The organism is Anaerolineales bacterium (assembly GCA_016928575.1).
Lineage (GTDB): Bacteria > Chloroflexota > Anaerolineae > Anaerolineales > RBG-16-64-43 > JAFGKK01.
In genome coordinates this window covers 57,672-115,342 of the sequence record JAFGKK010000057.1, presented here as the reverse complement: position 1 = coordinate 115,342, position 57,671 = coordinate 57,672, and the positions used below count along the sequence as shown (strand labels likewise).

45 protein-coding genes (2 of these 45 cut by a window edge) are annotated in these 57,671 nt (G+C 62.4%); 20 read left to right on the top strand and 25 right to left on the bottom strand.

The window, feature by feature from the left end:
* Positions 1 to 3,195 carry the 3' portion of a PAS domain S-box protein gene (locus JW929_07230; GenBank protein MBN1439184.1) on the top strand. It extends 102 nt beyond the left edge of the window, so only the last 3,195 of its 3,297 coding nucleotides appear in the window; its start codon lies off the left edge, out of view; its stop codon occupies positions 3,193 to 3,195.
* Positions 3,196 to 3,537: 342 nt separating this feature from the next.
* Here the strand turns inward: JW929_07230 and JW929_07225 are convergent, their stop codons facing one another.
* The 3 genes from JW929_07225 to JW929_07215 form a co-directional block, all read right to left on the bottom strand.
* The gene (locus tag JW929_07225; protein MBN1439183.1) at positions 3,538 to 4,263 is read right to left on the bottom strand and encodes a VTC domain-containing protein; all 726 of its coding nucleotides are present in this window, start codon (positions 4,261 to 4,263) and stop codon (positions 3,538 to 3,540) included.
* Positions 4,264 to 5,535, bottom strand: a complete 1,272-nt coding sequence (locus JW929_07220; protein MBN1439182.1) for a DUF4956 domain-containing protein — start codon at positions 5,533 to 5,535, stop codon at positions 4,264 to 4,266. It abuts the gene before it with no gap.
* 91 nt (positions 5,536 to 5,626) lie between these two features.
* Positions 5,627 to 7,303, bottom strand: a complete 1,677-nt coding sequence (locus JW929_07215; GenBank protein MBN1439181.1) for a CotH kinase family protein — start codon at positions 7,301 to 7,303, stop codon at positions 5,627 to 5,629.
* A gap of 404 nt (positions 7,304 to 7,707) precedes the next feature.
* Here JW929_07215 and JW929_07210 point away from each other — a divergent pair, with 404 nt between their 5' ends.
* The 3 genes from JW929_07210 (at position 7,708) to mfd (ending at position 12,541) form a co-directional block, all read left to right on the top strand.
* Complete coding sequence (locus JW929_07210) at positions 7,708 to 8,349, top strand: hypothetical protein (GenBank protein ID MBN1439180.1); 642 nt, start codon at positions 7,708 to 7,710, stop codon at positions 8,347 to 8,349.
* A 96-nt stretch (positions 8,350 to 8,445) separates the two neighbouring features.
* Positions 8,446 to 9,105: an aminoacyl-tRNA hydrolase gene (locus JW929_07205; protein ID MBN1439179.1), complete on the top strand. Its 660-nt coding sequence runs from the start codon at positions 8,446 to 8,448 to the stop codon at positions 9,103 to 9,105.
* 7 nt (positions 9,106 to 9,112) lie between these two features.
* The gene (gene mfd, locus JW929_07200) at positions 9,113 to 12,541 is read left to right on the top strand and encodes a transcription-repair coupling factor (GenBank protein ID MBN1439178.1); all 3,429 of its coding nucleotides are present in this window, start codon (positions 9,113 to 9,115) and stop codon (positions 12,539 to 12,541) included.
* Between the two features lie 382 nt (positions 12,542 to 12,923).
* Here mfd and JW929_07195 read toward each other — a convergent pair whose 3' ends face one another.
* Positions 12,924 to 13,310, bottom strand: coding sequence for a hypothetical protein (locus JW929_07195; GenBank protein ID MBN1439177.1), 387 nt, complete (start codon positions 13,308 to 13,310; stop codon positions 12,924 to 12,926).
* Positions 13,311 to 13,926: 616 nt separating this feature from the next.
* Here JW929_07195 and JW929_07190 point away from each other — a divergent pair.
* Positions 13,927 to 14,811: a GGDEF domain-containing protein gene (locus tag JW929_07190; protein MBN1439176.1), complete on the top strand. Its 885-nt coding sequence runs from the start codon at positions 13,927 to 13,929 to the stop codon at positions 14,809 to 14,811.
* Between the two features lie 114 nt (positions 14,812 to 14,925).
* Here JW929_07190 and JW929_07185 read toward each other — a convergent pair whose 3' ends face one another.
* Together JW929_07185 and JW929_07180 are read right to left on the bottom strand one after the other, a co-directional pair.
* Positions 14,926 to 16,386 (bottom strand): phosphoglucomutase/phosphomannomutase family protein, encoded by a 1,461-nt coding sequence (locus JW929_07185; protein MBN1439175.1) that lies wholly within the window; start codon positions 16,384 to 16,386, stop codon positions 14,926 to 14,928.
* Between the two features lie 393 nt (positions 16,387 to 16,779).
* Positions 16,780 to 18,066 (bottom strand): extracellular solute-binding protein, encoded by a 1,287-nt coding sequence (locus JW929_07180; GenBank protein MBN1439174.1) that lies wholly within the window; start codon positions 18,064 to 18,066, stop codon positions 16,780 to 16,782.
* Between the two features lie 258 nt (positions 18,067 to 18,324).
* Here JW929_07180 and JW929_07175 point away from each other — a divergent pair, with 258 nt between their 5' ends.
* Together JW929_07175 and glgC are read left to right on the top strand one after the other, a co-directional pair.
* Positions 18,325 to 18,909, top strand: a complete 585-nt coding sequence (locus JW929_07175; GenBank protein ID MBN1439173.1) for a hypothetical protein — start codon at positions 18,325 to 18,327, stop codon at positions 18,907 to 18,909.
* 419 nt (positions 18,910 to 19,328) lie between these two features.
* Complete coding sequence (gene glgC, locus JW929_07170) at positions 19,329 to 20,618, top strand: glucose-1-phosphate adenylyltransferase (protein ID MBN1439172.1); 1,290 nt, start codon at positions 19,329 to 19,331, stop codon at positions 20,616 to 20,618.
* A 749-nt stretch (positions 20,619 to 21,367) separates the two neighbouring features.
* On the opposite strand, the gene JW929_07165 is transcribed toward glgC, so the two are convergent.
* The 3 genes from JW929_07165 to JW929_07155 are packed head-to-tail and all read right to left on the bottom strand — an operon-like array spanning position 21,368 to position 24,726.
* Complete coding sequence (locus JW929_07165) at positions 21,368 to 22,603, bottom strand: ABC transporter permease (protein ID MBN1439171.1); 1,236 nt, start codon at positions 22,601 to 22,603, stop codon at positions 21,368 to 21,370.
* The gene (locus JW929_07160) at positions 22,578 to 23,267 is read right to left on the bottom strand and encodes an ABC transporter ATP-binding protein (protein ID MBN1439170.1); all 690 of its coding nucleotides are present in this window, start codon (positions 23,265 to 23,267) and stop codon (positions 22,578 to 22,580) included. Before JW929_07160 ends, JW929_07165 begins: the two co-directional genes overlap by 26 nt.
* A gap of 22 nt (positions 23,268 to 23,289) precedes the next feature.
* A complete protein-coding gene (locus JW929_07155; protein MBN1439169.1) occupies positions 23,290 to 24,726 on the bottom strand; it encodes an efflux RND transporter periplasmic adaptor subunit in 1,437 nt (478 codons plus the stop codon).
* Positions 24,727 to 25,361: 635 nt separating this feature from the next.
* Between JW929_07155 and JW929_07150 the strand changes: the two genes are divergently transcribed.
* The 3 genes from JW929_07150 to JW929_07140 all read left to right on the top strand — a co-directional run bounded on the left by JW929_07150 (position 25,362) and on the right by JW929_07140 (position 30,702).
* Positions 25,362 to 26,486, top strand: a complete 1,125-nt coding sequence (locus JW929_07150; protein ID MBN1439168.1) for an FAD-dependent oxidoreductase — start codon at positions 25,362 to 25,364, stop codon at positions 26,484 to 26,486.
* Between the two features lie 85 nt (positions 26,487 to 26,571).
* Positions 26,572 to 29,034, top strand: a complete 2,463-nt coding sequence (locus tag JW929_07145; protein MBN1439167.1) for a hypothetical protein — start codon at positions 26,572 to 26,574, stop codon at positions 29,032 to 29,034.
* A 543-nt stretch (positions 29,035 to 29,577) separates the two neighbouring features.
* A complete protein-coding gene (locus tag JW929_07140) occupies positions 29,578 to 30,702 on the top strand; it encodes a dephospho-CoA kinase (protein ID MBN1439166.1) in 1,125 nt (374 codons plus the stop codon).
* 646 nt (positions 30,703 to 31,348) lie between these two features.
* Here the strand turns inward: JW929_07140 and JW929_07135 are convergent.
* The 4 genes from JW929_07135 to JW929_07120 form a co-directional block, all read right to left on the bottom strand.
* Entirely contained in the window at positions 31,349 to 32,323 is a 975-nt protein-coding gene (locus tag JW929_07135; GenBank protein MBN1439165.1) for a polymer-forming cytoskeletal protein, read from the bottom strand.
* The gene (locus JW929_07130; GenBank protein MBN1439164.1) at positions 32,320 to 32,859 is read right to left on the bottom strand and encodes a hypothetical protein; all 540 of its coding nucleotides are present in this window, start codon (positions 32,857 to 32,859) and stop codon (positions 32,320 to 32,322) included. The genes JW929_07135 and JW929_07130 overlap by 4 nt, the downstream gene beginning before the upstream one ends.
* On the bottom strand, positions 32,852 to 33,433 hold the full coding sequence (locus JW929_07125; GenBank protein MBN1439163.1) for a sigma-70 family RNA polymerase sigma factor: 582 nt from the start codon (positions 33,431 to 33,433) through the stop codon (positions 32,852 to 32,854). Before JW929_07125 ends, JW929_07130 begins: the two co-directional genes overlap by 8 nt.
* A 191-nt stretch (positions 33,434 to 33,624) precedes the next feature.
* Positions 33,625 to 34,878: a S1 RNA-binding domain-containing protein gene (locus JW929_07120; GenBank protein ID MBN1439162.1), complete on the bottom strand. Its 1,254-nt coding sequence runs from the start codon at positions 34,876 to 34,878 to the stop codon at positions 33,625 to 33,627.
* A 90-nt stretch (positions 34,879 to 34,968) separates the two neighbouring features.
* Here JW929_07120 and JW929_07115 point away from each other — a divergent pair, with 90 nt between their 5' ends.
* From JW929_07115 to JW929_07100, 4 genes are all read left to right on the top strand, one after another.
* On the top strand, positions 34,969 to 36,075 hold the full coding sequence (locus JW929_07115) for an ATP-binding protein (protein ID MBN1439161.1): 1,107 nt from the start codon (positions 34,969 to 34,971) through the stop codon (positions 36,073 to 36,075).
* A gap of 137 nt (positions 36,076 to 36,212) precedes the next feature.
* Complete coding sequence (locus JW929_07110) at positions 36,213 to 37,022, top strand: VWA domain-containing protein (protein ID MBN1439160.1); 810 nt, start codon at positions 36,213 to 36,215, stop codon at positions 37,020 to 37,022.
* Positions 37,023 to 37,216: 194 nt separating this feature from the next.
* Complete coding sequence (locus JW929_07105; protein MBN1439159.1) at positions 37,217 to 38,083, top strand: S49 family peptidase; 867 nt, start codon at positions 37,217 to 37,219, stop codon at positions 38,081 to 38,083.
* Entirely contained in the window at positions 38,080 to 39,564 is a 1,485-nt protein-coding gene (locus JW929_07100; GenBank protein MBN1439158.1) for a hypothetical protein, read from the top strand. Before JW929_07105 ends, JW929_07100 begins: the two co-directional genes overlap by 4 nt.
* 133 nt (positions 39,565 to 39,697) lie before the next feature.
* Here the strand turns inward: JW929_07100 and JW929_07095 are convergent, their stop codons facing one another.
* From JW929_07095 to JW929_07040, 12 genes are all read right to left on the bottom strand, one after another.
* Positions 39,698 to 40,534 (bottom strand): phosphatidate cytidylyltransferase, encoded by an 837-nt coding sequence (locus tag JW929_07095; GenBank protein MBN1439157.1) that lies wholly within the window; start codon positions 40,532 to 40,534, stop codon positions 39,698 to 39,700.
* 4 nt (positions 40,535 to 40,538) lie between these two features.
* Positions 40,539 to 41,297 (bottom strand): isoprenyl transferase, encoded by a 759-nt coding sequence (locus tag JW929_07090; GenBank protein MBN1439156.1) that lies wholly within the window; start codon positions 41,295 to 41,297, stop codon positions 40,539 to 40,541.
* A gap of 51 nt (positions 41,298 to 41,348) precedes the next feature.
* Positions 41,349 to 41,906: a ribosome recycling factor gene (gene frr, locus JW929_07085; GenBank protein ID MBN1439155.1), complete on the bottom strand. Its 558-nt coding sequence runs from the start codon at positions 41,904 to 41,906 to the stop codon at positions 41,349 to 41,351.
* A 74-nt stretch (positions 41,907 to 41,980) separates the two neighbouring features.
* Entirely contained in the window at positions 41,981 to 42,799 is an 819-nt protein-coding gene (locus tag JW929_07080; GenBank protein ID MBN1439154.1) for a UMP kinase, read from the bottom strand.
* Positions 42,800 to 43,085: 286 nt separating this feature from the next.
* On the bottom strand, positions 43,086 to 43,688 hold the full coding sequence (tsf, locus tag JW929_07075; protein MBN1439153.1) for a translation elongation factor Ts: 603 nt from the start codon (positions 43,686 to 43,688) through the stop codon (positions 43,086 to 43,088).
* A gap of 3 nt (positions 43,689 to 43,691) precedes the next feature.
* Positions 43,692 to 44,516 (bottom strand): 30S ribosomal protein S2, encoded by an 825-nt coding sequence (gene rpsB / locus JW929_07070; protein MBN1439152.1) that lies wholly within the window; start codon positions 44,514 to 44,516, stop codon positions 43,692 to 43,694.
* 1,029 nt (positions 44,517 to 45,545) lie between these two features.
* Positions 45,546 to 45,884: a hypothetical protein gene (locus JW929_07065; protein MBN1439151.1), complete on the bottom strand. Its 339-nt coding sequence runs from the start codon at positions 45,882 to 45,884 to the stop codon at positions 45,546 to 45,548.
* Between the two features lie 116 nt (positions 45,885 to 46,000).
* Positions 46,001 to 46,747, bottom strand: coding sequence for a hypothetical protein (locus tag JW929_07060; protein ID MBN1439150.1), 747 nt, complete (start codon positions 46,745 to 46,747; stop codon positions 46,001 to 46,003).
* Between the two features lie 9 nt (positions 46,748 to 46,756).
* A complete protein-coding gene (locus JW929_07055) occupies positions 46,757 to 47,101 on the bottom strand; it encodes a hypothetical protein (GenBank protein MBN1439149.1) in 345 nt (114 codons plus the stop codon).
* Positions 47,102 to 47,147: 46 nt separating this feature from the next.
* Complete coding sequence (gene priA, locus JW929_07050) at positions 47,148 to 49,592, bottom strand: primosomal protein N' (protein MBN1439148.1); 2,445 nt, start codon at positions 49,590 to 49,592, stop codon at positions 47,148 to 47,150.
* Positions 49,589 to 50,428 (bottom strand): AmmeMemoRadiSam system protein B, encoded by an 840-nt coding sequence (amrB, locus tag JW929_07045; GenBank protein MBN1439147.1) that lies wholly within the window; start codon positions 50,426 to 50,428, stop codon positions 49,589 to 49,591. The genes priA and amrB overlap by 4 nt, the downstream gene beginning before the upstream one ends.
* A 40-nt stretch (positions 50,429 to 50,468) precedes the next feature.
* Positions 50,469 to 50,669 (bottom strand): hypothetical protein, encoded by a 201-nt coding sequence (locus tag JW929_07040; GenBank protein MBN1439146.1) that lies wholly within the window; start codon positions 50,667 to 50,669, stop codon positions 50,469 to 50,471.
* Between the two features lie 142 nt (positions 50,670 to 50,811).
* Between JW929_07040 and JW929_07035 the strand changes: the two genes are divergently transcribed.
* From JW929_07035 to JW929_07010, 6 genes are all read left to right on the top strand, one after another.
* The gene (locus JW929_07035; protein MBN1439145.1) at positions 50,812 to 51,549 is read left to right on the top strand and encodes a DUF177 domain-containing protein; all 738 of its coding nucleotides are present in this window, start codon (positions 50,812 to 50,814) and stop codon (positions 51,547 to 51,549) included.
* A 206-nt stretch (positions 51,550 to 51,755) separates the two neighbouring features.
* Complete coding sequence (locus tag JW929_07030; GenBank protein MBN1439144.1) at positions 51,756 to 52,931, top strand: sigma-70 family RNA polymerase sigma factor; 1,176 nt, start codon at positions 51,756 to 51,758, stop codon at positions 52,929 to 52,931.
* A 435-nt stretch (positions 52,932 to 53,366) separates the two neighbouring features.
* Complete coding sequence (locus JW929_07025; GenBank protein ID MBN1439143.1) at positions 53,367 to 53,894, top strand: hypothetical protein; 528 nt, start codon at positions 53,367 to 53,369, stop codon at positions 53,892 to 53,894.
* Positions 53,895 to 54,201: 307 nt separating this feature from the next.
* Positions 54,202 to 54,618 (top strand): DUF1801 domain-containing protein, encoded by a 417-nt coding sequence (locus tag JW929_07020; protein ID MBN1439142.1) that lies wholly within the window; start codon positions 54,202 to 54,204, stop codon positions 54,616 to 54,618.
* A gap of 186 nt (positions 54,619 to 54,804) precedes the next feature.
* Positions 54,805 to 56,580 carry a methionine--tRNA ligase gene (locus tag JW929_07015; GenBank protein MBN1439141.1) on the top strand — a complete coding sequence of 592 codons (1,776 nt, stop codon included), beginning with the start codon at positions 54,805 to 54,807 and terminating at the stop codon, positions 56,578 to 56,580.
* 12 nt (positions 56,581 to 56,592) lie between these two features.
* Positions 56,593 to 57,671, top strand: partial view of a hypothetical protein gene (locus JW929_07010; protein ID MBN1439140.1) — the 5' portion only. It continues 364 nt past the right edge of the window; the window shows 1,079 of its 1,443 coding nt (coding positions 1–1,079); it begins with the start codon at positions 56,593 to 56,595; its stop codon lies off the right edge, out of view.

Here is a 57,671-nt window from a genome sequence, read left to right as displayed (position 1 = left end):
GCCGAGGCGCTGATCAAAGCCCGCCAGAATCCTCCGGCGCTCGTCATCTCCGATCTGCTGATGCCCGTGATGGACGGCTACACCCTCCTCCGCCGTTGGAAGGCCGACGCGCAGCTCAAGGCCGTCCCCTTCGTCGTATACACCGCCACCTACACCGATGAAAAGGATGAACGCTTGGCGAGGGACATGGGGGCGGACGACTTTATCCTCAAACCCAGCGAACCGGAACCGTTTTCCGCCCGGATCCGGGAAGTGATGCGCAGGGCGGAAGAGGACGGCCTGGCGCTCGTCCGCACGCCCAATCCCCGCCAGGCGGATATCACCAAGGAATACGACGAGGTCCTGATCCGCAAGTTGGAGGAAAAAGCCCTCCAGTTGGAGGAAGCCAACCGGGTCCTTCAGCAAGAGGTCGCGGAGCGCAAGCGCGCGGAGATGGCGCTGGTCCGCAGCGAGGAGCAACTGCGTTCGGTGGTTCAGACGGCCGGAGACGCCATCGTCACCTACGACGCGCAGGGAGTCATCCGCCAATGGAACAATGCGGCCGAAACCATGTTCGGATATCCCGAATCCGAAATGATCGGCAAGCCGGTGATGCAAATTCTGCCGGAGCGGTTCCGGAGGGAATTCGAAAAGCAGCCCCGGCCGCCCGCCGTCACCGGCCAATTGATCCTCGGCCAGCATCCTTTCCAAGCGGCGGGCATCCGCCGGGACGGTTCCGAGTTTCCCGCCGAGATCAGCATATCCACATGGAAATCCAGGGAAGGCGTCTCTGCAACGGCAATCATCCGCAACGTCACCGAGCGCCAAAAGGCGGAAGAGGAGCTGCGGATTTCTCGCGCCATGCTGCAGACCGTGTTGGATTCAATCCCCTCAGCCGTATTCTGGAAAGACCGGGATCTGCGCTACCTCGGCGCGAACCGGACATTTCTGAAATACATCGGCGTGAAATCCTCGCAGGAAGTCGTCGGGAAAAGCGATTACGACCTTCCGTGGGAAAAAAAACAGGCGGAATCGTTCCGTTCGTACGACCAAAAAATCATCGCGTCCGGCGCCGCGGAAAACGACATCATCGAATCCTTCCGGCAAGCCGACGGGACCACGGCGTGGGCCAGAACGAACAAAGTGCCGCTGCGCGACAGCGTCGGCGCCGTCATCGGCGTCCTCGGCACCTACGAAGACATCACCGATCGCAGGCGCGCGGAGGAAGCCCTCCGCCACAGTGAAGCTCTGTTCGCCAATGCCGCGGTCATCGCCCGCCTGGGGCCGTGGGAATACGACGTAGAAAAGGACTTGTTCACGTTCAACGACCAGTTCTATGCGCTCTTCAAGACCACCGCGTCCGAGGCCGGCGGCTACACGATGACCTCCGCCGAATACGCCGCGCGGTTCGTCCATCCGGACGACATGGATTTGGTCCGCGCGGAAACCCAAAAGGCGCTCGAAACCCCGGATCCGGCCTTCAGCCGGACCCTGGAACACCGTATCCGGTTCGCCGATGGCAGTCCGGGATACATCTCCGTCCGGTTTTTCATCGTCAAGGATACAGAGGGAAAGACCGTTAAAACCTACGGGGTCAATCAGGACATCACGGAGCGCAAGCGGTCGGAGGAGGAAATCCGCAAGCGGGTGAGGGAATTGGAGGGGATGAACCGCGTCTCGGTCATCCTGCGCAGCTCGGCGACCCTCGAGGAAATGATTCCGCGCCTGCTGGACGAATCGCTTTCCGCGGTGGAGTGCGACGCCGGCGCCGTCTGGCTGTTCGATTCGTCCGCGGGAACGCTCGGGCGTGCGGCCGACTGCGGCTGGTTTTCCAATCTACCGAAGACCAATCCCAAGCCCGGCGAGGGGTTCCCCGGCGCGATTTTCGGCGCGAATCAGGTGCATCTCATCGAGGAATTCGCCCGGGACCCCGATCTCGGGGTCCTTCGCAGGGATTCGTTCCCGCCGGGCTGGGGGGGAATCTGCCTTCCGGTCCGGTCTGGGCAGGACAGCATCGGCCTGATCTGCCTTGCTGTTCCGCAGCCCCGCAAGTTTACATCGGAAGAAGTGAATCTGCTGGTTACCATAGCGGAGATGGCCGGCACGGCGATCCAGCGCGTGCAATTGTACGAACAGACCCGGCATCAGCTGGAGCGCTTGAGCGCCCTGCACGCGATCGACACCGCAATCACGGCCAGCCTGAATTTATCCGTGACGATGGATTTCTTCCTCGATCAGGTCGTCAACCAGCTGCGGGTGGACGCGGCCGCGGTCCTGCTGTGCAATCCGCGGATGATGCAGCTGGAATATTTCGCCGGGCGCGGATTTCGGGGAAAGGGGATCGCCGCCACCCGCCTGCGCTTCGGGGAAGGGCACGCGGGGCGGGCCGCCATCGAGCGCCGCATCAGCCACGTCGCGATCACCTCGAACGACCCGCTGGCCAAACCCGAACGGGTGGCCGGTGAGGGTTTCGTCACCCACACCTCGGTTCCGCTGATCGCCAAGGGCCAGGTCAAGGGGATCCTGGAGCTGTTCCACCGGACTCCGTTCGTCCCCAAAGACGATTGGCTGGATTTCCTCAACACCCTTTCCGGCCAGGCGGCGATCGCGATCGACAACGCCACGCTTTTTTCCGACTTGCAGGGCGTGAACACCCAGCTTGCGCGGGCGTACGACAGCACCCTCGAGGGCTGGTCGCGGGCGATGGACCTGCGCGACAAGGAAACCGAAGGCCACAGCCAACGGGTGACGGAAACCACGCTTCAGTTGGCTAAAAAGATTGGGATCCCCAACGAGGAGCTGGTGCACATCCGGCGCGGGGCTTTGCTCCACGATTTGGGGAAACTCGGTGTCCCCGATTCCATCCTCAACAAACCCGACAGCCTGACCGCGGAGGAGAAGGCGGTCATGCAGCGGCATCCCGGCCTGGCCTACGAGATGCTGATGCCGATCGAATTCCTGCGCCCCGCCCTCGACATCCCGTATTGCCACCACGAACGGTGGGACGGCTCGGGGTATCCGCGCGGGCTGAAAGGCGAACAGATTCCGCTGGCCGCGCGGGTGTTCGCCGTGGCGGACGTCTTCGATGCGCTCACTTCGGACCGCCCGTACCGTCCCGCTTGGCCGGAGGAAAAGGCCCTCGACTATATCCGCGACCGGTCGGGCCAGGAATTCGATCCGCAGGTGGTGAAGGTGTTTCTGGAGCTTCCGCGCTGAGGCGGCCTCGATTCTCCTAGAGTGCTGAACAAGGCGGTTGAGCCCCGCCCCGCTTCGCGGCGCGAGGCCGGGGGTGCCCGTCCTCTGTGCGGGCGTATCGAGATCCCATTTTTTTATTTTTGATACGCCCCAGAAGAGCGCTGGGGCTACTCAACCACCATTTTTCTTTTTTCATCATCCTGTTGGGTGGGGATTCTTCGCGGTTCTTCCCGATTTTATCGTACAAAAAACCGCCGGCCTCAGATCAGGATTTGGACAGGCCGCGGACCACAATACCGGTTGCTTCGGCATTGCACGTCGGAATCGTCGGTACGACCTTCGCCTGTCGTCCCGTCCTTTAAATTAAAAATACACCCGTTCAATTCCCTGCACGTATTTGGAATTCCGCATGATGCGAAAGGGGAAGTACCCCGCGGCCCGGTCGGCCTGCGGCTCTTCCCCGACCGCGTATTTTAATTCCACGATTACGTCGCGGGGGTTTTGCTGCCTGTGTAGCAGCGAATTCCGGAAGGGACCGTGGATCCTCCAAAAGACCTGTTGGGAATCGACCGTGATCCGGAACCGTTCCTCGAGCGCGGCGAAATAGCTGCGTTGATAGCAGTTAAGCAGGACGGGAGCAAGTCTGCGGAGGTCGTCTCGGACGGTCTCCGGAAGGGAGGAACGGTCGGCGAGCTCCTGGAATACGCGGCGGTTGAAGTGCTCGTCCAACACGAATGGCGCCATCGGGTAGGATAGCTTCTTCCCCACCAAGCCGTATTTAACCTTGAATTCCAACATCGGCCGCTCGATCATTCCGTCCATCGTTCCGTACCAGCGCAGCCGCACCTTGCGCCTCTGCGCAGCTCCGGAAACGTTGTCGTTGTAATTGTCCATGTCGGCGGTATCCAGGTAGAGGCTGTTGATCTGCCGCGGCGGATACGGCGCACGGCACATCAGCGGATGCGAGCGCACGATGGCCGTCACCTGGCGCGGAAGCAACTCCTCGGAAAGGAACTTGCGTTCGTATCGGAAGGAGCGCAGCCGGGTATACTCCTGGATGTTCCCGGACGCAGAGTCTCGGCGCGCCATCTACCAAATCCCCTTGTTGTCGAGAAAGGAAATCTCCATCTCCGGCGAGAGTTCCCGCAGGGAAGCGCGCGCCTGCTCGAGATCCGAAATATGGCGGAATTCCACGACGAACGATGTCTCGGCCTGATCGGGATTCTCGTCGTATCGGATCAGCCGGAGTTTGGCGCAGTGCTTCTCAAGCACCTCGCGGACCCGGCTCATTCCGATTTTTCCGGGCTCACGGCTGGAAACGGTCAGATGCAGGTTGATATCCGCCTGCGTTTGCCGCAACAATCGCGCCAGGCCGATCAGCAGGACCACCACCATAAAACTTAAGAGAGTGACCAAGCGCTGGTTGTCCCCCAATCCGATTCCCAGACTGATGGCGAAGAACAGGTACGCCAGCTCCTCCGGCTCCTTGACCGCCGTGCGGAACCGGATGATCGAAAGCGCTCCGACCAAGCCTAGCGAGAGGGCCACGGAGGACCGAACCACCAGGATGATGAACGTGGTCGTCACGGTCACCAGCATGAAGTTGGCGGCGAATTTTCTCCGGTTGGAAAGGGAGGATCCCCAATAGATGTAAACCCGGCTGAGGAGAAAAGAAAAAACCACGGACAACAGCAGGTTAACCGCAAACACTCCCGTCTCGAGTGGAGCCCCCTGGCCAGCGGTGACCTCCGCCCACAATTCCTGCAATGCGTTCGGGGCGGCCGTCGGTTCCGGCGTCGCGGTCGGCAGAACCGCGGTTTGGCCTTCGGAACCGACGGGCGGCTCCCCGCCCCCTTCCGAATGCAAAATCGCCAGAGATATCTCGTCCACTTCGGTCGTTCGTTCACCGTGCGAGGCGAAAACGATGATGCCCGGATCAAGCGGTTCGGGGTCTTCGGCCGAAAGGATTTCGTTCCCGTCTACGGCGATGGAGTGCCTGCCCTGTTGGACCGTGATGCGGAAATCCATCCATGCGCCTTCCGACGGCGTCCATCCCGCGGACCGGTCCAATTCCCGCTGTTGATCCGGCCGGATTTCCCGGAAGAGAACCATGTCGCTGACGAGAATCCTCAGTGCGTAGCCCCCCCGGTCGGCTTCGCGGTAGAGAATTACGGTCTCGCCGGGTCCGGAGAATCTCACTTTTACCGTTAGATCGAAATCCGCCCATCCTCCCATGCGGGCCGCGAAATTCCCCGGGCCGATGCGCAGGATTCCGTCGACGACGATTGCCTCCGGCGAATGCTCCCACCCCGGCAGATGCGGGTCGTCAAAGGATTCCTGCCATCCTGCTTCCTGGGCCAAAGCCGTTCGCGCGCATCCTCCCGTTGCAAGCATAAAAAGAAAAAGGCCCGCACAGGCGGCGGGGATTCTTCGATTCATATGGCACCTCCCATCAGGATTTTTCCGCGGCTGCGGTAGTTCCGGATTCCGCCTCCAGCACCAGTTGGCTGCGTGCGTAGGCTTCCCTTTCGGCGACGAACTCCAGCAACGCCTCCCAGGAGTGATCGAAGGCTTCGGGCGGGAACAAGGCGTCTTCCGCGAAGAACGCCTTGTCGCCGGTGGATTGGGAAATGAAGGGCGCGATCTGGCGGTGCAGAAACTGCACCCGCTCGGCGACCTTGGCGCGGGTGAACCAAACCACCAGGAGCAGATCGAGGTAAGCCGCATACTTTGCGCGGTAGCGCCCGATTTGCATCGCCCGATCGTAGAGGGGCGCCCGCTCCACCAAGCCCGGGTCGGACCGCTCGAACAGCGGCATCCGCGGATTTCCGCCCCAGGCGAGGTCCCAGGGTATCCATTCAAACAGGTCCGTGACGGGATCGTGGTAAAGGAAATAATTGTTCCCCGTGTAAGGGTAGGAATCCCAATTGTCCAGGAGGGTGACCACCGCCAAGTAACGGAGGAAGGCGTCCATGTTAACCACGCCCTCCAGCGCCCGCCGGAAATCTTCTTCAGATTCGTACGCCGTGCCGTCGATCACCCGGCACAATTCCACGATGTCGCTGTAATCCGCCTCCTCCTCGTTCGATGTTTTGCCGTACGCATATTGCCCGTTCCGGACGGGATAATCCTCGATTCGGTCTCCGTAATACACGAGGTCCATCGGTCCGCGTTGGGCATGGCTCGCCTTGTATAGGTTGCCCCCCTGGCTCTGGGCGCCGAAGCGGTTGCGGATGTATTTGTTGTCGACGCGCTCGACGAGCGAATAGATTCCCCAGTAGACGGGCGGCCGGCCGTCGTCGGCGATGTCGATCCAAAGCTCCACGAAAGCGGTATGGCTGGCCGGCAGGCCGGCGGCGTACATCATTTCGTAGGCCAGTTTTTCCTTGAGCAGGGTCGAATCGCCGATGTTGTTGAGCAGCATCAACTGACGCAGGTTTCGGTATTCCTGCCCGTCGACGAAGGCATCGGTGTCGATCTCCCATGGTTTTTTCAGGCCGGAGGTCCGCAGAGAAAATTGTCCGCGCATGCGGAACCCGACATCCCGCACTGCCTCCCCGAATACGTTCGCATCAGCGCGCACTTGGAGTTTGGCTTCCGGATCGGCCCACATCGCATCCCAATCGGATTGCCTCAAGGCGATATCGATCCGGCGGACTCGGCTGTCGTCGAACACCGCCGCGTAATCGACGGTGCTCGAAGCCGGGTGGCGCACGTGCACCGTCGCCTGATCCGTTGCATAGCGTCCGAGCGAATCGGTCACCCGCAGCGTGACGGCATACCGTCCGGGTTTGGAATAGAGGTATTGCACATAGCCTTTGCTCGCGGTGGCGTCGATATCGATGGCCCCGTTGCCGTCGAGATCCCATTCGTAACGGACGATCTCCGCTCCTTGCGAGCGGCTGCCGTAGCCGCTGAAATAAACGGTCAGCGGCGCCCAGCCGTTGTTGTACACGGCGTTCGCCTGTGCGATTACCTGCGGACTTTCCGGCGCGGCCGCGGCCGGCGGTCCGGGATGAAGCATTACCGTGTGCAGGATGATTATTCCCAGGATCAGGGACAGAATAATGCAGCCCTTCTCCGATACCCTGCGGATCCGTGCCGGCCGGACCTCCCTAGCAGAGGCCATGGATGCTTTCCTCTTTTTTTTCTTTTTCGGCATCGATGGAATCCGGAATTCGCCTCCGGATACATCCTCCGCGGCGCATCCGCGGTTTACAAAAAACAACGCGTTCCTCCGGCGAAACGCTTGGCAACGGCGACCGGATCCCCTTCTAGCCGTCTCCGTTGCCATCCTCCATTTTCCAACCCGGCGCATCGATAGTGTTTGTTCGGATTCATTATATGCGAAAAGACACCCGTAAAAATCAGCCGCAATCCGCCCTTTCCACCTTTCTTCCCAATAGGGGAAAAACGCAAGCCGCAGAAGGACAATCCCCCGATCTGCCGCTTCGGCGGAAATCGACTGAGGCTCTTGAGATCATTCCTGGGAATTCTTGAAAACCTGAATGCTTTGGATTAAACTGGCTTGTCATGCGTTTTCCGGCCCGTTTGGCCTTTCTTCTAGCGCTTTCGATTTCCGCGTTTTCCTTCCAGGCGGACGAAGCCCTGCGGATTGATTCGCCCGCAGCGGGTGAAACCGTTTCGGGAATGGTCGAGATCTCGGGAACGGCGGCCGCGTCCGGAATGATGCGTTGGCGCGTGGAATTCGCCTACGATCCCGATCCGACCGGCACCTGGTTTCCCATTGCCGAAGGCGCCTCGCCGGTGACGAATGGCGTCCTGGCGGAATGGGACGTCACCCGGATCAGCGAGGGCGAGTACACCCTGCGGATCGCGGCATATTTTGCGGACGGGTCGATGCGCGAATCAATCGTGCGGGGAATCCGCGTGCGGCGCGCTTACCCGCTGGCGACGACCGCGGAGCCGGAGGCCGTTACGCCGGCGGAGGTCCCGCCGCAGCCGGCGCACCAACCGCCGGCCGCTTTCCCGGCTCCCACCGCGGCGGAAAGCCCGGCCTCCACTTCCGCGCCGGATTCCACTTCTTTGGGAGCCGCCTTTCTGGCCGGCGCCCTGATGGCCGGGATGGGATTCGGACTTGCCGCGCTTCGTACGCGCTGGCTGCTTTGGCGGCGGCGGCGGATGGTCCGGCGGATCCGAAAGTCCGGCGGCTGATCCGCCGAGAGGACAGCCGCCTCCGGCGCTTCCAAGAAACGCGAAAAGCACCCGCGGGGATCCTCCGCGATGGGATAGGTCCGGCAAATCGAAAAAATGTTTTTTCCCGTATCTCGAAAAAAAGAAGGCGGAAGAATGGAGAAATTGTTCCTAATCGTCGGCCTGGGGAATCCCGGCCGGGAATATGCGGCGACCCGCCACAACATCGGCTTCCGGATCGCGGACCGTTTGGCGGAAGAGATCGGCGTGCGATTCTCCCGCCAGCAGAACCATGCTCTGCTTGCGTCCGGAACCCGGTCCGGAGCCAGGCTGGTCCTCGCCAAACCGCAGACCTTCATGAACCTCAGCGGACAATCCGTCGCGGCGCTGGTCCGCTTTTATAAAATCCCGCTCGCGGCCCTCCTGGTGTGTTGCGACGACATCGACCTGCCGTTTGGGACGATCCGCCTGCGCGCCTCCGGCGGCTCGGCCGGACAGCGCGGGATGCAATCGATCCTCGATTCCATCAACAGCCGGGAGGTTCCCCGCCTGCGGTTCGGGGTCGGCCGCCCGCCGGGGAGGATGGACGCAGCGGATTACGTACTGCGGAAATTCGATCCCGAGGAGGAGGAAAGCGTCCCGGCGGTCGTGGAGCGTGCGGCGGAAGCCGCGTTGACGTTTGTCGACCGCGGGTTGGCGGAGGCCATGACCCGTTTCAATCCGCCCCCCGCGGATCCCCCCTCCCGCGGAACCGCACCGCCGGCAGGGCTTTCCTGAAGCGGCCTTGGATCTTTCGCGGCTGCTGTCCTTGATCGAAGAAGACCCCCGCTTCCGGGAAGTCCTGGAAGCCGCGACTGCGCGCGCCCCCGCTCCTTCGGTCTCCTTATCCCTGCCCCGCGCCGCAAGGCCTCCGCTGCTGGCGGCGCTGGCGCGCCGTTCATCGATTCCGATCCTCCTGCTCACCCCCCGCTCCGAACGGGCTATGCTCCTGCGGGATGAGATCGCCGCCTGGGACCCGCGGGTGGAGACTCTGCTCTACTCGGAACCGACGCCGGTCTTCTACGAACAATCCCCCTGGGGTCCGCGGACCGTCCGCGAGCGGATTGCCGCGCTTGCCGGTCTCGGCGCGGCGGGAGCCGGCGGACGGCCGGCCCGCCCCCTGATCGTAATCGCTTCCGGCCGCGCGCTGATCACGCCGACCCTGCCCTGCGACGCCTTCCGCGCCGCCTTGCGGACCTTCCGGGCGGGGAATTCCGCTTCTCCCGAAGCCTTGAGCCGTGAGTGGATCGATCTCGGCTATCAGCCTGCCAGCCTGACCGTCGAACCGGGGCAATTCAGCCGCCGGGGAGGCATCGTCGACATCTGGCCGCCGGCCGATCGGCGCCCGACCCGGCTGGAATTCTTCGGCGACCAGATCGAAACCTTGCGGCTGTTCGACCCCGCCACCCAACGGACCGCCGGTCCGGCGGAATCCCTCATCGTAACTCCGGCTCGGGAACTCCTGGCTTCCGATCTTTCCCGGATCGGCCGCCTTCCGAACGGCGGCAAGCCTGGCGCGGATTTTCCATACGAATTCTGGATCCCGTGGGCTTACAAGCCGGCCGGCCTGCTCGACTACCTCCCGAACCGCGGTATCGTCGCGATCGAGGAATGGAACGAACTGGCCGATGTGGTCGCCGATCTCGAGGAACACGCACTGGCCTTGCGCGGGGAAGCCGAGGAAAGCGGCGTGCTTTCCGCCGACGATCCCCTCGCGCACCTGACCTGGGACGACATCCGCGAGGCGCTGGAAATCCGAATCCCTTTGCATCTGGGCTTGGGCGGAGATGACAGCATGCTCCTCCCGATCGGCGAATCCTTCACGCCTGCGCCGCGCTTCGGCGGAATGCTAAAAACGTTCGTCGAACAGACCCACCTTCTGCGTCAGAAAAAACATCGCGTCGTAGTGGTTTCGCGCCAGGCGGACCGGCTCCTGGAAGTCTGGGAAGAGCAACGCCCGGGGGCCAACCCCGCCCTCGTTCCGGAAAATACGCCCGTTGCGCCGCCCGCCGAAGCCGACTTGGTGTTCGTGCACGGATCCCTGCAGGAAGGGTTTACCTTCCGGGACCTGCACCTGCTGGCCGACGGCGATATTTTCGGATGGATCCGTCCGGAACCGCGCCGCCGCCCTGCGGCCAAAGCCCTGCCGCCGGAATCCGCCTATGCCGACCTCAAGAGCGGGGATTTCGTCGTCCATATCGAATTCGGGATCGGGGTTTTTTCCGGATTGGTGCGGCGGATGGTGGACGGGCTGGAACGGGAATATCTGCAAGTGGAATTCGGGGACGGCGGCCAGGTGTACGTTCCGATCCATCAGGCGGACCGGTTGATGCGTTACATCGGCCCCGACGACCGCGCGCCGACCCTATCCCGCCTCGGCTCGCAGGAATGGACCGCCACCCGGGAACGGGCCCGGCGCGCCGCATTGGATGTAGCCCGCGACATGCTGGCTCTTTATGCCCGGCGCGAGTCCGCCCAGGGCCGGGCGTTCGCCCCCGACACCCCCTGGCAGCGCGAACTGGAAAGCTCCTTTCCCTACGTGGAAACCGACGACCAACTGCGGGCGATCGCCGAGGTGAAGCGCGATATGGAGCGAGCGCGCCCGATGGACCGCCTGATCTGCGGCGACGTGGGGTACGGCAAGACCGAAGTCGCCCTGCGGGCCGCGTTCAAAGCAGTGATGGACGGTGTCCAGGTGGCGGTGCTCGTCCCCACCACCGTTTTGGCTCAGCAGCATTTCCAGACCTTTTCCCAAAGGCTGGCGGCCTTCCCGTTGCGGGTGGAGATGCTTTCACGCTTCCGCACGCCCTTTGAGCAGGAGCGGATCCTCGAACACCTCGGCCGGGGCGAAGTCGACATCCTCATCGGCACCCACCGCCTGATTCAGCGCGACGTGGCGTTTTCAAATCTTGGACTGCTCGTGATCGACGAAGAGCAGCGCTTCGGCGTGGCCCACAAGGAGCACCTGAAGAGGCTGCGCACCGAGGTGGACGTGCTGACCCTCACCGCAACGCCGATTCCCCGCACGCTGTACCTCTCGCTTGCGGGCGTGCGCGACATCTCCAACATCAACACGCCCCCCGAGGAACGGATGCCGGTCGTCACCCGCGTCGGCCCGTACAGCGAAAAGCAGGTCCGCCAGGCGGTTCTGCGGGAACTCGAGCGCGGCGGGCAGGTGTTCTATCTTCACAACCGGGTGGAAACGATCCGTTCGGTGAAGGAAAAATTGGCCGCCCTCGTCCCGGAGGCGCGCATCCGGATCGGCCACGGGCAGATGCCCGAGCATGAATTGGAACACACGATGGACTCCTTCGTCCGGCGCGACGTGGACGTGCTGTTGTGCACGTCGATCATCGAATCCGGCCTCGACATCCCCAACGCCAACACGCTGATCGTCGACCGGGCCGATACCTTCGGGCTGGCGCAACTGCATCAGCTGCGCGGGAGGGTGGGACGCGGGCCGGTGCGGGCCTACGCCTACTTCTTCACCGACCGCCGACACCGCCCCTCCCCGGAAGCTTACGAGCGCTTGCAGGCCCTGGCCGAACAGAACGAACTTGGAGGCGGGTATGCGATCGCGATGCGCGATCTGGAGATCCGCGGCGCTGGCGAGATCCTTGGAACGCGTCAAAGCGGCCATATCGCCGCGATCGGATTCCACCTATACACCCGCCTGCTCTCCCAAGCGGTGCGGCGCCTGCGGGCCGAGCGCGACGGCCGGGTCCCCGAGATGGAAAATCTTCCCCCCAGCGTGGATCTCCCGCTGGCGGCCGCGCTGCCGGAGGACTATGTCCCGGACCGCGATCTGCGCCTGCGGCTGTACCGGCGCATGGCCGAGATCGCCGCCGAAGAGGAACTGGCCGCGCTGCGCCGGGAATTGGTGGACCGGTTCGGCCCGCTTCCGGAAGCGGCCGAGAATCTGCTGTTTCAATTGCGGGTGAAGGTCCTCGCCCAGCAAGCCGGCGTGGACGTCGTCGCCTTGGAAGGCGGCGTGCTGATGATCGGCGCCGTCCTCGGCGAGGATGTCCGTCCGGCCGAGATCCATCCGCGCGGACGGTACAGCAAAGGGCGGTTGTACATTCCCGTCACAGCCGATCCGGAGGAATGGAGACCGGAACTCCTTGGAGTGTTGAAAATGATCGTCGAGAAAATCCGCGCCCGGCGGTCGGAGTAACAATCCTTCCATAACCGATCAGCCGGAAATGAGTCCGGTGTTCTTTTTGGCAGGGATTTCTCGCCTTTACTGTTTTCCCTCGATCCCACGCCCCCGCTCCGCCGCCCTGCTTGGTATGCGGGGGCTTTGCGGGCGGGCTGGCCTTCTCCTTCCGGCGTATCCTTGCCTCCGGCCGCAACCGGCGGGTTGGGATTGCCGCCTTGAAGGAAAAATTTTTCTTCATCATAGCCGGGCGAAGACCCGCGTTGGGTGGGGAGAGAAATAACCGAGGGCACTATGCCGGGCGGCGATGCCGCAGCCAACCGGCCCTACCTCGCAAAGCCGAAGGCGGCGCTTTTTTGCTGGCCGCACCGGTGCGACCGGATACCATCCGCCCCGGCTGTCACCCACCGAAGAACATTTTCCCCACCGGCGAATCCAACAGGATCAACAAGGCCGGGCTTGTTAACGCCAATACAACCGCAAGCGATAAGAAAATGAATAATCCGGCGCTGAGCAGGGCGAACTTGAATAAACCCGCGCCATATTTGCCCGCGCTTGTCGGCTCCCGGGACAGTCCGATGACCGTGTTGGCGATTAATAGCACGGTGCCGTAACATAGTCCGAGGGACAAGAAGAAGCTTACGACCGCCGCCGCAGGAAGGTTGAACGACAACAACTTGGCGAAATATTCCGGTGAAAGGATTCCCATCCAGACGGCGATGACGACCGGGAAGGCGGTCACGAGCGCCGCCGAAAGGTGTTTACGGATTCGAACATTCCGTTCCATTTGCGTTTGCCGTCCTCCTGTATCCATGGTGTGCTTCCCTCCATCTGCCCGAAAAGAACATCCGGTTCTTCTTCATTCGCAACGGCAAGGCGCGCCCGACGCGCTGTCATGCCCCGGCGTGCCGCCGGGGCGCCCCTCAAGTTCCGCCGCCGGACATCTTCATTTGGCGATAACAGCTTATGCGGCGGCGATCCCCGCCCCCCTTTCCGATGTCGGAAGGATTGAATGCGGCCAACCGCTCCCCTGCCAAACATTTCATTATAGAAGACACTATTCGCAAAAATCCTTCCATCGTGCAAGGAACGATCGGCCAAATTTGTCTCTGCCGCGGCCGGCGCGCAAGAAGGCATCTGCGGGGGTTTTCCACGAGAAGGATCCCGTACTGCCCTTGCTGGAGGACGGATCCGTTCTGCGCGTTGTCCAACCTTTTCCGTCGGCGCGGGTTTTCCCCTTTTCCTTTTTTGCGCAAGGTCCCATATAATATACGCAAGCAGGATGTTCCTTCCGGCGGAAGAACCGAAGAAACCCTTCCGTGCCTTTGCTTGGCGGCTGTTGAGGAGGTTGCGAGATGGCCGGAAAAACCCGATCCGCACGAAAAACAACAAGAACACCCCTTTTGGACTCCATCACGGACGGTGCGGTCGTGTTGGATGCCCAAAACCGAATCCTGAGCATCAATCCGGCGGCGGCGGAGTTGGCCCGGATGGTGGAAGCCGACGCCGCGGGAAAACCCTTTCCGGACGTTTTCGCACCCTGGCTCTCCGGGCAGGGGATTCCGGATTCCGGAGGAAAATCCTTAACCGTTCCCTCGCCGCACGATCCGGAGAGGACAATTGAGATCAGCCGCCGCCCGCTTTCCGCCGCGGCCGGGGAGAACCCCGGTTCCGTCGTTTTCCTGCGGGATGTCTCCGACCGGATCCATATGGAACAGGATCACCGGCGCGCCATGGAACTGTTGTTGGAAAAAAATACCGAGATTCAGTCATTGTACGCCTCCCTGCGGGATCAGGCCGTGCGCGATCCGGTGACCGGCTTGTACAACCGGTGCTACCTGATGGAATCGCTGGACCTGGAAATGGCGCGCGCCTCCCGCGCCAAAATTCCGGTCAGCGTGCTGATAATCCGGCTGGATCAATATAAAAAGGCCGACGAACGCTACGGGGAGAAAGCCGGTGTGGAAATCCTAAAAATCCTAAGCTCCCTGATCCACCGCTACATCCGCCGCGGCGACATCGCCAGCCGGACCGCACCCGACACCTTCGTCGTGGTCCTGCCCGGCGCCCCGGCGGTCATCGCCGGTCCGCGCGCGGAACTTCTCCGCCAAGCGTTCCACAATTCCATCCTGAATTACCTCGGCACAAAGATCGAATGCACCTTCTCCTGCGGCGTGGCGGCTTCTCCGAGTCAGGGCGAGACCAAGGACGCCCTCCTGCAATCCGCCGAAATCGCCCTGCACGAATCCATCGCGGCCGGCGGCAATCGGGTCACCGTCCACGAGTAGCCCCGCCCGCCGATTTGAAGTTCCCGCCTGGAAAAACCAACGGTGCGGACGCTGAAGAGAGCGTCCGCACCGTTTCCTGTTCGACAAGCCGTTCCCCGGATCGGGGAGATTTGCTTAGATGGCTTCCTGCGCCACCTTTTCCCCGAACGACAGAAGCGCTTTGACCATTTTCTCGTCGCGGCCTTCGGCATACACCCGCAGAACCGGTTCGGTCCCCGAAGGCCGGATCAGCAGCCAGGAATCGTCGTCCAGCAGGTATTTCACCCCGTCCGTGGTCTGGACCTTGGTCACCTTCTGGCCGCCCAAGGAAGCCGGCGGATTCTCCACCAGCTTTTTGGTGATCTCCGCCTTCGAGACCGGATGCGCCAGGCGCAGATCCCGCCTTTCGTAGACCGCCGGACCCGCCTCGCGCAGAAGTCCGCCGATCAGCGTCTCCAGCGGCTCCCGATACACCGCGACCATCTCGATCAAGAGCAGGCCGAATAGAATGCCATCCCCCTCCGGGATGTGACCGAGAAAGCTCATCCCGCCGGATTCTTCGCCTCCGATCAGCACGTCGCCCTTGAGCATGTAGTCGGCGATGTAATTGAAGCCTACGGGGGTTTCGAACACTTCCAGGCCGTACTTGGCGGCCAGCCGGTTGATCATTTGGGTGGTGGAGACGGTCTTGATCACTTTTCCCCGCAGACCGCGTTTTTCCACCAGATAGCGCAGAGCCAGCGCCATGATCCGGTGCGGATCGACGAACTGGCCGCGGCCGTCCATCGCGCCGGTCCGGTCGGCGTCGCCGTCGGTGGCTACGCCGATCGCGCCGTGCCCAGCCGCGATCGCGCCCGCCAGCGCCCCCAGGTTGGCCGCAATCGGTTCGGGATGCACGCCGCCGAATCCCGGATTCATCTCGCCCCGCACCTCGAACACCTCGCATCCCGTTCCCTGCAGGATCGTCTTGATCTGCCCGCGGCCGGAGCCGTACATCGAATCCACCACCACACGCGGAGGATTGTCCGCGATCGCGTCGAAATCGATCAGGTTGCGGAGATGCGCGTGGTACGCCGGAATCGGATTGAAGCGGAGAATCTTCTTGGCCTCCAGAGCCTGGCGGTAATCCATCAGGTTCGGCCCGCGTCCCTGGGCTTCGTTGTCGGAAAGGTAGATTTCCACGCGGCGGCATTGTTCGGGAAGCGCCGATCCGCCGAAGAAGGATTTCAATTTCACGCCGTTGTAGCGCGGGGCGTTGTGGGAAGCGGTGATCATGACGCCCCCCAAAGCCTTGCGATGGGTGATCGCGTGGGAAATCGCCGGTGTGGGGGCGTCAGCCTGGGCCAGGTGCACGGTGTACCCGTTGGCCGCCAGCACCCGCGCCACGTCCACCGCAAACCGGTCGGAAAGGAAGCGGGTGTCAAACCCGACGACCATTTCCCGCGAGGCGCGGCCCTCCGGAAGCGCGGCGATCCGGTTCCAATCCGGCGAGGCGGCCGCGTCGGCGATCGCCTGGGTCAACAGGCGCAGGTTTGCGAAGGTGAACGTATCTGAAATGACGGCCCGCCAGCCGTCCGTCCCGAAACTTATGGTCATTGAGGATTCTCCTTTTCGGCCGGGGCGTCAGCCGCTCCGCGGCCCGGACTCATAGAATCAGCACGGAACCGGCTCGGGCTATGGGTGGGGAATGGCGCCCTTGCCGGCGATCCGACCTGCAGGGAAGATTCCAATTCTGGCGGTGGATTCCGAACGCCTTCGGCTCCCACGGCTGCGGTTGTCCGAGAGTATTCGACCGCCTAGGTATCCTTTGGCGGTCCGATTATACCCGGATCGAATCCCTATCCGGAAAGCGCGTTGGTCCGGAATTCCGGTTTCCAGCGCTGTCCTCCCGCGGCAACCACGCCCCCGGCCGGCGCAGTTTTCAACCATCCAAGTTTTGCGCCGAGAGGCGTTTGCGCATCCGGATTCGCTGGTTCCGGCGGTTTGAAGTCAGGGACGGATGGATTCCGCCGCTTCCCGTGCTGCCTCCTCCGGGGTTGCGCCCTCCACCAACACCTTCCGGACCGCCTTGGAAAATATCGGACCGATGAAAGCGGAAATCTCATCGTCCGGAAAAGGCAGCGCCGGTCCGGAGACGCCCGCGGCGAGCTCCCGCTCGTTGCCGGGGGGCCACAAAGCCACAGCTTCGCTTGATGCCGGAAGCACGCCCTGCGCCTGCGACCATTCGGCGAGGAATTCGGGATCCGTCAGCCAAAGAATTAAATCCGCCGCTTTTATCCGGCGCATCGGATCGGCGGTGGCGAGTGTCCACGCCCAACCGGTGGCCAGGGAAAACCGGCTTCCATCGGGAGTCGGGAGGTACGTCATGAAGTAGTCGGTATTGTGCGAGACCACGGAGTACAGGGTTGCGGCGCATTCTGCGATGCTTTCGATCGCCAGGAATGCCCCCTCAAAGGAATCGATCTGAAGGCTTCGGGGAGACAGCAATTCATACTCCGCCATCGACCGCAGCCAGGAAAGCTCCCGCGCGAAGGGTTCCTGAAGGATCTCGCCGTCGGTGCTCGAAAGAATCTGAATACCGCCGGCGGCGTAGTATCCGTAAAAGAGGAACAGCGCCCGTGAATCGCCGAGGGGCAGGAATACCGGCGCCGTCCAGTTCTCCAGCGAATCCCACCGCTCCGGCTCCGAATACGGAACGGCGGTGCTGGCTAGGATCAGGGCATCCCCGGAGAATGGTAGGCCGTACCGCAGATCGTCGATGACGACCATGTTCTTGGCGTAAGCGTAATGGGAATCCCAAGTTTGGGAAGGCAGCAAGCCGTCGAGCGGATGGATGAGGTTTTTAATCGCGGCGGCTCGTAGGTTGGATTGATCGAGCGCGACCAAATCCGGCAAAGCGCCCGGGGCGGCAGCCGCGGCGACGGCGAGCGAATCGCGCAACCCTCCGGCGCCGGAGGCCGCTTTAATCCGGACGACGACTTGAACCCCGGGATTCCGCGCTTCATAGGCTTCGATCCGCTCGGCCAGGGCCTTGCCTCCGGCGGAGGAGCTGTCCGGCCGGAATGCCGGCGGCAGCCACAAGGTCAACGTCGCGATATTGACCGTCGGGGTGGGCAGCGCGGGGTTTCCGATCGTCTCGGTAACGGCAGGGAGGATGCTGGGCTTGGTGTCCGCCCCACTCTCGGGCAACGGACCGCATGCCGCAATCACGGCCGAAAAAACCACCGCCGCGGTCAGCCGCAATAAGACGGATTCTGTCGGCATCCGAACGCGCATCCCTTCTCCTTATCCGCCGCTCCCCCCGGCGTGCGGACAGCATAATAACACAGGCGCGGGTTCGGCTGAGATTCACCCCCCGGCCTTCCTTCCGATCCCGGCCCTGATCGGCCCGCGCGGATTGCTACCGCGGGCGATCGTCGCAGTCTCATATTCGCTCCCCGGTCTGTCCTTTTCCAAGGCGTTCGCGTTCGGAATGCCTGAGGAGGCCCGTCCGGCTCAAAGGGCTGTTCCGCATTCCTCAAAGCGGATACAATCTTGCCACCGCAAGTCCGGGAAAAGCGCCCGCTCCGCGCGTTCCAACCGGCTTCGGATTCCATCGAACCCTCCCTGCGCATGCGTTGGATCGTGGACCTGAAAGGGGAACAACCCCTCGCGCTTTCCTGGGCGCGCGAGTTTTTTTCCGATTTCGACACTTCGCAACTCGCGTGGGTCCGGATCGACCGCGGCCGGGGCAGGTGCCGCGGCGCATACGGAAGATGCTGGTATCCCACCCGCCGGATTCCCTTTTACCGCATCAGCGTCCAGGTTCCCGGACCGTTTCCCCATGAACTCCCGGTTCGGAGATCCCCCGTCTATCTGGCTTCCGACGGATCGCACCCTCCGCTCCCGCCGGGGACTCGGCCGGGAATCCGGGTGAAAGACCTGCGCACCGGGCGCGAGTGGATTCGAGTGGTCGGCTTCACCCGGTTGAACAATCTGGATGAAGCGATCGTATGGATCTTGGCCCATGAGGCCTTCCACTTCCTGCGACGGACCCGTCAGGTGGCCGGCCGCAACACCGAGATTCACGCCGACCGGTTTGCGGACGAAACGCTTCGGTTTTTTCTGACGGGCGGTTGACCCGGAGGGAGCGCGGATTTTTTTCATCGGCTCCCAACGGGGAAGCGATTCCGCGGCCGCGCCCACCCATAATCCGCTGCCGCAGCGGGAAAGCCTGCACAAAGGCGAGTCAATTAAAGCAGACGATGGAAAGAACAACTATTCCCAAATTTTCTTTGTGCGGCGACGACGGGGATTTTGTTCCAGTCCGGGGTATGGGTCCGGGGAGCGCAAGCCGATTCGGCGACCGCATACCGGTCTAGGCCGGCCATGCTCGGCCGCGCGCCGGGGTTTTGTATGATCCGTGTCTGACCCCTTTCTAATCCGTTGCGGAAATGAAAAGCGGGCCAGAATTGTGCCCGCTCGTCGGGTTATGCTATGATACGCGCAGACGGTCATAGCCGGATAAAAACCGGCGGAGTCATCATCGGAGGGTGGGGATGTCCTATATGGAGGATGTGCTCGCGGTGATTCTCGGCGGCGGCCGCGGGACCCGTTTGTTTCCCCTCACCCGCATGCGTTCCAAACCCGCCGTTCCGTTTGCCGGAAAGTACCGCCTGATCGACATCTCCATCAGCAACTGCATCAACTCCGGGATCTACCGCGTCGCCGTCCTGACCCAATACAATTCCGTCTCCCTGCACCGCCACATCGCCAGAACCTACAATTTCGATTCTTTCCACACCGGCTGGGTACAGGTGCTGGCGGCTGAGCAAACCCCCTTGCACGAGGATTGGTATCAGGGAACGGCGGACGCGGTCCGCAAACAACTCGGGCAGATCCGGTCCACGCGCGCTCCGTTGGTGATGATCCTCTCCGGCGACCACCTGTACCGCATGGACTACACCTCGATGGTCGAATTCCACATGGAGACGGACGCCGACATCAGCGTGGCGGTGCATCCGGTGACTGCCGCCGACGCTTCGCGGTTCGGAATTCTCAAGCGCGACACCAACCTGCGGATCCGCTACTTCGCCGAAAAGCCCAAGGACCCGTCCGTCCTGGCCGAGATGATCAGCCGCAACGATCCCCAACGGCCGTACCTCGGGTCGATGGGCGTATATCTATTCAAAACGCCGGTCCTAATGGAGGTGCTTGGAATGACGGGCGCCAGCGATTTCGGCACCGAGGTCATCCCCCAGGCGATTTATTCCCACAAGGTCTTCGGATTCGATTTTGACGGGTACTGGGAGGATATCGGGACCATCCGGACGTTTTACGAAACCAACCTGGCCCTCACGTCCGCCAACGCCCCTTTCAACTTCTACGACCCCCGGCGCCCAATCTACACCCATCCCCGCTTTCTGCCGGGTTCGATCCTTGAGGACAGCGACCTGCAGGATGTCCTCTTGGCCGACGGCTGCCGGATCCACGGAGCCCGGATCCGCAATTCGGTCGTCGGTTTGCGGAGCCGGATCGCCTCCAGGGCGGAGATCCGCAACAGCGTCATCCTCGGCGCCGATTATTACGACATTCCGGGCGCCGAATTTCCCCGCGGCGTCCAGCTCGGGATCGGAGCCGACAGCCGGATCGAAGGCGCAATTATCGATAAAAACGTGCGGATCGGCTCCGGGGTGGTTATCCAGCCGTTCCCTCCCGGAACGCACCTGGATGGCGAAGGCGGCCAATGGTATGTGCGCGAAGGCGTGGTCGTCATTCCCAAGGACACCATGATCCAGCCGCATACGACGATCGGCCCGGACACCCAGCTTTCCTTCATTCAAACCTAGCCTCATCCGCTCTTGATCCTGACTATTTTCCGCCTTGGGCCGCTGGCTCACAACCGTCTCCGCTTATCGGATTCTCACAGGTCTCTCCCCGCACGGGCCACACTGGGGCACAGCTCTTTGCCAAGCACGAGAGGTCTGCCCCGCCCTTTTCTTGATTCCTGTTGATTCGAATCCTTTTCCTGAGCCGGCATGAGGATAAGATGCGGGAAAAAACGAAGCGCGCTTTTCGGAGTTTTTTCCACCCATGCGACGGGCGGAAGCGATTTGATTTCCTTATCCCCCATAGCAGGATTGGTCTCCATGCGGCACTGTCCACTCTCAAGGCGGCGCCTCGATCATCTTGCAGAGATTATGATTCGTACCACAATGGTGACCGAAGCGCCGCTTTATGAATAACCTGCGTGAGATATCGACCGGCAACCAGAAAAAGCCGGCTTCAAGCGATTGGGATCATCATGACTCCCCTGCCACAAGGCAGCTTTCTTTTCCTCCCCCTCGCCCTTTACTGCTTCTGCCGGCTTACCCGCGCTTCCCCCGCTTCCCCCGCTTCGCGATGACGGGCGCGGGGGCGTGCGCCGGGAGAGGGAGGACGAAAAAAAACGCCTTGCTTTCAGTAGAAGGATGGAGAGGTTACGTATCGCATTCGGTCGACGACGAGGGAATTTTCCTTCCGGGGAATCAATAATGAAAAACACAGCCGTGATCACCGATCACGGCTGTAAACAGGTTCCGGCCGCTCAGGGGATGTGTTATTCGTACCGCAGCGCTTCGACGGGCTCCAATCCCGCGGCGCGGGAGGCCGGATAAATCCCGAAAAACAATCCCACCGCGGCAGAAAAGAGCGTCGCCAACAAGACCGAATCCAATCCGACGACCGGGGTGAATTCGTTGCCGGTCGCCGCGGCGATCTGCCCCACTGCAAAAGCCAGCGCCGTGCCCAGCCCGATTCCGATCAGGCCGCCGCAGACGCTCAGCATGGCCGATTCCGTCAGGAACTGAATCATAATGTCCTTCCGCCGCGCGCCCAGCGCCTTGCGCAGGCCGATCTCGCGGGTCCGTTCCGTCACCGAAACCAGCATGATGTTCATGATCCCGATGCCGCCCACCAAGAGCGAGATCGCGGCGATCCCCCCCAGGAAGATGGTCAGCACGCCCATGATCTGCGACGTCAGGGAAAGGAAATCCTGCTGGGTCATGAGGGTGAAATCGTCCTTGCCCACCTCGGTGTGATGCCGCACGCGGAGAATTTGGCGGATCTCTTCGGAGGCGTCGGCGACGGCTTCGGCGCTCACCGCCGAAGCGACGATCATGTCCACCCGGTTGGGCGCTTCGCCGCTGCGCTGGGCCAACCGGCTGACGGCAGTGGTATACGGTACGTACACAATGTCGTCCGCATCCGAGAATCCGCTGCCGCCCTTGGAGGCCTGGATGCCGATGACTCGGAAAGGTTGGCCTTGGATGCGCACGGATTCCCCGACCAAGCCTTCCGTCCGGCCGAACAGGTTCTCGGCGGTGGTCATCCCCAAGATCGCCACCGAAGCCCGTCCGTTCATGTGCACCTCGGTGAGAAATTCCCCTTCCGCCATGTCGAGGTTGCGGATTTCATCGTAGGCGGAGGTTACGGCGGTGACGGCCATGGTCACCGTCTCCCCGGCCGCCGAGACTTTGATCCTTCCCAGCTGGTACACAACCGAGGTCAAAAGGATCGAGGGCGCGTTCAGCGGGTCGCCGATCGCCTGCGCATCTTCGAGCGTCAGCGGCCTGCGGACGGTGACGTCCTCGTCGGCCACGCCGATTACGAAGATCAGGTTGGTGCCGATGGAATTGATCGAGCCGGAGATGGTGGCCGAAGCGCCCTGTCCGACCGAGAGCATGGCGATGACCGCGCCGACGCCGATGACGATCCCGAGCATGGTCAGTCCGGAACGCAGCTTGTTGGAGGTCAGGCTTTCCAGGGCTTCACGCAGGTTTTGCGTCAGAAACATAGTCCTCCTCGATGCTGCCGTCCTTCAGGCGGATGGTCCGGCGGGCGCGTGCGGCGACTCCCGTATCGTGCGTGACGATCACCAGCGTCGCGCCGCTTTCGCGGTTCAGCTGCAACAGAAGGTCGAGGATCTCGGCTCCCGACCGGCTGTCCAGGTTGCCGGTCGGCTCGTCGGCCAGGATGATCGCCGGACGATTGACCAGCGCCCGGGCGATCGCCACCCGCTGCTGCTGGCCCCCTGAAAGCTCCATCGGCTTGTGCTCCATGCGGTCCCCCAGCCCGACCAGCTGCAACATCTCCTGCGCGCGCTCCCGGCGGGCTTGGTCCACCCCCGCATAGCGCAGCGGCAATTCCACATTGGCCGTGGCCGTCGAGCGTCCCAGCAAATTGAAGCTTTGGAAGATGAAGCCCACCTTGCGGTTGCGGATCTCCGCCAGCGAGTCATCCTGCAGTTGAGAGACCGTCCTGCCGTCCAGCTGGTAGCTCCCCGAGGTCGGCCGGTCCAGGCAGCCGATGATGTTCATCAGCGTGCTTTTCCCGGAGCCCGAGGGCCCCATGATCGCCACCACGTCGCCGCGGCGCACGCGAAGGGACAAGCCGTCCAAAGCGTTTACGTCGACTTCGCCCATCCGGTACACCTTGCAGATGTCTTCCAGTTCGATCACCCAGTCGTCCATGGCCGAAACCTCACCCGCCGAAGAACCCGCCGCCCCCGCCGCCGCCGCTCATCGGACCGGACCCATTAAAAAATGTCGTTGGGGGATTCAACACGATCAGGTCCCCCTCCTGCAGGTCGCCCGAGACCACCTGACTCATAACGTCGTTGCTGGCGCCGAGCTCGATCTCCACGGTCTTCAACCCGCCGTCCACATAGAGGTATACCACCCGCGATCCGCCGACTGTCCGGACGGCTCGGTTGGGGACCAGCAGGACGTCCTCCAAATGCTCGACTTCAATATCCACCGCCGCCGTCATGCCGGGAAGCACCCGCGGATCCGGTTCGTCGATGACGACCGTCACCGGGTAGGCCACGGAACCGGCCGATGTGGACGCATGAAGTTTGATCTCGCTCACCCGCCCGGAAAAGAGCGTGCCGGGAATCGCGTCCAGCGAAAGCTCGGCGGCCTGGCCGACGGCTAGGCGGTTGTAATCCACCTCCGCCACGGGAACGTCTACGTGCAATTCGGAAAGGTCGGCAATCACCAAACCGATCGTTCCGGGGGAAACGGAATCCCCCGGCAGCAATTCAACGGCCATGATCGTTCCCGCAAAGGGGGCGGTGATCCTTACCTGATCGAGGATCGACTGAGCCGCGGCCACCCGCGCCTCCGCGGCGGCCAGGTCCTCTGCGGGAACCCCGTCCTTCAGGCGGTTATACTCCGCCAGGGCGTCGTTGTACCGGGCTTGGGCCAAAGCCAATTCCGCCTTGGCGATGTCCAGTTCCATCTGGGCTTCCTTGGAATTCGCGGCGGTGCTGCCGACACCCAATTCGGCATAGCGGCGCGCCTTTTCCAGTTCGCGCAGCGCGTCGAGGTACTCCTGATACAGTCTGGCCAATTCCCGTTGGGCCGCCGGACTCCCGTCGTTGCTGAACCGGTACACCATCCAGGCCCAGTGCGCGTCTTCGACCCGCTTTTCGCATTCCCTCACCCAGCCGTCGTTGTACCTCGCCACGGCGTTGTCGTAGGCGGTTTGCGCGTCGTCTAGCGCCCGCGCGGCGTTGGCCAAGGTCAATTCCGCCTGCGCCAATGCGGTTTGCGAGGTTTGCAGGTCCTCAAGGGCTTTCCGGGCGTTGACCAATTCGATCTGGGCATTGAGCACCGTCTGTGGATAGTAGGCAGGATCCAATTCCATCAACACCTGTCCGGCCTCAACCCGGTCGCCCATCCGGACGTTCACCGAGCCCACCTGCCCATTGATGGAGAAGGACAACGCGGCTTGCTGCCTGGCCTGGATCGTGCCGGTGGCTCCGATCGAGGCCGTCAGCGTCCCCCGCTCCACCACGGCCGTTTGCAGGGACTGCGCCTGCTGACGGGACTGGACAGTTTGGTAAATCCAAAACCCGATCCCGGCCACCGCCGCCACAACGACGACGGCAAGAATGGACCGCCAATGTCTCTTCATGTTCCCTCCGTTCGGATCGTTCCCCGCCGAAAAAACCTCTCGCATCCCCACGCGGCGGGCGCAATCCGGTTTTGCCCTGGTCTTCCCCCGCTTTCCGCGCCCGAAAGGCGACCGATGGTCTGCTTTTCTCCGGCGGACGGTAAAGGGGATGGTATTGAAGTGGCGACGATAAAGGCTGAATATCCGCTGCCGACCTCGAAGTGAATTCTACCCGGAGAATATGGAAATTATATGTATAAACGATTAGAATCCGGATAAAATTACGCTTAATTACAGGTCGATTTCGAGTGGGTTTCGGGTCGGCTCATGCTCAGCGGAGAGAGTGAATGTCGGATTCACAAAATCCATCTTCCATCGATCGAAAAGCGCGGATAAAAATCCCGTACCAAGCCCCTCCGGTGCGTCCGGTTTCGGAAAGGAAAAAGGATTCCCGGGAAGTCTCCCTTCCGTTGACGCCGGAGCGGGCCATGCGCGAGGCGAGCCGCTGCCTGCAATGCCCCGTGGCTCCCTGCGTGAAAGCCTGTCCGGCGGGAAACGACATCCCCGGCGCGTTGCGGAAAATCGAACAAGGGGATTTTCTCGGCGCAGCGCGGATCTACCGCCGGACGTCGACCATGGCCCAGATCTGCGGCCGGGTGTGTCCGCACGCCCAGTTGTGCGAGTGCGCCTGCGTGCGGAACAAAAACCACGAGCCGGTGCTGTGCGGGGCGCTTGAAGCTTTCGCGGCCGATTTCGAACGCGCGCAAAATCCATTCTGCCTGCAACCCGGGCCGCCCTCCGGCAAGCGCGCGGCGGTTGTCGGTTCCGGCCCGGCCGGCCTGGCCTGCGCGGAGCAACTCATCCTGCGCGGCCATCAAGTGACGGTCTTTGATTCCGCCCTCGCCGCGGGCGGTTTGCTCACTTACGGCATCCCCGGCTTTAAACTCGATCCCTCCATTGTCCAGGCCTTGATCCAGGATCTGCAGCACGCGGGCGTGGAGTTCCGGCTCGGCACCAGGATCGGCCGCCGCTATCCTTTGGACGCCCTTTTCTCCGAAGGATTCCAGGCGGTGTTTCTCGGCATCGGAGCTTCGGTTCCGACGTGCATGCAGGTTGCAGGCGCCGATCTGCCCGGGGTTTTCCCTCCGGACGAGTTCCTGTCCCGTGCGAATGTGGATCCGTCCTTGCTGCCGGAGGAATGGCGGGAGCCGCTCGGCGTCGGCAAACGGGTGGTCGTCGTCGGGGGCGGCGATACAGCATCGGATTGCCTGCGGACCTCCCTGCGCAGGGGGGCCGAACGGGTGACGTGCCTTTACCGGCGCACGGAACCGGAGATGCCGGGCGTCGCCAAGGACCGCGCTTTGGCACGCGAAGAAGGCGCGGAATTTTTGTTTCTCACGCAACCGATCCGGTTTCTGCCGGGCCCCGACGGCCGGGTCGGATCGATCGAGTGCCTCAAGTGCGAACTGGGAGAACCCGACATCGAAGGCCGCCGGCGGCCGATCCCCCTCGACGGAACGAACTTCATCGTGGAGGCGGACACCGTTGTCTGCGCGCTGGGGTACGGCCCCAATCCGGAGGTCGGCCGGTCGACCGAAGGGTTGGTAATGGATAGGAACAACCTCCTGCAGACGGATCCGCAGACCTGCGCCACCACCCGCGCCGGCGTCTTCGCGGGCGGCGACGTTGTTTCCGGCCAAGACCTGGTCGTCAACGCCATGGCCTCCGGACGCCGGGCCGCCAAATCCATCGACCGCTTCCTTCAAGATTCCGGCGTATGATCAGCCGCCCAAAGCCTGTCGCCGCGCCGGTTCGTGGCATAATACTTGCAGCAAAAAACTTGCGGCCTCTGCGCCGGTAACCATGATGCCCGCCCTCCTTCCGGAAATCTTCATCGCACAATTTGCCGACGGATCGCAGTCCGAGGATCCTCCGTCCGGTTATCTCGTCCAACCGGCTCCGCGGCGCGCCGCCCGCAGCCGCGGCGGCGAGATCCTCTTCACGGCGTTGTCGCTGCAAGCGCGCACCCGGCTGCCGGCCGCGGAAACCGACAAACTGTCGCACCTCATGGCGCAAGTGTATTTTGAGACTCCCGGTTCGGTTACGGCGGCGCTGCGTGCGGCCTTCACGGCCGCCAATGCCGAGGTGCTTCCCTTCAGCCAAACTCCGGTTTTGGCGGGATCCCCCGCCGGAAGCTTGGTGCAGTTGCACGCCGTTTGCTCAGTGCTTCGCGATACGGACCTCTACCTTGGGTATGCCGGGAGTGTGTTGGCTTTGATCCTGCGCGACGGCGAAGTCGAATGCCGCCCGCAGGCCGGCGACCCTCCCGCCCGCGCGCTGGGAACGACTCTCAACCTTGACCTGCATTACGGCCACACGATCCTCTCTCCGGCGGCCACTTTGATCCTCGCCGCCTCTCCGCCGGCCGCATGGTCGGCTTCGGTTCCCTCAGGGTTGGCGAATCTCTCCCTGCAGGCCATGGGCCAGCGTTTGGCGCAACAGAGCGCATCGCAGCCCGGCACCTTCGGAACCCTGCTGGTCCGGTTCGCCGCCGAATCCAAACCGGCAAAAGCTCCTCCGCTGATCCGCAAGCTCACGCTGTTTCCTTCCAAAAAAAGCGCGCCGGTCAGTCCGGTGCGCTCTCCCCAGCCTTCCGCCGTGCCTGCCGCTGCGAAACCCTTGGGGCCGCATTCCGAGGAACCGCCGCCGCGCGCCAGGGCCCGGCCGGAAAGACAGCTCTCCGGCCCCGCCCATCCCGCGCCCGAAACCCCGTCGGCGGCCGAGCCTGAAACCGCGGCCGGCCGGGATTCCTCCATCCTGCGCCCGGCATCCCTCTCCAGCCGGCCGGTTGTTGAAAAAGAGGAAAGCCCCGCAATCCGGGTTCCCCCGCGCACGGACCGATTTCACAAACCGACAACGTCATCGGATCGCAGTCGGGAAGAGCCGCAAGCAAGCCGGCTGTCGGCCCGGGAGGCCGCCGCCGCATTCGGCCACTCGATCAACGTCACATTGAATTCAGCCCGGGAAGGCCTGCGGTCCTTCCTGGCGGGGATCCTCCCGCGCGGCGTAATGCAGGAAAACGACCGCTTCGTTCTCCCCCCGGCGGTGATGCTGGGAACGGCGATCGCCATTCCCCTGCTGGTGGTGGCGGTGGTGGCGGTGATGTATTTCCGCAAGGGATACGAGATGGAATTCGCCCGCCTGATGGAGCAGGCGCGGACGGAGGCCTCCGTCGCCGGCGCCCAAACCGACCCCCTGCAAGCCCGCCAAGCCTGGCAGCAGGTGTTCGACACGCTGCAGACGGCGTCCCAATACGGATCCTCGGAGGAACTCACCACCCTGGAAAACCACGCCGCGAGGTTGCTTGATGATTTCGACGGGATCACCCCGCTCGAATTTAAACCCGTGGTCGCCGGCGGATTGGATGCGGACACCCAGATCACCGTGATCCTGGCCGGCGACAGGGAACTGTACGCGTTGGACGCGATCCACGACCGGATTCTGCGCCTGCTGCTCGGCCAAGGCGGATATCAAGTGGACGATGCATTTCTCTGCCAATCCGGCGACTATCCGGACATCACCGTCGAATCCCTGGTGGACATGGTGTGGGTCCCCGACCTTTCGGTCGGCGCGCAAACCCCCACCTCCACCCGCGGCGGAGCCGTGGTGGCGCTGGACCGGAAGGGCACCCTGCTGTATTGCCCGCCGGGCGGGAAAGCCATGGCCGGCGCTCCGGTCACTCCCGGCGGAGGCTGGTCCACGCCGTCCGCGGTGGATTATTACAACGGAAGGCTGTACATTCTGGATCCGGAAAGCAACGCCTTCTGGCGATACGGCATGAGCGGCAACACCGGCTTCGACCAAGCGCCGACGGCCTACTTCTCCGGGAAGCATCCGTCGATGACCGATGCCATCGATTTCGTCGTGGCCTCCGGAGAAGTGTTCTTCCTGCACGCCGGCGGACACGTCACCCGGTGCCAATACGATCCGCTTTTTCAACCGGAGGACGGCGGCTCCGTCGGAGGGACACTGTGCGAAGACATCCCCTACAACGACACGCGGCCGGGACGCACGGCCGGACCGCGAGTCGCCGACGCCCTGCTGACCCGGATTTATTACAATGAACCGCCGGAGCCGACGCTGTTCTTTCTCGATCCGCTCGGACGGGGCGCATTTCGCTTCAGCCTGGCTTTGAACTTCATTTCCCGCTACCGGGTGACAACCGCCCCGGACGACCACGAAGCCACTGCGCTGGCCATCGGCTCCGACAAGGTCCTGTATATCGCCATCGGCAATCAGATCTATTACGCGCAGACCCGCACTCCGTGAATCCGATCCGGCAACGATGGCCGGATCCTCTTGCCTGAGGATCGCCGACCCCATCCTTCCGAAAAAAAAAACGGTGGGCGAGGCTCTCTGCAGGGAGTACACCCAGACATTCGGTTTGCGCATTGGGATCGGCAGACAAGAAGGATAACGGCCTTGCCCGCACGCGTTGTGCGGTGATCCATTTCATCAATCCGCAGAATCCCCCGCAGCGTGCGCAGAAATTGCCGCCGTGGATTTCCGGACGCCGCCCTCGCCAACCGGGTTTCGTCCTTTGCGTCGGCCCCGGGTCGGCCTGTGCTGGCTGTGCGGGCGCCTTCCGTCTTTGCCCGGATGTAATCACGGCTCTCGATGGGTGACGAAAAAGCGCGGGATGCCAATGCCCGTGGCCGGTAATAGCGCCCCGCGGGGGCGTCGATCCGGACCGGCAAGGGCGCCTTTTTCATCGACCCGTCCGGCAAGAAAAATCCGCCTTGTGGGCATCCCGCGGGATGTTCCGGAAGCTGAAAGCGGGGTAAAATTCGCGCCGGAGGGAACCCCCGGAAGATGAGTCGCTGGACCGGCAAGTACGTGATCGGCCTCACCGGCAATATCGCCACCGGCAAAAGCGTTGTGCGCAAGATGCTCGAACACCTGGGGGCGTTCGGGATCGACGCGGACGAGGTGGCGCACCGGGCCATGTCGCGCGGCGGCCCGGCCTACGAGGCCGTCATTCGGCTTTTCGGGGAATGGATCCTCGATTCCGGGGGCGAGATCAACCGCAAGGCGCTGGGCCGGCTGGCGTTCGCCGACGCCAAACTCCTCGACGAACTCGAGGACATCATGCACCCCCTGGTCCTCCAAGCCGTCGATCTGCTCATCACCCGCTCGCATTCGCCGGTGATCGTCCTCGAGGCGATTAAACTCTTCGAATCCGGTCTGGCCGAATCGTGCGATACGGTTTGGGTGGTGGACGCTTCGCCGGACATCCAGATCGACCGTTTGATACGCAAGCGCGGCCTGAGCGAATCCATCGCCCGCCAGCGGATCGCCGTGCAGCCCCCCCAGAAGGAAAAGCTGGCGCGGGCCAAAGTCGTCATTAAGAATTCCAACTCGTTCGAAGATACCTGGAACCAGGTCCAAGCCGCCTGGGCGGCCGGCGCCCAACCCGCCGAAGCCCTGCCGCCGGCGCCGGTCGTGCGCGGCGAGCTTGCCATCCGGCGCGGACGGCCCTCCGATGCCGATCTGATCGCCGATTTCCTCAATAAAATCCGGAAACCCGAGCAGCCCCTCACCCGGGCCGACATCATGGCCGCCTTCGGCCAAAAGGCCTATTTCCTGCTGGAGCAGGACGAGCAGATGGTTGGAGCCATCGGCTGGCAGGTGGATAACCTGGTGACCCGTGCGGATGAAATCGTTCTGGCCAAAGACGCACCGGTTGATCAGGCGTTGCAGATGCTCATCACCGCAATGGAAACGGCGTCCGCCGAACTGCAGAGCGAAGCCGCGGTGATTTATTCCGATCCGGCGCTGGCGAAAGCCGGCGCCTGGAAGAGCGCCGGGTACGCCCCCGCCAAGGCCGGCGAATTGGGCGTCAAGGCTTGGGAAGAAGCCGCGCAGGAATCGGAGGTTCCCGGCGCCGCCCTGCTCTTTAAGCGCCTGCGTGAAGACCGCATCCTAAGGCCGATATAATTCCGACGACCGATCCGGGAAGGAGAAAATCCGCCGATCGACGCCCTTGGGAAGCTGGGCGTGTTGGGTGAAGCAACGCGTTTGACTTCTCTATTCGTTTTTTCGCCGCTCCCGCCGCTCTCGGCGGAATGCACGCCGAGGGCGGGCGTCGGCATGACGATCGCCGGCTGAGGAATAACCAAAAATCATCGAATCCCGTCTTCGAGCACCCCCGCTCCCCCCGTTTCGCGAGGGCCGGCGCGAAGCCTGGCGCCGGGAGGTAAAACAAAATCAAGAACACCGGTAACCCTTTTTAGATTTCTACATGGAAACGGACAGCCTGGGTGGGTGCACGCCAATCAAGATTTTTTTGCTCACCCAGCCTTCCCATCCGCTCCTCGAACCGGCAGGGAATTGGGCCGATGTCCATGACCGTTCCCAGGCGGCGCCGTCAATCGATTCTTCCCATCGCGTTGGCCCGCAAGAGGTAGGCGGTCCATCCAAGAACGAACAAAACCAACTCCGGGAATTTACGCATCGGAATCCGGGCCCCAAGTTGAGATAAACCCCAGGGCGCACCTCGCGTCATCTTGTGGGAAGGAAATCGCGGGCTTGCGCGGAGAATTCAGCCATGAAGTGGATTGTCAAGAATTAAAAGTTGTCCGCCTTACCCCTTGCGATCGAAGCATCGGGACTCAGCATCCGGCGCGCTTTCGATGGAGAGGTATGAAAACGCCTGACCGCCGAACCGCGTCAGAATCACCGCTCCCAGGACGAACGACATCATCAGGAATATCAGGATCAAACCGGCGACGGGTATGATTCCCAGCAGTCCCGCAATCAGAGTCAGGATTCCCGTTCCGATTCCGGCCATGAGCGCCGGATGGGCTCGGGCTTGGAAAACGCCGAAGACGCGGCGTCCGAATTCCAATCCCGCCGCCGACCAACCCAAAAGCACCGCCCCCAACATCACCACACTGCCCAGCACGCTGATCGGGGACAGGCACACCGAAAGGGCCAAAAGCAGGAACAGGGCGCCCGCGGCCATCATCGCCAGCAATCCGATCAGGAAGGACAGGGCGGGGCGGTGAACGATCGTGCGGCCCACGAGTTTGGCGGGTTCGGGCAGGAGCAGTACGATCAGAATGGCGACCGCCGAAAGAAGGAAGGTCCGGAACACCATGACGGTCGCCGCGTACAACCCGCCCCCCGCCCCGCCGTCCGGTTCGGCGATTGTCAGGGTGAACGGCAAAGCAAATTCTCCAACCGCGTTCACCGTTCCGGAAACGGCCGCGCCTTCGTCCACGATCGGCGCGGGGCCGATGCAAACCACGTTCCCTTCCAGAACCGCGTTTTCCGCGATCCGAACGGCCGCTCCCGCCGAGGCGATATCCCCTTGGACCGTCCCCGCCAAATCCAGGGATCCGTCCAGCAGAATGAGGTTGCCTTCAAAACGCGACCCTTCCTCGAGCACAAGGACGCTGTCCACGGCCAGGAGGTTGCCGGCATGGATCTCCCCCTCGGCCAGGGTGAAGGTTTCCCGAAACAGGATCCCGTCGTCTGCCGGGCCGGAATCGGCCCCCTGCGCGATGAGCGCCGCGCCGATCCAGAGGATTCGAAGCCAACCCCGAATCGAATTCATCGTTTGGTGCCGCGCCCGTTCATGCGCACGAACGCCAGCAGACCCAAAACGCCGATGAAACTCAGGATGAAGACCGCCAAAAGGTAGTAGGCGGGCGGGATGGACCGCGACAGGATGTTGAGAAAACCTCCGACGGCGCTCGACATATTCAGCCATCGGTCGAGCGCGCCTGCGGCGGCAGTCAGGTCGCGGGTAACCACTCCGGCCAGCGACAACCCTGGGCCGGAGGTTTGGACCGCCAAGGCCGCCGCCGAGATCAACGCGCCCACGGCATCTGCCCCCAACAACACCCACGCCGGCCGCGGGCTGGGAACCTTGCGGCGCGCCTCCGCCAAGGCCTTCCACCGCCCGCTGAAACCCGCCCGCGGGGCCTTCTGGCCGGCGTCCTGAATCATCCGCCGGACGCCCCGCCAACCCTCGGCGATTTCCCGGCATTCCGCGCACTGTTTCAGGTGGGTCTCAAGCTTGCGCGCGGAATCCGCAGGGAGGCTCTCCTCCTCGAATATCCATTCCCGGTATTGAAAATGTTTATTCATGGCCTCCTCCTTGGAATGCGGAAGAGCGCGGCCGTGAACGCCAACGGTCGGCCAGGATGCGCCGCGCCCGGTGCAGCCTGCTTTTCACCGCGCCCACCGAAACGCGAAGCGAGTGCGCAATTTCTTCATACGACATGTCGTGCCAATAACGCATCACGATCATCGCCCGCTCCTCGCGGCCGAGATGCTCCAAGAGCCTTTGCACGGCTTCTTGTTCCTGTTTGCTGTGGGTCTGGGCTTCAGGATCGGGGCTCCGATCCGGGGCGTCGTCCTCGGGGAGCAGGGATTCGAGGGAGAGAAGGATCGGTCGCTTACGCCGGAGGCGGTCGATGCAGTAATGGGCCGCAATCGACAGCATCCACGTGCCAAAAGGCCTTTTAAAATCATATTTTGAAAGACCCTTAAAAGCCCGCCAGAAGGACTCCTGCGCAGCGTCCTCGGCATCCTCGGGATTGCCCAGCATCCGGTAGCACAGGTTGAACACCGGCTTCTGGAATGCTTCCACAACCCGGCCAAAGGCATCCGTATCCCCCTTTCGCGCCGCAAGCAGCCAATCCGTTTGTATCTCGACCACGGCAGGATTTTACCTCGAAGGCCGCTTCGGCTCTTTCGGCTTCCGTTTGATCGGTGTGGGCAAAGCGGAAACCGCCGATCCTTGCGTGGACCTACTGGGATATACGGCGGTTTTTTCGGAGGGTTTCATAAGGCTTCCATAAAGAAAAGGCGCAGGGGTTCGCCTGCGCCTGAAGTTCTCCGGATTGCGGCTTATGACGCGCTTTCCGAATTGGATTCGGTCAGGTCCTTCATGGCGGTGTCCCAATCCAGGTCGGCATATTGGGCGGAGGCCACCCGCCTCACGCTCAGGCCGATCCGGCGGGATTCCACATCGATTTTTACGACCCGCAAGGTCAAATTCTGGCCTACTTGAACCACGTCCTTGGGATGGTCCACGCGGTTCTCGGAGAGTTCGGTAATATGGATCAGCCCTTCGATGTCTTCAAATCCCTCGATCCGCGCGAAGGCCCCGAACTTGGTCAGTTTGGTGACCGTGCCGCTCACCAGCTGGCCTTCGTGCAGTTTTTCGGAGGCGACGGTGAACGGATCCTCTTCCATCGACTTCATGGAAAGGCTGATCCGCTTGCGTTCCCGGTCCATGCTGATGACCTTGACCTTGACCGACTGCCCGACCTTCAGGACTTCGGAAGGATGGTTGATCCGCTTCCAGGTGATTTCGGACAGGTGCACCAGCCCGTCCGCTCCGCCGAGATCGACGAAGGCGCCGAAATTCGCCAGGCTGATCACGTGTCCGGTGCGGACTTCGCCCTCCTGCAATTCCTGCAACAGGCGTTCCTTCTGGCTTTCGCGGGATTCCTTGGCGGCCGCCCGCTCGGAAAGGATCAGCCGGTTGCGGCTGCGGTCGACTTCGATGACCTTGACGCAGATGGGTTCGCCGACCATGCGGCTCCATTTTTGATCGACGGTTTCCCCCTCGCTGCGGTGGCGGCGGGACAGGGAAAACTGCGACGCCGGAACGAATCCGCGCAGGTTTCCAACCTTGACGATCAGTCCGCCCTTGTTAAAGCCGTCGACCCGCCCCTGAAATACTTCCTGACCGACCCGCAGGTCCTCGGCTTGCTGCCAATCCGTTTCCTCCTGGGCGCGAGCCAGCGACAGCACGACGTTTCCGTTGTGATCCTCCGGGACGACGACGTATACGCTGATTTCCTCGCCTTCCTTCAATTTTTCCCGGGCGTCTGCGGAGAGCCGCTCCAATTCCCTGGCCGGGATGATGCCTTCGGATTTGGTGCCTATGGAGACAAGGATTTCCGCCGGGGTAACCCGGGCGATCGTTCCCTTGCGCACCTCGCCCTTCTTGGGAACATTGGCGCCCTGGCTGTCCTGGAGAAGCTCGTTCATGGGGGTTTCGGCGTTTTGAGCCTCGGGATTATCCCCCTGGCTGGGTTGCGGACTACGGGTTTGCATGAAGGTATCTTTCTCCGGAAGCGTAATGGAGGGCATTATAAAGGGAATTCCAAGGTTTTGGCAACCTTAACCGGAGACGGCCGGAAATCCGGACTTCGAGCGGTATAATTTCCCGCGAGGATAGGCATGCCCAACATTTTTCCCTTCCCTGCGATCGCCGGGCAGGAGCGCATGAAACGCGCGCTGCTGCTTAACGCCGTCAATCCCCGGATCGGCGGGGTCCTGATCCGCGGCGAACGCGGAACCGCGAAATCCACCGCGGCGCGGTCGCTGGCCGCCCTGCTTCCGGAAGTCCGATCGGTCGTCGGCTGCCGCTTCGGCTGCGATCCTGACCGTCCGACATCCTGGTGCACCGAATGCCGGATGCGGGTTTCCGACGGGGAAGCCCTGCCGGTGGAAAAACGCCGCACCGCCTTCGTGGACCTCCCCGTATCGGCAACCGAGGACCGCGTGGTGGGGACGATGGACATCGAACGGGCGATCCAGAAAGGCGAGCGCTGGTTCGAACCGGGCGTGCTGGCGGCCGCCAACCGCGGCTTGCTCTACATCGACGAGGTCAACCTGCTCGACGACCACGTTGTCGACATCCTGCTCGATTCCGCCGCCAGCGGCATGAACATCGTCGAACGGGAAGGGATCTCCTTCGCCCATCCGGCGCGGTTCATCCTCGTCGGCACGATGAATCCGGAGGAGGGCGACCTCCGGCCCCAGCTGCTGGACCGGTTCGCCCTGTGCGTCGACGTCCGCGGCATCGACGAACTGCGAGACCGGGTGGCGATTATGGAGCGCAACCTGGCGTTCGAAGCCGATCCGGAAAAATTCCGCGCCGAGTGGCACGGGCAGGAAACCGCCCTTTCGGAGGAAATCGAGAAGGCGCGGGAATTGGTGGACGATGTCCGCTATTCCTCGCACGACCTACTCACCATCGCCGGTTTGACCACCTCGCTCAAGGTCGACGGTCACCGCGCGGACCTGGTCATCCTGAAGGCGGCGCGGGCCCAAGCCGCGCTGGAAGGCCGGTCCTCCCTCACCCACCACGACATCGCCCTGGCGGCCGAGCTGGCTCTCCCGCACCGGTTGAAACGCGGCCCCCTGCAGCAGGTGGACGACGACCTGTTCAACCTAGACCGGCAGATCGAGCAGATCCACTCCGCCATCCACAACCAGGACGAGACCGCCGCCCCGCCGGAGCAGGAAGTCCCCAACGACTCGGAAAAAAAAAAGATAGCCTGACCCGCCCGGAGGGGCGGGACTCGTCGGCGGAGAATCCGCCCGCCGCCCGTTCGCCGGAGCTATCCAACTCCCAGGACGCCCCCTGGTGGGAAGGCGGACAGAAGCCCAAAGTCGGCGCGGCGTTCGCCGCCCGGCGGTTGGACACCCCGCTCGACAAGCTCACCCGCCCGCTGAAAGGCCGACGCTCACGGACCCGCACCAAAGAACGACGCGGCCGCTACGTGCAATCCCGCGCCACGCCCGGGAAGGCCGACGATCTGGCGTTCGACGCCACCCTGCGGGCCGCCGCGCCGTTCCAGATCCAGCGCCGGCGGGAGCAGGAGCGCATGGCTTTAATCCTCCGACGGGAGGATTTCCACAGCAAGGTCCGGGTGCGCCGGGCCGGCAACTTGATCTTGTTCGTCGTCGACGCCTCCTGGTCGATGGCGGTGGCGGAACGAATGACGGCGACCAAGGGCGCCATCCTCTCCCTCTTGACCGACGCCTATCAACGGCGGGACCGGGTCGGGCTGGTCGTGTTCCAGAAGGACCGCTCACTGCTGGTTCTGCCGCCCACAAATTCAACAAGCCTGGCCCGCAAAGCCCTGGCCGACATCCCGGTCGGCGGGAAAACGCCCTTATCGGCGGGTCTGGCGATGGCGTTGAGGACCCTGCGCAACGAGAAGATCACCCATCCGGACATCATGCCGCTGATGATTTTGTTGACCGACGGAGCGGGCAATGTCGCCGTCGGCAGCCAGCCGCCGCTGGTCGAAGCCTACCGGATTGCGGAAGAGATCGGTCGCCAAAAGATCCGCAGCGTGGTGGTGAACATGGAGCATGCCGCTTTCGATCAGGGATTGGCCGCGGACCTCGCCCGGCATCTGGGGGCCAAGTGCTATACCCTGCACGATCTGCGGGCCGAATCGCTGTATCAGACGGTTCGCGGCGAGCTTGAACCGGCGTAGGCGAACCGGCTGCCTCGCCCCCTTGGGTTCTCCCCGGTGGGAAGGTGTCCTTCTTGGATTCCCTCCCGTCGGGGAAGGATGAAGGAGGGGGATTTGCGCCCCCGCCGAAAACCCGTTATGCTTTCCCGGGGTTTCCCCCAAGGCAATCCCTCTGTTTGGGATTCCGTTTCTTTAAGTTTGGGAAAGGAGCGGCGATGGAATATATAAAGACGAAGTGGCTCTCGCATCCGCTGGCCAAACCCGCGCTGTGGACGGCGCTTCCATTGTTGGCTGGAATTTTGCTGTCCTTGCTCATCCCGCGGCCGGTCATCGGAACGGTGTATCTCCGGGATGCGATCCACTCCTACTCGGCCGGCGACGTGACCGCCCAACTGCGGTATGCCTACGATCACCCGGAGATCCAGGCGGTGGTGCTGGTGCTGGACTGCCCTGGCGGCACCGTCGCCGACACCGAATCGGTCTACCTCGAATTGATCCGCCTGCGCGGAAAAAAGCCGGTCGTTGCGTCCGTTGAATCGATGGCCGCCAGCGGCGCGTATTATTTGGCGGTCGGCACCGATTTCATCGTCGCCAGGCCTTCCTCGCAGGTCGGAAACATCGGCGTCCGCACCGTCCTGCCGTCAGCCCCTTCGGTGTACGAGGATGAAGTGTCCACCGGACCGTACAAATTTTTCGGCGGTTCGCGGGACGAGACCCTGCGCCTGCTGGATCCGCTCAAGCGGAGTTTCTATCAAGCCGTGCGCGCCGGCCGGGGCGAAACCTTGAACGCCACGCCGGAGGAGATCCTCAGCGGGAAACTGTTCATCGGCAGCGAAGCGGTGCGCCTCGGGCTGGTCGACGCACTGGGCGGGTATTCGGATTCGCTGGAAAAAGCCGCCGCCCTCGCACACGTGTGGAATTTCGAAACCCGGGACCTTTCCACCCTGGCGTTCGAAGGCCGCTCCTCCGCTTACGAATATCAATTCTTCCTCGAAGCGGCGGATGGAACCCTGACCCCTTACCCGCGTTCGGCCGGAGTTTACTACCTCTACATTCCTGAACTCGACCGGAGGCTGCCATGACCCGCTACCGGATTCCCATCGCCGTCGGATTGCTCATGCTGCCCGTGCTGGCGCGGCTGGTTTGGTTTCATCAGGGATTCTTCTGGCGGTCGAAATCCCCGGCCACGCCGGACTACATGGAATACGCGATCCCCTTGCCGCCGCTTTCCACCGCCGCGGCCCCGGAAACCGACGCCGCCTTCCCCGGTCGAATCATCCTGCTGGACCAGGCGCATGCCAACTTGTTCTCGCCCTCCGAATTGGAATCCCTGACCGGAATCCTTCACGCCCAGGGGGCGCGGGTGGAAAGCGTCGTCTACGGTTCTTACCAGGATCGCTCTCTGCCGGACCAACTTAAATACGCGACCGCTTACGTGACCGTCTGTCCGATCGAATCCTTCACCTCAACGGAAATCCGGTTGCTGAAGGACTTCGTGCGGCGGGGCGGACGAGTGCTGGTCCTGACCGATCCGACCCGCTCGGCCGTCTCCTACGATTACTACGGATACGGTTCGGCCACCGTGATGGCGGACGTGATCGCCGCCAACAGCCTGCTGGCGGCCTTCGACATCACGTTCCTCGACGACTACCTGTACAACATGACGGAATACGAAGGCAATTACCGCAATGTGTTTTTCCGCGATTTCTCGGCCGACGCGCTGACCAAGAACCTCTCCTCCGTCGTGCTGTACGCCGCCCACTCTCTGCAAACCGGAAGCGGGAAGGTGCTCATCCAAAGCTCCCGGACCACCAAATCCTCGCGGACGGATGCCGACGGCGCCTACGCCGTTGCCGCGCTCGATCCCGGCGGTAGCGTCCTGGCCGTCGGCGATATGACCTTCCTTCAGCCGCCCTACAATCAGGTCGCCGACAACTCCGTCTGGATCCGCCGCCTGGCGGAGTTCCTGCTGAGCGCCCCGCGGGTCCGCGACCTGACGGATTTCCCCTTCCTCTTTACGCGCGAAACACTGATCGTGCCGATGGGGGATGTGGCCCTTTCGGCCAGCCTGTTGGGTCCGCTCCAAGTCCTCCAGCAGTATCTGACGGAGGTCGGGATTCCATCGGCGATCGCTCCTGAAAGCGCGGCCGGAAAGGATCTGATTCTTCTGGCCACGCTTTCCAGCCCGGGAATCCAAACATACTTCGATCCGCTCGGCATCCGCCTGCCCTCAAGCTCGGGATACACCGCGTCCGGATATCTGAAAATCGATATCCCCGGTTTCGGGTCCGTCCCGGCCAGCGGCATCGGCTTGATCGTTTTCACGCGCAGCGACGCGCGATCCACACTGATCCTTCTCGGCGAGGATTCCTACACCCTGGCGGACCTGATGGGGGTTATCGGACCCCAGGGATTCTCAAACTGCGTCCTGCAGGGAGAAGTGGCCGTCTGCGGGTTGTCGAGCGGGTACGGCGGTTTCGGGGAAACCTGGTGGCAGCCTTACGACGGGGGAACCGGAGCAGGGGACGCGACATCCACGCCGACCGCAATGCCGGCCGGATGACGATCCAGCCAACCGACCGCCGCCATCCCGGCCCTGCGGAATCCGGCATGGGGAAACCTGCCGGTCGTCGCAGACTGTGGTTGCGGGGGACACGCACTCCACAGGGATGCAGGCCAACACTGGATTTGTGGATTTAGCGAAGTCCGAGCGCGGGCAGCAATCCGACGATCGTATAGTATCCGACGACCGCCATCACCAGCCACGAATCGATCCGATCCAGAACGCCGCCGTGGCCTGGGAAAAAATCCCCCGAATCCTTCTGTGCCATCTCGCGCTTGATCATGCTGATTCCCAGGTCGCCGAGCGTGGACAGCAAGCCGATCAACGCCCCCAACAGCAAACCGGCGGCCGGCGTGATTCCGCCGTCGGTCCCCGCGACCGCCTGAACAAGCCAAGCGATCATGAAACCGGCGAGGGTCGATCCGGCGGCGCCTCCAAGATACCCTTCCCATGTTTTTTTCGGGCTGATGCGACGGGCCAGCGGATGCCTGCCCCAGATCCGGCCGACCAAGTAAGCGGAAGAGTCAGCCGCGCCGACGGCGGCCAGGCAGATGAGAAACCACCAATATCCGCTCGGTAGGAGGCGCAGGGAGACCAAATACGATCCCAGCCAGCCGATGTACAACGTCCCTCCGAGTGTTATGCCCATGGCGGTGGCGGCCTGCCGCTCGCCCCGGAACTCGAATCGTAAAAGAAACCAGATCAGCGACAGAAAGATGACCCCGGTCCACACGGCGCCGGCATGATCAAAAGCGAAAACACCGCGCGCGACCGCGAGGGCCGCACATCCGGCGGCGAGCACGGCCGGCGGAATCGGGCGCTCCGGGGCGGAAAACAGGCGGGCATATTCCCAAGCCGCCATGCTTAGCAGCAGGGCAACCAACCCGATGAAAAAGGGGCCGCCTGCCAACAGGACGCCCATTCCCGCGGGGATCAGGATCAGGATGACGACCAATCGATCGCGGAGCATGCTTTTATGAGACCGGCGCGGCGGGAAGGATGCCTCCGAACCGGCGCTCGCGGGAGCTGTATTCCCAGAGCGCCTTGCGCAGCTCCTCCTTGTCAAAATCAGGCCATAGGGTTTCAGGGAAGTACCATTCGGAATACGCCGATTGCCACAGCAGGAAATTGCTGGTCCGCTGTTCGCCGGACGTGCGGATCACCAAATCCGGGTCGGGGATCCCCGCCGTGAAGAGGTATTTCCCGACCAGCGCCTCGTCGACGGCGTCGGCGGACACGCCGTCGCGGATCATCCGCCGCAGCGCGTAAACCAATTCGTCGCGTCCGCCGTAGTTGAAGGCGATGTTGAGCACCAGGCGCGTGTTGCCGCGGGTCATTTCGATCGCCTGCTGGACTTTCTTGCGCAGGAACGGGCTCAGGCCCTCCAGCCGCCCGATATGGTGCAATTGCACTCCGTTCCGGTGCAGTTCGTCCAGTTCGCGGTCGATGACCTCCTCCAGGATCCGCAGCAACCCTTTCACTTCTTCTTCCGGCCGCTCCCAATTTTCGGTGGAGAACGCGTACAGGGTGAGGTATCTTACCCGGAATTCGGCGCAGCCTTCGATCACCCGCCTCAGGTTTTCGACCCCGGCCCGGTGGCCGGCCAAGCGCGGCAAGCCGCGGGATTTCGCCCAGCGGCCGTTTCCGTCCATGATGATGGCGACATGCCCCGGAATGTTGGTCGGCAGGCCGGGCGGCGGCCCGGCCGGTGTCGATGCGCCCGTCTTACCCATCCTGCGGATTCCTCTTTCGCGGCGGAGAAAACCCTGCCTTCCTGCGCCGAATCAGACCTCCATGATTTCCTTTTCTTTGCGCGCGACGATCTGTTCCACGCTTTCGATGTGTTTGTCCGTCAGTTTCTGCAGATCCTCTTCGCCGCGTTCGCGCTCGTCTTCCGAGATGATTTTTTCCTTTTCAAATTCCCGCAGGTCGTTGTGGGTATCCCGCCGGACGTTGCGGATGGCGATCCGGGTTTCCTCGGCGCGGTGGTGCACGATTTTCACCAGATCCCTGCGGCGGTCTTCGGTTAGGGCGGGGATCGACAGGCGGATGATCTTGCCGTCGTTGGTGGGCGTCAGCCCCAGATCGGAGGCCAGGATTGCCTTCTCAATGGTTTTAATCGACGTGGGATCGAAGGGCTTGATCGCCAGCAGGCGCGGTTCGGGCGCGGAGATGGTGGCCAGTTGCATCAGCGGCGTCGGGACGTCGTAATAATCGACCATCAGCTTTTCCACCAGCATCGGGCTGGCGCGGCCCGTGCGCAGGCTGGAAAGCGATTCCTCGAGGGCTTTTTCAGCGCTCTTCATCTTGTTGCCGGCTTCGATCAGCGCTTCCTTCACCATGGCTTATCCTCCTCCGTTTGGAATGATCCGTGCGACGGACGGCGGCCCGACGAACTCCCCGTCCGGGATTCCGTTCAACGATCGCCGCCGGAGCGGATGATCGTCCCCACGGCTTCCCCGCGCATCGCCCGCTCCAGCATATCCTCCTGCCACAGGTTCAGCACCAGGATCGGCAGGTTGTTGTCCATGCAGAGGGAGATCGCCGTGCTGTCCAAGACCCCCAAACGGCGGTTCAACGTTTCGATGTAGGTCAGGCTTTCGAATTTTTTGGCGGCGGGGTTCTTGCGCGGGTCGGAATCGTACACCCCGTCCACTTTGGTGGCCTTGATCAGCACGTCGGCGTCGATCTCCATCGCCCGCAGCGCGGCCGCGGTATCGGTGGAAAAGTACGGGTTGCCCGTCCCGCCGCCGAAAATCACCACCCGTCCCTTCTCGAGGTGGCGGATGGCCCGGCGCCGGATGTACGGCTCGGCCACGGCCCGCATTTCGATCGCGGATTGGACCCGGACAAAAAGGTGCTGGCGTTCCAGGGCGTCCATCAGCGCCAGCGAATTGATCACGGTGGCGATCATCCCCATATAATCCGCCGTCGCCCGCTCCATCCCGTGCTCCAAACCCGCCCGGCCCCGCCACAAATTCCCGGCGCCGATCACCACCGCCACCTGAATTCCCATTTCCCGGACGGCCTGGATCCGCTGGGCCAGCGTCTCACCGGCCGCGGGATCGATCCCGTTCCCGTCCGGACCGGAAAGCGACTCGCCTCCCAGCTTCAGCAGGATTCTCCGGTATTTGACGTCCTTGGCCGGGAGCGGAAGCGGGGCTGTCTGGCCGGTGGCGTGGATTTCCAATCCTTCCCGCGAAGGGAACAGCAGACTTTTTTCGAGGAAGGACATTTCTTCCATGCGAAAACTCTTACAGCGGCTGCAAACCAATTTCACCCGGCCTTCCGGAACGGGAGCGTCGTCCGGATCCCCAGCCGCCAAGCGCATTTCCCCGCCGCACTTTTCGCACGTCAATTTGGTCATGCCTCGCGCTCCTTTTGCGGATGTCGAATCCGCAAGCGGCGGCGTTGTATTTCGAAGCCGCGGACTTGTGGCTGTGAATTATAGCCCATCCGGAAAGCCGCGATCATCCGCGCGATCAAAAACGGGCCCGCCGCTCTGGCAGGCCCGTTCGGGTTCACTCCGCATCCGCACCCAATTCCCAGCGTGCGAATCTCCGGATGACGACATTCTCCCGCGTGGAAGCGACGATCTGTTTGAACAAATCGCCGACGGTCATATTCTCATCGCGGATGTAGGGCTGCTGCAGAAGGCAGACATCCTGGTAGAACTTCGCCAGGCGGCCTTCCACGATTTTTTCCACCACCCCGGCGGGCTTGCCCTCCGCCTTGGCCTGCGCCGCGGCCAGAGTCTTCTGTTCCTCAAGAGTCTTCTCCGGGACATCGGCGACATCCAGATACTTCGCCGAGTTCGCGGCGACTTGCAGGGCAATTTCGTGCGCGAAATGCCGGAACTCCTCGGTGCGGGCGACGAAATCAGTCTCGCAATTGACCTCCACCATCACCCCCACCCGCCCGTTGCCGTGGCTGTAAAGTTCGATCACCCCGTCCTTGGTCACCCGGTCGGCCCGTTTGGCCGCAGCCGCAAGCCCCTTCTCGCGCAGAACGGCGACGGCTTTGTCCATGTCGCCCCCGGTTTGCTCGAGGGTTGTCCGGCAATCCAGGATTCCGGCGCCGGTCGTTTCCCGCAGTTGTTTTATCAGGTCAGCCGAGATAGCCATCGGTCATTTCTCCTCTTCCGCCGGCGCTGGGGCGGTTTCTTTTTCCGATTCCGCGGACGCTTTCACCTTGGCCAGAGTCCCTTCGCTCAATAACTGTTCCTCCGGGACCTCCTTTTCGGCGGCCTCCGGCTCCTCATCCTTCCGCAAGGCGCGGCCTTCCAGGACCGCATCGGCGATTTTGGAGGTGAGCAGTTTGATCGCGCGGATCGCGTCGTCGTTTGACGGGATGACGTAATCCACCCCCGACGGATCGCAGTTGGTGTCCACCAGCGCCACGATCGGGATCTTCAGGATGTTGGCTTCGTGGACGGCGGTGGATTCGCGGTGGACGTCGATGGCGAAGACCAGATTGGGCAAGCCGGCCATGTCGCGGATGCCGCCCAGGCGCAGGCGCAAGCGCTCCATCCGGCGCTGGAGTATCAGGCCTTCCTTCTTGGTCAGCCGCGCCATTTCACCGGTGGCTTCCATCTTCTCCAATTTGTTAAGTTCGTCGATGCGCTCCTTCATGGTGCGCCAGTTGGTGAGAGTCCCGCCCAGCCAGCGATCGGTGACGTAGGGCATCCCGCAGCGCTTCGCCTCGGCTTCGATGGTGTCCTGGGCTTGGCGCTTGGTCCCCACGAACAGGATCGTCCCCCCCGCGGCGACGGTGTCGCGGATCAGGCCGCAGACATTGCCCAGCGACGAGACCGTCTGCTGCAGGTCGATGATATGGACTCCGTTGCGCTCGGTGAAGATGTAGGGCTTCATTTTCGGGTGCCACTTGTGGGTCCGATGCCCAAAGTGCACCCCGGCCTCGAGGAGGGCCTTGAGGGAGATATTGGCGGCCATAACGCTCCTTTGCGTTGGTCCACCGCGGGTTCATCCCCCTCCGTAACCGGACCCTATCTGGGTCCGGCACGCGCGGAGGGGTCCGCCGCGTGAGGTATTCCCGCCTATTGCGGCGGGAGCGCCCCTATTCCGGGGCAGAAATTCTCCCGCCGGAGGTCCCGCGGGAGTTCGCAGAGTATACCATCCGGCAGGGGAAAGCGTCAATCCTTCGAGCTTATACTTCGTAATACCACAGCAGATTTTCCCAATGGCATCGCCCGGGGGGATGGGGCGACCCGCCTTAACGGCCAACAACATCCTGCGCAGGCGCCCTCAGAGGAACACCGGGGACGGGTGCGGACCGGGCCCCTCATCCGAACCATACCTCCCCAACCGACGCGGATGCCGCGGCCAAGGAAGTTCGGGCAACAGAGAAGAAAAAAAAGACGCGGCCTTTTGACCCGCGCCGTTCGGTTTTTAAAGTAGAGAGGCGATCGGGTTATGGTCCCCCGCTCAGGATTCCGCCTCCGGCGAGCAGGCCGATAAGCAGGATTAAGAGGAATGTGATCAGGAGACTCGCCCCGGCGACCGCCGTGGTGAGGAGGGTGACGAACAACAACGGGCTCATCCCATAATGAGTCCGGTACGGATCCATGCCCGGCGGCAGAGAGGAATCGCTTCTTCGGGCGCCGAACGGGTGCTAAAACCGCACCCGGCTGTTGTCGAATTTCTCGAGCAGGACCCATCCGGCCCGGGCTTCCTCCTGCACCAGTTTGGCGAGCACCTCAGGATTCCGTAAGACTCCGGTGTTCGCACGGACGATCTAAAAATCCCAATCCCCGTCCAAATCCGGCGCGGAATAATGAGGCATCTCCCCCTCCTCCTCCTGCAGCCTTTGTCGCGCCGCCGCGGCGGCCGCGGGCTCCATGAGCCAAGGGCAACCTTCCAAGCGATGCGGACACTGTGGTTTGGGGAACAGGGAGGCGGCGGATCCGCGGAATTGGATCCCGGTTGAAAAACCCCAATCTGAAATCCGCCCCCCGGACTGCGCTACGGCCGCAGGATCAGCATCATGAAGAGGATCGCGGAGATCATCGTGCCGATGAAAATGATCGCCGGAGCCGGATTGTTTTCCTCGACCGATTCCCGGCGGATGTCGGCCAAGGAGTGGAATCCCAGCAATTTCAGCATGACCCAGACAAATACGCCGGCCACGAGCGCAACCAACGGCCCCCAGAAGGCCACCATGCTGAGGTACTTCGGAAGCAGGGCGGCAAACGCCTCCCAACTCGCCCGCGCCGCGAGGTACGAAACGACCTGTCCGACAGCGATCGCCGCCAGCAAGAGGATCAAAACCGCCCAATAGCCTTTCGAAAGCCAATTCTTCATGGATCCTCGCTTTTCCTTGGGTGGTCCAACAACGGATTCTGCGTATCGATACCACCGTCTCGATACAGGCGCCGGTCTCGACAAGGGGTACGCCCTACTCGGCCCGCCGTCGTCCCCTAGGCCGATTGGATATCTTCTTCGCCCAAAAGGTACCCGATCCAGGCGCAATCTTGGCCTGCGCCGCCTTCGTAATCCTCCACCACCAGCGCGCGGCCGCCGTCGCCGCTGGCATGAATGAAGCGGCCGACCGCGCCGATCCGGGCGTGAAGGGTCGCGCCTTCGACCGAGGCGATTTGAAATTTTCCAATGTCGTCGATCTTCCAGGAAGCCGGCGGATAGGCAAAGTAGACCTTCGCCGTCTGGTCGCTCTGCGCGAATTTCTTGGCGTGCGGCGCGAAATCGCGCGCGATATCGGTATCCGACAGCGGATCGTTCGTATCCAACAGGTAAAAGCGGTTGAGCCAGTTCAACAACAGCATCTCCCCATCGAGCCAGAAGCCCGCGAACTGGTTTCCGGTCGGCACCCACGGGCTTTGTGCGGACCGGGCTTGCTGCCACAATTCATTATAGAGAATCCGGCCGAGGACGTGGACGGCAAGCTCCCCTTTGACCGGATGCGGAACCTTCAGCCGCTGGCCGACGCGGATTCCGGCGAGTTTCTTCAATTCCGGTTCCATAGGACTTCCTCCCAGCCCGCCGGCCGCCGGTGCAATCGCAGGGGCCGGACGAGCAGCCGGTTTTCCGCCGGAAGGAATCTGGGAAACCGGCGGATACCCGCGGAGCGATTGCGCTCCCGGCGCAATCAGCACCACCAGGCCGATGACGAAAAAGATAATCGAGAGAAAGAAGAAGCAAATCGACATGCCGCCTCCTCACCAGGATCCGCTGTCGGAGCCGCCGCCGTCGCCCCAACTGCCGCCGTCGGAGCCGCCGTCGCCCCAACTGCCGCTGTCGGAGCCGCCGTCGCCCCAACTGCCGCTGTCGGATCCGCTGTCGCCCCAATCCCAGCCGCCGGCATCATCGTCCGAACTCCACCAGGAATCATCACTCTGATCCGGATCCCCCCAGGAGCCTTCGGAATCCCCGCTGGTCCACCAACCGCCCCCGCCGCCGGATCCGCCCCCGGATAAGTCGCCAGTTCCGGAGCAGACCAACGAAAGGACGCAGAAGAAAACGGCGATGATGAAAAACGGAGCGGCACGACCGATTCGATTCATACCCACCTCCAACCCCGGCGAAGCTGCGGGGCGGTGAAGATATATTTTACAGCAACGTCACCGGATCGACATCGGCCTGGCAGCCTTCCGGCAGGGGAAGCTCGACCAGGGACGACGGCGCGGGCCCGCGCAAGATGAGTTGCCAGCGGTGGCGTCCGGCGATTTTCTCGAAGAAGCACGGCACCGGTCCGGTCAGCGAGGTATCCGCCAGCCCGCGCTCGGCGATCCGCGCGCGCAGAGTTTGGGCCATCGCCTCCGCGGCCCGGGCGGCCTCGGATTCATTTGTGTGTACGAACACCAAACGGACCAGGTTCCGGTAGGGTGGATACCCCAGCGCGCGGCGGTGTTCGTACTCGATCCGCGCAAACGCGGGGTAGTCGTGCGCCGCGGCGGTCTGCAGGACGTAGTGGTCGGGCAGGTAGGTTTGCAGCACGACGGTCCCCGGCCGGACGGCCCGTCCGGCGCGGCCCGCCACCTGCAGGAGCAGTTGAAACACCCTTTCCGCGGAGCGATAGTCCGGCAGCAGCAAACCGAGTTCCGCCAGGACGATCCCCACCAGCGTGACGTGCGGCAAATCCAGACCCTTGGCGATCATCTGGGTTCCGACCAGAACGTCCGCACGGCGCGAGGCGAAATGCTCGAGCAGGATCTCGTGTTCGCCGGCTTCCTCCACCGCATCCCTGTCCCAGCACAAGGTTCGGGCTTCCGGGAACATCCGCCGGATTTCCTCCTCCACCCGGCGGGTGCCGACTCCCAGGGTGCGGATCGCGGAGCTGCCGCAGGCCGGGCAGGTTGCAGGAAGCGAACGTCGGTAGTTGCAGTAGTGGCACCGCAGCGCCGTCCCATGACCGGTCAACGCTATCCCGCAGCGCGGGCAGGCGACAGCCTGGCCGCACGACCGGCAGACAACGGCGGACGCCGTTCCGCGACGATTGAGGAACAGGATCGCCTGTTCCTTGCGGCGCAGGCACTCCTCCAATGCGGCAGTCAGCCTGCGGCTGAAGATCGAGCGGTTCCCCGCGCGCAGTTCCCGGCGCATATCGACGATCTCCACCGGGGGCAGGGCCGGCGCCGTGCCGGCCGGCATGTCCGCCGCCACCCGGCGGGTCAGCCGAAGCAGGCTGTGTCTTCCGGATTGGGCGCCGGCGTAGCTGACCAGATCCGGCGTCGCCGATCCGAGAAGGCAGGGTGCGGACAGCAGGCGCGCCAACTCCAAAGCCGTCTCCCGCGCGTGGTAGTGGGGCGCCGTGCCGGATTTATAGGACGGGTCGTGCTCTTCGTCCAGCACAATCAGGCCGACGTTCGGCAGGGGCGCAAACAGCGCGCTGCGCGGTCCAAGCACTACGTCCACGGTTCCGGCCCGCGCCCGGCGCCAGGTGTCGTAGCGTTCGCCCGCCGAAAGCCGGCTGTGGATCAGCGCGAGCCTTCCCGCAAAGCGAGAGCCAAAACGCTGGACCATCTGCGGGGTGAGCGCGATTTCGGGAACCAGGACGATCGCCTGGGCGCCGCGCCGCACGGCCTCCTCGACCGCACGCAGGTAGACTTCGGTCTTGCCCGAGCCGGTCACGCCCCATAGCAGGAAATGCTCGGAGCGCCGGTTGCGGACTGCATCGACGATCCGCGCCAGGGCGGATTCCTGCTCCGTAGTGAGAACCGGCGGCGCGCTGCGCGGGAAAGCCCTGCCGGAAAGCGGGTCGCGCAGCGCCTCCTCATACGTCAAATCGATCCATCCCTCCTCCGCCATCCATCGGAGGTCGCTCAAGCGTGCGTCGGAGGAGGCGTACACCCAATCCACCGCCAGGGGTTTGCCTTCACCGACCAGGGATTCGAGGACCCGCGCACGTCGTTCAAAGGCGGTCTTGCGCGCCGAGGCCACGCCGCCGGACCGGAGTTCAAGGATCCGCCGCTGCGCCTCGGAGGACGGGACGGCGAGTTGGATCAGGCGGACCTTCTTCGGCCGGACCGAGGGCGGGGGAAGGACGCTGCGCCGGCGAAGCCAACCGGAGCGGACCATCCGGTCCGCTTCCCGCTCCCACGCCAGCGGGCCGAGCGCCACGCGGATCTGTCCGCTGCGGAGCGGGCCGCGTTCGCCGAGGAGTTTCCACAGCCGCTGCTGGACCAGCTTTTCCGGACGGAACGGGGCGTCCGTACGCTCGTACAGCGCCTCCGCATGGCGGGCCAAACCGGGAGGCAGCATCGCCGAAAGGCAGGAATCGAGCGTTGTACGATAATACTCCGCCATCCATTGAGCCAAGCGGAGTTGAGCGGGCGTGAGGACCGGATGCGGATCGAGGATCGAATCCACCGGGCGGGTATCCGGCACTTCCGGGCGGGCGACCTCTCGGAACACGACGCCTTGGACTTTTTGCGCGCCGAAAGGCGCAACGACCAAAGCCCCCGGCGCGGGAATCTCCCAACCATCCGGAAGGTGATAGTGGAATAGGGATTTGACAGTGGGCGCCAGGACGGCGATTTCGACGAATTGCTTCATGCGGGGGCGGCCCGCCAGATGGCCGCCGCCCCGTATCCGACGACGGAGGAATAATCCCCGGTGACGTCGCCCGAGGTGGCGTAGGCGACCCGGGTTACGCGATCGGCGCCCATCGCCTTGGCGGCCCAGAAGACGGCGGCGATCGCGCCCCGTCCGCAGGCAAAGGCAGCCCCCTCTTCCTCGGCGCGGATCACCGCCGACGGGTTAAACGACTCCAAGCGCCGCAACATTTCGGAATCCAACTTTCTGGCGACCGTGTCCGGGTAGAAATGGGAGAGATCGCTGCTGCCGACGAGCAGGGCCTTCCGACCGGCGAGCGCCTCCGCCAACGCCAGGCCGGCGGCTTCGGCCGTCGATTCGCGCTGGTCGAGAATCATGACCGGCAACAGCCGGAACGCACCCAGCACCCGCTGGAGGAAAGGCAGTTGGATTTCCAGGGAATGCTCCCGGTCGTTGCGCAACGGAAACAACGTCAGGCCGGAGCGTTTTTGCAGGGCGGCCCCCAGGGCTTGGACGGCGTCCCGATCCACCGGGACGATCCCCAACGGGGTTCGATACGCCTCGTGGCCGCAGGTCACCAACGGTGCCGGAGCCAGGCTGTGCATCGGCGAAACCACTGCGACGATCTCGGGGTCGAGGCCGCGCATCAGGCTGAAGGCGCTTCCGGCGACGGGACCCGAATAGCGGTGTCCGGCGTGCGGGACGATCACCCCCACCAACCCGCCGGGGGATTGCTCGGCAGGCGCGGACCGGATGAAGCCGTCAAGCTGTTCCGCGAGGGCGTCCGGCCTATCGGAATACCAGGTTCCTGCAATCGGGGAAGGTCGGATATCCACTGGAAGATACCGTTGCTTTCTCCGGGGAGAGATCCGGTTGCTAGAAGGGAAGCGCCACTTTTTGAAAAAGGAACAGGAAGGCGAAACAAATGATGCACACGTCCATGAATAAAAAAACCGAAAGCAACAAACGCTGTTCCGGAGCTAGAAGATTTGCCATACGCTGCAGACGGGACCGAACCGGAACGCTTTCCTTGCGGGGCTCTTCCTCCAGCGAATCCGAATGCAGAAAACCTTCCATTCGAAACCTCCTCCAACGCATTTGTATTGTACTCAAGAGGTGATTATGACACAATATATCCGAATAAATCCGAGAAATTTGACTTCGCATATCCTTATATGCTAGAATGAAAAAAGCCTTGATTTGATGCGGTTTTTCCCAAGTGCATACCCATTACCGCCCACTTCGACTGAACGTTGGTTTCCTCCTCAGCCAGTCGGCAGGCTATGGCCGGCAGTTCGACTTCCGGGAGTCGAAACTCAGCCTGGGAAGCGACCTGCAAGTCGAAGAGTTCTCCGGCAGCATGCAACTCACCCGAACACCGCAAGGTATTGTGGCCAAGGGTGATTTTTTCGCTCAAAATCCAGCCGAATGCGCCCGCTGCCTAAAGCCGTTCGCCGCTCCCATCGCCATCCATTTGGAAGACCTGTTCGTTTACCCGCCGCAAAACGCCACCGATCCGCTCCTGGCGATCGGGGAAGACGCACACCTGAACCTGGAACCTCTCCTCCGCGAGTATGTCCTGATCAACCAGCCCACTCGCCCGCTCTGCCGGCCGGATTGCAAAGGTTTATGTCCGGTCTGCGGGAACGACCTCAACGAAAGCGAATGCTTCCATCCGGAGGAAGAGCCGGCCGGGTTGGTCGTGGAAGGAATTCCAACGGCCGCCGAACCGGTGAAACAAAAACAATCCGCCGCATCGGAAAAATCCGCGGCAAGCAAGGCTCACGCTCCGGCCAAGGCGGCGGGAGCGAAATCCGTATCGTCCGCGAAGGAGAAAACCGCGAAGAAAAAAACCGCGATCAAGGCGCCGCGCAAAAAAGCGCCGGGAGGGAAGAAAACCTCCGCCGCTGGGAAATCCGCCGGCGGAGGCAAGAAAAAGCCGTCCACAAAGAAATAACTCCAGCGCAAACCGATCCCAAACTCCAGCTCGGGGTTTGGCACCCGGGTTTCCTCCCGGCGGAGGGCGTTCCCTCTTCCGGCGGATCCCTAGCGACTGAACTCGTACTCGGGCGTGAAGGCATCGTTCCCAACATTCCAGCCGGTTCGGAATAACGAAAGCCGTCCTGCCCCCATGCAAGACCTTCCTTACAAGGAGAGAACCGCATGGAGCGTGATTGGCGAAACCGAGAACAAGTTGCAGACCTACTGGAACAAGCGGAGTTCCAGGGGTACATCACCACCGACGACATCCTCGAAGCCTTCCCCAGCGCCGCCAAGCGGGCGGGGGAATTCCACCGCGTACTGGCATTCCTGCACAGCGCCGGAGTCGAGGTGTGCGAGAGCGGTTTGCCGCCCGCCCTGCGGACTCCGTCGAAACGCGCCGGCGCCAGCAAGGAAAGCGATCTAGCGCGGATCTCCATCGACGACACCGTCGGGTTGTACCTCAAGGAAATGTCGCGGGTCCCCCTGCTCTCCACCCAGGAGGAAATCGCGCTGGCCCGGAGGATCGAAGCCGGGCGCGAAGCCGCCCTGCGCCTGCGGGCGATGCGGAAAAACCACGAAGCCTCCCCCTCCACGGTCCAAAAACGCCGCCAATTGGACGCCTTGATCATCGACGGCCTGGCCGCGCGCGAGCATCTGATCAAGGCCAATACCCGCCTGGTGGTCAGCGTCGCCAAGCGGTACATGGGGCGCGGCGTTCACTTCCTGGACCTGATCCAGGAGGGCAACCTCGGGCTGATGAAAGCCGTGGAAAAATTCGACTACCACCGCGGGTTCCGCTTCTCCACCTACGCCACGTGGTGGATCCGTCAGACCATTTCGCGCGCGATCGCCGACCAAAGCCGGACGATAAGGGTGCCGGTGCACATGACCGACCGCATCCAGCGCCTGTACCGCACCGCGCACGACATCGAACAGCGCACCGGCCGCAAGGCCACCTCGGAGGAAATCGGCCGGGTGATGGGGCTTGACGAACGCAAAGTGGATTGGATGCTGCAGGTTTCTTGGCGCCCGGTTTCCCTGGAAAACCCGGTCGGCGACGAGGACGAGGAGATGATCACGTTCGTGGAAGACACCCTCACCCCCTCGCCCACCGAAAGCGCCAGCGAACAGCTGTTGCGCGAGAAGGTGGAGGAAGTCCTTTCCACTCTCAGCCCGCGCGAGGCGCGGGTGCTGCGGATGCGCTTCGGGTTGTGCGGCGAGCGGCCTTATACGCTCGAAGAGGTCGGCCAGAAGTTCGGGCTGACCCGCGAACGCATCCGCCAGATCGAAGGCCGGGCGCTGCGCCGCCTGCGGCACCCCCGGAGGGCGAGGCAGCTGCAGGAGTACGCCCAGTAGCTTGCTGTGAGTCGCCAAGCGGTCTTGTGAGAAAAGCCCCCGGAGGACCTGACCGCCTTGTCCGCGCTCATAGAGAGGTTCCCATCCAAGGGTCGTTTCCGTTTCCTTGGCCAGGTTCTGAAAAAGGCGATCGATAATGTCATTGCGACCCTGTCCTCGCGGAGCGGGATCGACCGGAGGAAGCGAAGCCCGTCCCGGACCACACGGGCGGGCCGGGGCCGCTTCGATCCTGCTCAGGGAAAAAAACTGTGTCTGTCGGATGGCATGGAGCACGCCCCGTGAAACGCTCGCAATGACTTCCTGCACCTTTTTGCACAATCCGTTGGGAATGTATCTCCCGGGAAATAGGGTTAGGACCGGCTGTTGCGTGAAGCGCATCGGGCTTCCGGCTTTCGATCCGGATACAAAGCATGGCACATCCACCAAGGAGCTCATATGAAAAAGTTAATCGTTCTCGCCCTGATCAGCGCGTCTCTTTTGGCAGGGTGCGGCCCCGGTCAATTATTCGGCCCGACCTTCACGCCCACTCCGACCAATACACTGACCCCAACGCTTACCTCCACCCCAACCAATACATCGACCGCCACCCCCACCAGCACCCTTTCGCCAACGTCGACGCCGCGCCCTGTTGTCGGTCCGTTGAGCGTGAGAGGGATTGAGATTCTGCTGACCTCCACGGTGCTGGAATTCAATACCTGCCACTTCAAGACCCTTGTCATAACCCTCGCAAACGGCGGAAAATGCCTCACGGTCTTTGGCACCGTCACCCCGGCTTCCGCCGACAGAGCCGCCACCGAGGATTTCGGCAAATGGCTCGTGCAATTGGATACTATCTATAAGGGGATCTATATTGGAGACAGCCCCACGGAGTTGGCGTGGTTCTTTATTCTTCCCACCGAAGAAAAACGGTACTTCATCAACTTTCCCGGTAGTGCCGCCGCGGACCTAACGCCGATTTTATGATGGCGGCAGGAAAGAATCATCGCTTCGAAAAATCCGGCGGCCTATAAGAGCCGCCGGAATACGTCCACCCGGATGAAGAAAACGGATCGTGGCATGGAACGCCGCCCGCCTATCCTCCATCAGCCAGGGCGAGGGAAGGATCGACCCGGTTTTGGGGATTCCATTGCTTATGGTTTACCGGACGATCCATTTTTGACAATTTACCGGAAATCCCGATTCGTCTTCATTGCACCGGACGGCAAATCCACCCGCAATCGCATATGCTCCTTGGGCGCGGAAGAATGTCCCGTTTCCGAAAGCAGGAATCATGAAACCCGGTGAGCCGATCCCGCAGGATATAGAAACCTACGTCCGCGCTTTTCCTCCGGATGTACAAGCCGTCCTTCGAAAGATCCGGGCCGCCATCCGCAAAGCCGCGCCGGACGGGAGGGAGGCTATCAAATACCAGCTGCCGACTTTTACGCTTTTTGGAAGGAATCTGGTTCACTACGGCGCCTTCCGGCGCCATATCGGATTCTATCCGACGCCGAGCGGCACGTCGGAATTCCGGAAGGAGCTTTTGCCGTATCCGGTATCCAAAGGGGCCGTCCAATTCCCGCTGGATAAGCCGATCCCGTTCGGCCTAATCGAAAAAATCGTCCGGTTTCGGGTAAAGGAAGAACGGGAAAGGGCGGATCGGAAGACCAAAAAAGGCAGAGGCCGAACCCCGAATCTTTCCTCCTGAAAGACGTCATCATCCTTTCCCATCAACCTTCCCCCGAAAGGGATTCCGCTTGGCCGGTCGGCTCCGGGGACGGGTAAGCCGCAGCGTCTGCCACGGGCGCCCGCGGGCCTCCGGCGGTTTCTTCTTTGCGCCTCCGGATGATATACTCCGCAAATCCCAAAACGCATCCGCCCGCGGAGAATCCCGATGAAAAACGTGCTCGTCGCCGTCGCCTGGCCGTACGCCAACGCCGACATCCATGTCGGAAACATCACCGGATCCTACCTGCCGGCCGACGTCTTCGCCCGCTACCACCGCTTGAAGGGCAACCGGGTGCTGATGGTTTCCGGAACCGACTCGCACGGAACGCCGATCACCGTCCGCGCCGACTCGGAGAAATCGACGCCGGAAAAGGTGTACCAACGCTACCACCGGCGGTTCATCGACCTTTTTCAAAAAACCGGCCTGACCTACGATCTGTTCACCAGCACCCACACGGAGAACCATTTCCGCGTGGCGCAGGATTTTTTCCGCGCGCTGAAAGCCAACGAATACCTCTTCCGGAAAAAGCAGTCGGTGATGTATTCCGAGAAGGCAAAGCGGTTTCTCCCGGACCGCTACGTGGAAGGCGAATGCTACCTCTGCCATTACCCGAACGCGCGCGGCGACCAGTGCGACCAGTGCGGAAACCTGCTTGACGCCACCCAGCTGATCAACCCGCGCAGCCGGACCGACGGCTCCACTCCGGTGGTGCGCGAAACCGAGCATTTCTTCCTGGATCTGGAAGGGCTGTCCTCCGAAATCCGCAAATACCTCGCCAGCGGGAAGGACCATTGGCGACCGAACGTCCTGCGCTTCGCGCGCAACATGATCGAGGAAGGCCTGCACGGGCGGCCGATCACGCGCGACCTGGATTGGGGCATTCCGCTTCCCGAGGAGGGCTGGGAAGGCAAACGCCTGTACGTCTGGTTCGAAGCGGTGATCGGATATTTTTCCGCCTCGGTGGAATGGGCGCACAGCCGTGGCGAGCCGGAAGCCTGGAAGGACTGGTGGTACAAGCCGGATGCGCTGACCTACTACTTCATCGGCAAAGACAACATCCCGTTCCACGCGGTGATCTGGCCGGCGCAGTTGATCGGCACCCGGCGGCTCTACGCCGAAGAGCGGGAGGGGGTTCTGAACCTTCCCACCGACGTCCCCGCCAACGAATTCATGAACCTGGAGGGCAGGAAAATCAGCGGCTCGCGCAACTGGGCCGTCTGGGGTCTGGACGCGGTTGAACGCTACGGTCCGGACCCGGTGCGCTATTACCTGACGGTCAACATGCCGGAAACGCGCGACACCGATTGGGATTGGGCGGATTTCCTGCGCCGCAACAACGACGAACTTGTGGCCACCTGGGGCAACCTTGCCAACCGCGTGCTGACTTTTTCCTACCGCAACTGGGAGGGATGCATCCCCTCTCCGGGCGAGCTGCGCGCCGAAGACAACGAATTGCTGGCCAAGGCCGAGCGGACCTTCGGCGCGGTCGGCGGGTTGTATGAATCGGTCCAACTGCGCGCGGCCCTGGCCGAGGCGATGGCGCTGGCCGGCGAGGCCAACCGCTACCTCGACCAGCAGGCGCCCTGGTTCCAGATCAAAACCGAACGCGCCGCGGCCGCAAAGACGATCTTCACCGCGTTGCGGGTCATCGATTCACTTAAAACCCTGCTGGCTCCGGTGATCCCGTTTTCCTCCGAGGAACTTCATACCGGCTTCGGACATTCCGGCCGGTTGTTCGGAACGCAGAAGGTCGAGGAGCATTCGGATTCGCTCGGCACGCGGCCGGTGCTGACCTACGATCCGGCGGGAGCCACAGGCCGTTGGGAGCCGAGCCGGCTTGCGGCCGGACAACCGCTTGCCGAGCCGAAACCCCTGTTCCGCAAACTCCTGCCGGAAATCGTCGACCAGGAGCGCGCCCGGCTGGGAAAACCCTCGGCCTGAGTAGAGAATCCGATGCAACGATTTTCGTCCGGGATTACCAAATTTCCACATCGTGTGGATACCGAACGCCTCGGCGCCTTCGCTTTTTTATTCGCATCCATCGTTTGCCTGTTCCTTGGTTTCTACCTTAACTTCTGGGGTGTCGTCGAAAGCGGTTTTTTCGAAGATCACCAGATCGTGATGGAAAGCTTCATTGTGGGCAGGATCCTTAAGACAGAGCGTGACGGATTGTTCTCCGCCGGCGGGCTACCTGGACTCAGCGGGCCGGACGAGACCCCGCCAGATATAGAAAACGCCAATTACCAATTCCAATATCAAGCCTACCGGGATTCGCTTCCCATTAGGTCCTTTACACCGTATTTGTCGCAAAATGGTATGCAAGGTATTCTCTTCGGAATTCTCGATGGAATCCTGCCCTTCTCCAATTCCGATAAACTATCCATCTTTTATGGGTTGACTTCCCTGCTGTTGGCGACCGTCCTCGCGGTCATCTTGGAATGGTTCCGCCGGGAGTTCGGTTGGACCGCAGCTATTTTTTCCCTGATCTCGGTTATAGTTTCTCAATGGATGACGGTGTTTGGAAGAAACCTATGGTGGTCCACATGGGCTTTTTATCTGCCCATGGTGATCCTTCTCCTTTATCTTAATAAAGTCAGAGGGGCATCGAGGCTCAATTTAATTCGATTCGGAGCCATCGTTTTCTTTGCGGTATTCCTTAAATGTTGCTTCAACGGCTTTGAATACATCACCACGACTCTGACCATGATGACAGCACCCTTTGTGTATTTCGCCGTTTTGGAGCAATTGGGGTGGAAAGAAATTACCGCCGGTATGCTGACCGCCGCCGTGTCCTCAATCCTGGCGATCCTCTCCAGCATGACCGCCCTTTGCATCCAGATCGGAAATGTAACGGGAAATTTTTCCGACGGCGTCAATCACATCTTCTTCTCGCTGCTGCGGCGATCGTACGCCGATCCGAGTCTTTTCCCCGCGGATTACCAGGCGAGCCTTACTGCCAACCCGGCGGAGGTTGTTTGGATATACCTTAGCGGAGTCTACCTGGATCTCAAGCAATGGATACCGTCTACCGA

Bases quoted from the DNA above. Each gene is read 5' to 3' on its own strand.
- JW929_07225 (MBN1439183.1), bottom strand. From the start codon at position 4,263: ATGGCGCGCCGAGACTCTGCGTCCGGGAACATCCAGGAGTATACCCGG.
- frr (MBN1439155.1), bottom strand. From the start codon at position 41,906: ATGGTGAAGGAAGCGCTGATCGAAGCCGGCAACAAGATGAAGAGCGCT.
- JW929_07215 (MBN1439181.1), bottom strand. From the start codon at position 7,303: ATGGCCTCTGCTAGGGAGGTCCGGCCGGCACGGATCCGCAGGGTATCG.
- tsf (MBN1439153.1), bottom strand. From the start codon at position 43,688: ATGGCTATCTCGGCTGACCTGATAAAACAACTGCGGGAAACGACCGGC.
- JW929_07030 (MBN1439144.1), top strand. From the start codon at position 51,756: ATGGAGCGTGATTGGCGAAACCGAGAACAAGTTGCAGACCTACTGGAA.
- JW929_07055 (MBN1439149.1), bottom strand. From the start codon at position 47,101: ATGAATCGAATCGGTCGTGCCGCTCCGTTTTTCATCATCGCCGTTTTC.
- JW929_07180 (MBN1439174.1), bottom strand. From the start codon at position 18,066: ATGCGCGTTCGGATGCCGACAGAATCCGTCTTATTGCGGCTGACCGCG.
- JW929_07185 (MBN1439175.1), bottom strand. From the start codon at position 16,386: ATGACCATAAGTTTCGGGACGGACGGCTGGCGGGCCGTCATTTCAGAT.
- JW929_07090 (MBN1439156.1), bottom strand. From the start codon at position 41,297: ATGGGTAAGACGGGCGCATCGACACCGGCCGGGCCGCCGCCCGGCCTG.
- JW929_07120 (MBN1439162.1), bottom strand. From the start codon at position 34,878: ATGCCCTCCATTACGCTTCCGGAGAAAGATACCTTCATGCAAACCCGT.
- priA (MBN1439148.1), bottom strand. From the start codon at position 49,592: ATGAAGCAATTCGTCGAAATCGCCGTCCTGGCGCCCACTGTCAAATCC.
- rpsB (MBN1439152.1), bottom strand. From the start codon at position 44,516: ATGGCCGCCAATATCTCCCTCAAGGCCCTCCTCGAGGCCGGGGTGCAC.
- JW929_07115 (MBN1439161.1), top strand. From the start codon at position 34,969: ATGCCCAACATTTTTCCCTTCCCTGCGATCGCCGGGCAGGAGCGCATG.
- JW929_07025 (MBN1439143.1), top strand. From the start codon at position 53,367: ATGAAAAAGTTAATCGTTCTCGCCCTGATCAGCGCGTCTCTTTTGGCA.
- JW929_07135 (MBN1439165.1), bottom strand. From the start codon at position 32,323: ATGAATTCGATTCGGGGTTGGCTTCGAATCCTCTGGATCGGCGCGGCG.
- JW929_07140 (MBN1439166.1), top strand. From the start codon at position 29,578: ATGAGTCGCTGGACCGGCAAGTACGTGATCGGCCTCACCGGCAATATC.
- JW929_07100 (MBN1439158.1), top strand. From the start codon at position 38,080: ATGACCCGCTACCGGATTCCCATCGCCGTCGGATTGCTCATGCTGCCC.
- JW929_07105 (MBN1439159.1), top strand. From the start codon at position 37,217: ATGGAATATATAAAGACGAAGTGGCTCTCGCATCCGCTGGCCAAACCC.
- glgC (MBN1439172.1), top strand. From the start codon at position 19,329: ATGTCCTATATGGAGGATGTGCTCGCGGTGATTCTCGGCGGCGGCCGC.
- JW929_07210 (MBN1439180.1), top strand. From the start codon at position 7,708: ATGCGTTTTCCGGCCCGTTTGGCCTTTCTTCTAGCGCTTTCGATTTCC.
- JW929_07155 (MBN1439169.1), bottom strand. From the start codon at position 24,726: ATGAAGAGACATTGGCGGTCCATTCTTGCCGTCGTCGTTGTGGCGGCG.
- JW929_07205 (MBN1439179.1), top strand. From the start codon at position 8,446: ATGTTTTTTCCCGTATCTCGAAAAAAAGAAGGCGGAAGAATGGAGAAA.
- JW929_07130 (MBN1439164.1), bottom strand. From the start codon at position 32,859: ATGAATAAACATTTTCAATACCGGGAATGGATATTCGAGGAGGAGAGC.
- JW929_07095 (MBN1439157.1), bottom strand. From the start codon at position 40,534: ATGCTCCGCGATCGATTGGTCGTCATCCTGATCCTGATCCCCGCGGGA.
- JW929_07065 (MBN1439151.1), bottom strand. From the start codon at position 45,884: ATGAAGAATTGGCTTTCGAAAGGCTATTGGGCGGTTTTGATCCTCTTG.
- JW929_07195 (MBN1439177.1), bottom strand. From the start codon at position 13,310: ATGGAACGGAATGTTCGAATCCGTAAACACCTTTCGGCGGCGCTCGTG.
- JW929_07040 (MBN1439146.1), bottom strand. From the start codon at position 50,669: ATGGAAGGTTTTCTGCATTCGGATTCGCTGGAGGAAGAGCCCCGCAAG.
- JW929_07145 (MBN1439167.1), top strand. From the start codon at position 26,572: ATGCCCGCCCTCCTTCCGGAAATCTTCATCGCACAATTTGCCGACGGA.
- JW929_07015 (MBN1439141.1), top strand. From the start codon at position 54,805: ATGAAAAACGTGCTCGTCGCCGTCGCCTGGCCGTACGCCAACGCCGAC.
- JW929_07080 (MBN1439154.1), bottom strand. From the start codon at position 42,799: ATGTCCTTCCTCGAAAAAAGTCTGCTGTTCCCTTCGCGGGAAGGATTG.
- JW929_07020 (MBN1439142.1), top strand. From the start codon at position 54,202: ATGAAACCCGGTGAGCCGATCCCGCAGGATATAGAAACCTACGTCCGC.
- JW929_07060 (MBN1439150.1), bottom strand. From the start codon at position 46,747: ATGTCGATTTGCTTCTTCTTTCTCTCGATTATCTTTTTCGTCATCGGC.
- JW929_07165 (MBN1439171.1), bottom strand. From the start codon at position 22,603: ATGTTTCTGACGCAAAACCTGCGTGAAGCCCTGGAAAGCCTGACCTCC.